Annotated in this window: 47 protein-coding genes and 1 pseudogene (2 of these 48 cut by a window edge); 26 read left to right on the plus strand and 22 right to left on the minus strand. The window is 69.1% G+C overall.

What is annotated here, in order from left to right; genetic code table 11:
* From H1D24_RS09085 to H1D24_RS09095, 3 genes are all read left to right on the plus strand, one after another.
* On the plus strand, positions 1-449 hold the 3' portion of the coding sequence (locus H1D24_RS09085) for an NUDIX hydrolase (protein WP_181656899.1). The gene continues 25 nt to the left of window position 1, outside the view; the window shows 449 of its 474 coding nt (coding positions 26-474); its start codon lies beyond the left edge, outside the window; the stop codon is at positions 447-449.
* A gap of 60 nt (positions 450-509) precedes the next feature.
* Positions 510-1,322: a 3-hydroxybutyrate dehydrogenase gene (locus H1D24_RS09090; protein WP_181656900.1), complete on the plus strand. Its 813-nt coding sequence runs from the start codon at positions 510-512 to the stop codon at positions 1,320-1,322.
* 234 nt (positions 1,323-1,556) lie between these two features.
* Positions 1,557-3,482: a helix-turn-helix domain-containing protein gene (locus tag H1D24_RS09095; RefSeq protein ID WP_181656901.1), complete on the plus strand. Its 1,926-nt coding sequence runs from the start codon at positions 1,557-1,559 to the stop codon at positions 3,480-3,482.
* Between the two features lie 46 nt (positions 3,483-3,528).
* On the opposite strand, the gene H1D24_RS09100 is transcribed toward H1D24_RS09095, so the two are convergent.
* Positions 3,529-4,914, minus strand: a complete 1,386-nt coding sequence (locus tag H1D24_RS09100) for an MFS transporter (RefSeq protein ID WP_181656902.1) — start codon at positions 4,912-4,914, stop codon at positions 3,529-3,531.
* A gap of 451 nt (positions 4,915-5,365) precedes the next feature.
* Here H1D24_RS09100 and H1D24_RS09105 point away from each other — a divergent pair, with 451 nt between their 5' ends.
* The 3 genes from H1D24_RS09105 (at position 5,366) to H1D24_RS09115 (ending at position 8,866) form a co-directional block, all read left to right on the plus strand.
* A complete protein-coding gene (locus tag H1D24_RS09105) occupies positions 5,366-6,283 on the plus strand; it encodes an NADP-dependent oxidoreductase (protein WP_181656903.1) in 918 nt (305 codons plus the stop codon).
* A 485-nt stretch (positions 6,284-6,768) separates the two neighbouring features.
* Positions 6,769-7,242: a VOC family protein gene (locus H1D24_RS09110; RefSeq protein ID WP_181656904.1), complete on the plus strand. Its 474-nt coding sequence runs from the start codon at positions 6,769-6,771 to the stop codon at positions 7,240-7,242.
* A gap of 169 nt (positions 7,243-7,411) precedes the next feature.
* A complete protein-coding gene (locus tag H1D24_RS09115) occupies positions 7,412-8,866 on the plus strand; it encodes a dihydrolipoyl dehydrogenase family protein (protein ID WP_181657087.1) in 1,455 nt (484 codons plus the stop codon).
* A gap of 97 nt (positions 8,867-8,963) precedes the next feature.
* On the opposite strand, the gene H1D24_RS09120 is transcribed toward H1D24_RS09115, so the two are convergent.
* From H1D24_RS09120 to H1D24_RS09135, 4 genes are all read right to left on the minus strand, one after another.
* Positions 8,964-9,236 (minus strand): DUF6510 family protein, encoded by a 273-nt coding sequence (locus H1D24_RS09120; RefSeq protein ID WP_181656905.1) that lies wholly within the window; start codon positions 9,234-9,236, stop codon positions 8,964-8,966.
* 105 nt (positions 9,237-9,341) lie between these two features.
* Positions 9,342-10,094, minus strand: coding sequence for a ferredoxin reductase (locus H1D24_RS09125; protein WP_181656906.1), 753 nt, complete (start codon positions 10,092-10,094; stop codon positions 9,342-9,344).
* Complete coding sequence (locus H1D24_RS09130; RefSeq protein WP_181656907.1) at positions 10,064-10,663, minus strand: sulfite oxidase-like oxidoreductase; 600 nt, start codon at positions 10,661-10,663, stop codon at positions 10,064-10,066. The genes H1D24_RS09125 and H1D24_RS09130 overlap by 31 nt, the downstream gene beginning before the upstream one ends.
* 96 nt (positions 10,664-10,759) lie before the next feature.
* Positions 10,760-11,968 carry a cation:proton antiporter gene (locus H1D24_RS09135; protein WP_181656908.1) on the minus strand — a complete coding sequence of 403 codons (1,209 nt, stop codon included), beginning with the start codon at positions 11,966-11,968 and terminating at the stop codon, positions 10,760-10,762.
* Positions 11,969-12,126: 158 nt separating this feature from the next.
* Here H1D24_RS09135 and H1D24_RS09140 point away from each other — a divergent pair, with 158 nt between their 5' ends.
* Positions 12,127-13,032: an NmrA family NAD(P)-binding protein gene (locus H1D24_RS09140; RefSeq protein WP_181656909.1), complete on the plus strand. Its 906-nt coding sequence runs from the start codon at positions 12,127-12,129 to the stop codon at positions 13,030-13,032.
* A gap of 212 nt (positions 13,033-13,244) precedes the next feature.
* On the opposite strand, the gene H1D24_RS09145 is transcribed toward H1D24_RS09140, so the two are convergent.
* On the minus strand, positions 13,245-14,762 hold the full coding sequence (locus H1D24_RS09145) for a glycoside hydrolase family 43 protein (RefSeq protein ID WP_181656910.1): 1,518 nt from the start codon (positions 14,760-14,762) through the stop codon (positions 13,245-13,247).
* 167 nt (positions 14,763-14,929) lie between these two features.
* A complete protein-coding gene (locus H1D24_RS09150; RefSeq protein WP_181656911.1) occupies positions 14,930-15,967 on the minus strand; it encodes a LacI family DNA-binding transcriptional regulator in 1,038 nt (345 codons plus the stop codon).
* Between the two features lie 322 nt (positions 15,968-16,289).
* Between H1D24_RS09150 and H1D24_RS09155 the strand changes: the two genes are divergently transcribed.
* The 8 genes from H1D24_RS09155 to H1D24_RS09185 all read left to right on the plus strand — a co-directional run bounded on the left by H1D24_RS09155 (position 16,290) and on the right by H1D24_RS09185 (position 25,411).
* Entirely contained in the window at positions 16,290-17,237 is a 948-nt protein-coding gene (locus H1D24_RS09155) for a carbohydrate ABC transporter permease (RefSeq protein ID WP_181656912.1), read from the plus strand.
* Positions 17,234-18,055: a carbohydrate ABC transporter permease gene (locus H1D24_RS09160; RefSeq protein ID WP_181656913.1), complete on the plus strand. Its 822-nt coding sequence runs from the start codon at positions 17,234-17,236 to the stop codon at positions 18,053-18,055. The genes H1D24_RS09155 and H1D24_RS09160 overlap by 4 nt, the downstream gene beginning before the upstream one ends.
* A gap of 55 nt (positions 18,056-18,110) precedes the next feature.
* Entirely contained in the window at positions 18,111-18,692 is a 582-nt protein-coding gene (locus H1D24_RS42240; RefSeq protein WP_258563952.1) for an ABC transporter substrate-binding protein, read from the plus strand.
* Positions 18,575-19,372 (plus strand): extracellular solute-binding protein, encoded by a 798-nt coding sequence (locus H1D24_RS42245; protein ID WP_258563953.1) that lies wholly within the window; start codon positions 18,575-18,577, stop codon positions 19,370-19,372. The genes H1D24_RS42240 and H1D24_RS42245 overlap by 118 nt, the downstream gene beginning before the upstream one ends.
* Positions 19,373-19,550: 178 nt before the next feature.
* Positions 19,551-22,610, plus strand: coding sequence for an alpha-L-rhamnosidase (locus tag H1D24_RS09170; RefSeq protein WP_181657088.1), 3,060 nt, complete (start codon positions 19,551-19,553; stop codon positions 22,608-22,610).
* A 142-nt stretch (positions 22,611-22,752) separates the two neighbouring features.
* The gene (locus H1D24_RS09175) at positions 22,753-23,448 is read left to right on the plus strand and encodes a TetR/AcrR family transcriptional regulator (RefSeq protein WP_181656914.1); all 696 of its coding nucleotides are present in this window, start codon (positions 22,753-22,755) and stop codon (positions 23,446-23,448) included.
* Positions 23,449-23,639: 191 nt separating this feature from the next.
* Entirely contained in the window at positions 23,640-24,578 is a 939-nt protein-coding gene (locus tag H1D24_RS09180; RefSeq protein WP_181656915.1) for an ATP-binding cassette domain-containing protein, read from the plus strand.
* Positions 24,575-25,411 carry an ABC transporter permease gene (locus tag H1D24_RS09185; RefSeq protein ID WP_181656916.1) on the plus strand — a complete coding sequence of 279 codons (837 nt, stop codon included), beginning with the start codon at positions 24,575-24,577 and terminating at the stop codon, positions 25,409-25,411. The genes H1D24_RS09180 and H1D24_RS09185 overlap by 4 nt, the downstream gene beginning before the upstream one ends.
* A 333-nt stretch (positions 25,412-25,744) precedes the next feature.
* Here the strand turns inward: H1D24_RS09185 and H1D24_RS09190 are convergent, their stop codons facing one another.
* Positions 25,745-26,668 carry a helix-turn-helix domain-containing protein gene (locus H1D24_RS09190; protein WP_181656917.1) on the minus strand — a complete coding sequence of 308 codons (924 nt, stop codon included), beginning with the start codon at positions 26,666-26,668 and terminating at the stop codon, positions 25,745-25,747.
* A gap of 129 nt (positions 26,669-26,797) precedes the next feature.
* Here H1D24_RS09190 and H1D24_RS09195 point away from each other — a divergent pair, with 129 nt between their 5' ends.
* Positions 26,798-28,333, plus strand: a complete 1,536-nt coding sequence (locus H1D24_RS09195) for an alpha/beta fold hydrolase (RefSeq protein WP_181656918.1) — start codon at positions 26,798-26,800, stop codon at positions 28,331-28,333.
* A 170-nt stretch (positions 28,334-28,503) separates the two neighbouring features.
* On the opposite strand, the gene H1D24_RS09200 is transcribed toward H1D24_RS09195, so the two are convergent.
* Positions 28,504-29,163 carry a pyridoxamine 5'-phosphate oxidase family protein gene (locus H1D24_RS09200; RefSeq protein ID WP_181656919.1) on the minus strand — a complete coding sequence of 220 codons (660 nt, stop codon included), beginning with the start codon at positions 29,161-29,163 and terminating at the stop codon, positions 28,504-28,506.
* 905 nt (positions 29,164-30,068) lie between these two features.
* On the opposite strand from H1D24_RS09200, the gene H1D24_RS09205 reads away from it, so the two are divergent.
* The 4 genes from H1D24_RS09205 (at position 30,069) to H1D24_RS09220 (ending at position 34,166) form a co-directional block, all read left to right on the plus strand.
* A complete protein-coding gene (locus H1D24_RS09205; RefSeq protein ID WP_181656920.1) occupies positions 30,069-30,962 on the plus strand; it encodes a fructosamine kinase family protein in 894 nt (297 codons plus the stop codon).
* A gap of 101 nt (positions 30,963-31,063) precedes the next feature.
* Positions 31,064-31,669, plus strand: a complete 606-nt coding sequence (locus H1D24_RS09210; protein WP_181656921.1) for an acyl-CoA-like ligand-binding transcription factor — start codon at positions 31,064-31,066, stop codon at positions 31,667-31,669.
* A 98-nt stretch (positions 31,670-31,767) separates the two neighbouring features.
* Positions 31,768-33,306 (plus strand): MDR family MFS transporter, encoded by a 1,539-nt coding sequence (locus tag H1D24_RS09215; protein ID WP_508477083.1) that lies wholly within the window; start codon positions 31,768-31,770, stop codon positions 33,304-33,306.
* Between the two features lie 353 nt (positions 33,307-33,659).
* Positions 33,660-34,166: an ATP-binding protein gene (locus H1D24_RS09220; protein ID WP_258563954.1), complete on the plus strand. Its 507-nt coding sequence runs from the start codon at positions 33,660-33,662 to the stop codon at positions 34,164-34,166.
* Positions 34,167-34,310: 144 nt separating this feature from the next.
* Here the strand turns inward: H1D24_RS09220 and H1D24_RS43535 are convergent, their stop codons facing one another.
* The 5 genes from H1D24_RS43535 to H1D24_RS09245 form a co-directional block, all read right to left on the minus strand.
* Positions 34,311-38,891, minus strand: a complete 4,581-nt coding sequence (locus H1D24_RS43535) for an HAD-IC family P-type ATPase (RefSeq protein ID WP_309484259.1) — start codon at positions 38,889-38,891, stop codon at positions 34,311-34,313.
* Between the two features lie 777 nt (positions 38,892-39,668).
* Entirely contained in the window at positions 39,669-41,114 is a 1,446-nt protein-coding gene (locus tag H1D24_RS09230) for a glyceraldehyde-3-phosphate dehydrogenase (protein ID WP_181656924.1), read from the minus strand.
* 317 nt (positions 41,115-41,431) lie between these two features.
* Positions 41,432-42,475: a MauE/DoxX family redox-associated membrane protein gene (locus tag H1D24_RS09235; RefSeq protein ID WP_258563955.1), complete on the minus strand. Its 1,044-nt coding sequence runs from the start codon at positions 42,473-42,475 to the stop codon at positions 41,432-41,434.
* A gap of 16 nt (positions 42,476-42,491) precedes the next feature.
* On the minus strand, positions 42,492-43,112 hold the full coding sequence (locus H1D24_RS09240; protein ID WP_181656925.1) for a cell wall protein: 621 nt from the start codon (positions 43,110-43,112) through the stop codon (positions 42,492-42,494).
* A 14-nt stretch (positions 43,113-43,126) separates the two neighbouring features.
* Positions 43,127-43,549, minus strand: coding sequence for an RlpA-like double-psi beta-barrel domain-containing protein (locus tag H1D24_RS09245; protein ID WP_181656926.1), 423 nt, complete (start codon positions 43,547-43,549; stop codon positions 43,127-43,129).
* A gap of 322 nt (positions 43,550-43,871) precedes the next feature.
* On the opposite strand from H1D24_RS09245, the gene H1D24_RS09250 reads away from it, so the two are divergent.
* On the plus strand, positions 43,872-45,350 hold the full coding sequence (locus tag H1D24_RS09250) for a glutamate-cysteine ligase family protein (protein ID WP_181656927.1): 1,479 nt from the start codon (positions 43,872-43,874) through the stop codon (positions 45,348-45,350).
* Positions 45,351-45,483: 133 nt separating this feature from the next.
* Here the strand turns inward: H1D24_RS09250 and H1D24_RS09255 are convergent, their stop codons facing one another.
* From H1D24_RS09255 to H1D24_RS09280, 6 genes are all read right to left on the minus strand, one after another.
* On the minus strand, positions 45,484-45,876 hold the full coding sequence (locus H1D24_RS09255; RefSeq protein WP_181656928.1) for a hypothetical protein: 393 nt from the start codon (positions 45,874-45,876) through the stop codon (positions 45,484-45,486).
* Positions 45,854-46,231: an STAS domain-containing protein gene (locus H1D24_RS09260; protein WP_181656929.1), complete on the minus strand. Its 378-nt coding sequence runs from the start codon at positions 46,229-46,231 to the stop codon at positions 45,854-45,856. The genes H1D24_RS09255 and H1D24_RS09260 overlap by 23 nt, the downstream gene beginning before the upstream one ends.
* A 161-nt stretch (positions 46,232-46,392) precedes the next feature.
* Entirely contained in the window at positions 46,393-46,818 is a 426-nt protein-coding gene (locus tag H1D24_RS09265) for an Hsp20/alpha crystallin family protein (protein ID WP_220136542.1), read from the minus strand.
* A gap of 57 nt (positions 46,819-46,875) precedes the next feature.
* Positions 46,876-47,316 (minus strand): hypothetical protein, encoded by a 441-nt coding sequence (locus tag H1D24_RS09270; protein ID WP_181656930.1) that lies wholly within the window; start codon positions 47,314-47,316, stop codon positions 46,876-46,878.
* A 39-nt stretch (positions 47,317-47,355) separates the two neighbouring features.
* Positions 47,356-47,859, minus strand: coding sequence for a J domain-containing protein (locus H1D24_RS09275; RefSeq protein ID WP_309484260.1), 504 nt, complete (start codon positions 47,857-47,859; stop codon positions 47,356-47,358).
* 120 nt (positions 47,860-47,979) lie between these two features.
* Positions 47,980-49,407, minus strand: a complete 1,428-nt coding sequence (locus H1D24_RS09280; RefSeq protein WP_181656931.1) for a lipase maturation factor family protein — start codon at positions 49,405-49,407, stop codon at positions 47,980-47,982.
* A 284-nt stretch (positions 49,408-49,691) separates the two neighbouring features.
* Here H1D24_RS09280 and dnaK point away from each other — a divergent pair, with 284 nt between their 5' ends.
* Both dnaK and grpE read left to right on the plus strand, forming a co-directional pair.
* Positions 49,692-51,584, plus strand: coding sequence for a molecular chaperone DnaK (gene dnaK, locus H1D24_RS09285; protein ID WP_181656932.1), 1,893 nt, complete (start codon positions 49,692-49,694; stop codon positions 51,582-51,584).
* Positions 51,581-52,303 (plus strand): nucleotide exchange factor GrpE, encoded by a 723-nt coding sequence (gene grpE, locus H1D24_RS09290; RefSeq protein WP_181656933.1) that lies wholly within the window; start codon positions 51,581-51,583, stop codon positions 52,301-52,303. The genes dnaK and grpE overlap by 4 nt, the downstream gene beginning before the upstream one ends.
* 99 nt (positions 52,304-52,402) lie before the next feature.
* Here the strand turns inward: grpE and H1D24_RS09295 are convergent, their stop codons facing one another.
* Positions 52,403-53,035 (minus strand): ArsR/SmtB family transcription factor, encoded by a 633-nt coding sequence (locus H1D24_RS09295; protein WP_181656934.1) that lies wholly within the window; start codon positions 53,033-53,035, stop codon positions 52,403-52,405.
* A gap of 483 nt (positions 53,036-53,518) precedes the next feature.
* Here H1D24_RS09295 and H1D24_RS09300 point away from each other — a divergent pair, with 483 nt between their 5' ends.
* Both H1D24_RS09300 and H1D24_RS09305 read left to right on the plus strand, forming a co-directional pair.
* Positions 53,519-53,896, plus strand: coding sequence for a hypothetical protein (locus H1D24_RS09300; protein ID WP_181656935.1), 378 nt, complete (start codon positions 53,519-53,521; stop codon positions 53,894-53,896).
* A gap of 650 nt (positions 53,897-54,546) precedes the next feature.
* Positions 54,547-55,922 (plus strand): annotated as a pseudogene (locus tag H1D24_RS09305) (glycoside hydrolase family 10 protein).
* 287 nt (positions 55,923-56,209) lie between these two features.
* Here the strand turns inward: H1D24_RS09305 and H1D24_RS09310 are convergent.
* Positions 56,210-57,241: a LacI family DNA-binding transcriptional regulator gene (locus H1D24_RS09310; protein WP_181656936.1), complete on the minus strand. Its 1,032-nt coding sequence runs from the start codon at positions 57,239-57,241 to the stop codon at positions 56,210-56,212.
* 140 nt (positions 57,242-57,381) lie between these two features.
* On the opposite strand from H1D24_RS09310, the gene H1D24_RS09315 reads away from it, so the two are divergent.
* Positions 57,382-57,671, plus strand: partial view of an ABC transporter substrate-binding protein gene (locus tag H1D24_RS09315; RefSeq protein ID WP_181656937.1) — the 5' portion only. The gene runs 1,018 nt beyond the window's last position; the window shows 290 of its 1,308 coding nt (coding positions 1-290); it begins with the start codon at positions 57,382-57,384; the stop codon falls past the right edge of the window.

A 57,671-nucleotide genomic window follows, 5' to 3' on the forward strand; every position in this document is an offset into this window, starting at 1 on the left:
CGATCCGGGCCACCGCGGGACAACAGCTGCTGTGGCTCCCCGGCGTCACCGCCATCGTCCTCGACGACGAGGAGAGAGTGCTCCTCGGGCGACGCTCCGACACCCGCAAGTGGTCGGTGATCGGCGGCATTCCGGACCCAGGGGAACAGCCGGCGGCCTGCGCCGTGCGCGAGGTGTACGAGGAGACGGCGGTACGGTGCGTGGCCGAGCGCGTCGTTCTCGTCCAGGCCCTGGAGCCAGTCACCTACGCCAACGGCGACATCTGCCAGTACATGGACATCACCTTCCGCTGCCGGGCCGTGGGCGGAGAGGCGCGGGTCAACGATGACGAGTCGCTGGAAGTGGGCTGGTTCACGATCGATGCGCTGCCGGAGCTGAACGAGTTCGGGATGCTGCGGATCAAGCAGGCACTGGCTGATGGACCCACATGGTTCGACCCTATGACCTAGGGGCCAAGTATGGGGGTAGCCCACATCGGTTGAGGCGGGGGTCCTGCTTAGGGTCGGAGCATGACCGCGCCCCTCACCCCCGGCATCCCCGCTCAGGCCCTCGGAGCCCAGCCCCTCGACCTCGGCGGCCGCACCGCGCTCGTCACCGGTGCCGCAGGAGGCATCGGCCGCGCCTGTGTGCTGCGGCTGGCCGTGGCAGGGGCAAAGGTGAGGGCCGTGGACCGTGACGACGCCGGCCTGGCGGAACTCGTCGACCAGGCCGGCGAACTGCCCGGCAGCATCGAGCCGCGCGTGCTCGATCTCACCGACCTGGACGCAGCGGAGCATGCCGCCGCAGGCACCGACATCCTGGTCAACAACGCCGGCATCCAACTCGTCCGGCCGATCGAGGAATTTCCGCCTGACGTCTTCCACGCGGTACTGACGGTGATGCTGGAGGCACCGTTCCGCCTCATCCGCGGGGCTCTGCCCCATATGTACGGACAAGGGTGGGGCCGGATCGTCAATGTCTCCTCCGTCCACGGGCTCCGCGCATCGGCTTTCAAGGCTGCGTATGTGGCCGCCAAGCACGGTCTCGAGGGACTCTCCAAAACCGCCGCCCTGGAAGGCGCCTCGCACGGTGTCACCTCGAACTGTGTGAATCCCGGCTATGTGCGCACCCCACTGGTCGAGCAACAGCTCGCCGACCAGGCCGACGCGCACGGCATCCCGGAGGAGCGCGTGCTGGCCGAGGTCCTGCTGCAGGACAGCGCAGTCAAGCGGCTCATCGAACCCGCCGAGGTCGCCGAGGCCGTCGCCTATCTGTGCAGCCCGCAGGCGTCGTTCGTGACCGGTACGTCGCTGGTGATGGACGGTGGCTGGACGGCCCACTGACAGCTGACTCGGCCGACCGACCGACAGCCGGCACACGGCTGAGCCGGATGGCACACACCTGGCGGGTCCGCACCCACCTGGCGGTCTGCACGCACCTGGCGGGTCGATGCACCCGGTGGCCGACACTCACCACGGCGGGCCGACTGACTCGGCCGCGGTCTCGAAAATCCGAACGCCCGCGGGTTATCCACAGGGCTGGCGGGCCCGGCCGTCCGGCAGGTAATCCTTGTGAACATGTCTCGCGATCAACTGCACTCCGCCGGAAGCACCACCGCCGGCGTGGAGGCACCGTTCCTGGAACTCCTCGCCAGAGGGGCCTCCGCCGATGCGTACGAGCAGCCGGTGCTGCTCGCCCGCGCCGACGGACAGCCGCCCGAGCGCATCGCCGCCCTGGAGCAGGCCAAACTGCTCGCTCTCCGCGTGCGCTCGGAGATAGAGGGGCGGCGGCGCCGCGAGGCCGAACTGTCCGCGCTCTTCGAGACCGCGCACGACCTCGCGGGCCTGCGCGACCTCGACGCCGTCCTGCAGGCCATCGTGCACCGGGCCCGTTCCCTGCTCGGCACCGACGTCGCCTATCTCAGCCTGAATGACCCGGCCAGAGGCGACACCTACATGCGGGTCACCGAAGGCTCCGTCGCGGCACGCTTCCAGCAGTTGCGGCTGGGCATGGGGGAGGGGCTCGGCGGCCTCGTCGCCCAGACCGCCCGCCCGTATGTCACCGACGACTACTTCAAAGACGACCGCTTTCAGCACACGGGGGCCATCGACGCCGGCGTGCGGGAAGAGGGGCTGGTGGCCATCCTCGGCGTTCCGCTCATGCTGGGCGCCCATGTCATCGGAGTGCTGTTCGCCGCGGACCGCCGCGCCCGCGTCTTCGAACGGGAGCAGATCGCCCTGCTCGGCTCGTTCGCGGCCCTCGCGGCGGCCGCCATCGACACGGCGAACCTGCTGACGGAGACACGGGAAGCGCTCGGCCGCCTCGAGCGGGCCAACGAGATCATCCGCGACCGCAGCGGCGTGATCGAGCGTGCCTCGGAGGTCCACGACCGGCTCGCCGAACTGGTGCTGCGGGGCGGAGGAGTGCACGACGTGGCCGCGGCGGTCTCCCAGGTCCTGGATGGCACCGTGGAGTTCGCCGACGCGGGCACCGCTCCGGCCGAAGCCCTGGAGACGTCCCGAGCCGAAGGCCACGCCGTACGCCACGGTGGTGACTGGATCGCGGCTGTGACCGCGGGCGATGAGCTGCTCGGCGCGCTGGTGCTGCGGGGACACCCCGGCCTCGACCCCGTGGACCAGCGCACCCTGGAACGGGCAGCCATGGTCACATCACTGCTGATGCTCGCCCGACGCTCGGCATCCGAAGCCGAACAGCGCGTCCGCGGTGAACTCCTGGACGACCTTCTCGACTCCCGCGACCGAGACCCGCGCGTGCTGCGGGAGCGTGCAGTCCGGCTGCGCGCCGACCTCGACGCCACCCATGTGGTCCTCGCCGCCCGCTTGGAGGCTCCGGCCGCAGATGCCGAAGAAGGAGCCGCCGGGCGCCGGCGACTGTGGGCCGCAGCTTCGCATCTCGCCGCGACCCGGCACGGCCTGGCGGCCGCGCGCGACGGCGGCACAGTTCTGCTGCTGCCGCTCCACAAGGGCGACACCGCGGCCACAGTGGCCCGCCGCACCGCGAAACACATCGGCACAGCCGTCCATGAGGCGGTCACCGTCGGCGCCTCCGCACCGGTCGGGGACCTCGCCGCACATCCGGACACGGTCGTGGCCGCATACGCGGAGGCGCAGCGCTGCGTCGACGCGCTGCGCCTGCTCGGCAGATCCGGCGAAGGCGCTGCAGCCGAGGACTTCGGATTCCTGGGCCTACTGCTCTCCGACAGCCGGGACATCGCCGGCTTCGTCGACCGCACCATCGGGGAAGTCGTCGCCTACGACGCAAGGCGTGGCACCGATCTGGTCCGCACGCTGGACGCCTACTTCGCCTCCGGCATGAGCCCGGCCCGCACGAAGGACGAACTGCACGTCCATGTGAACACCGTCGCACAGCGCCTGGAACGCATCGCCCGCCTGCTCGGCCCGGAATGGCAGAACCCGGCCCGCGCGCTGGAGATCCAACTCGCACTGAGACTGCACCGGTTGTCTGCCGCAGTCATACCGTGACCCCCGCACGCGCCAGGCGTGCGGGGGTCGAACGGAGCACCGTGCCCTATGCGGTCCGTGCATCGGCAGGCGACGCCACGGGGGCATCCTGACCACTGCCGGGCTCCACCTCGGCCAGGTCACGCTGCCTGGTCTCTTTCGCCACGCCGACCGCGATCAGGGTCAGCACGGCTGCCGCGATCACATAGAGCGCGATGAGGGTGGAGCTGCCGGACTCCTCGAGCAGTGCGGTCGCGATGAGCGGCGCAGGCGCGCCGGCGGCAACGGACGCGAACTGCGCGCCGATCGAGGCGCCTGAGTAGCGCATCCGCGTCGCGAACATCTCGGAGAAGAAGGCGGCCTGCGGTGCATACATGGCGCCGTGCAGCACCAGTCCGACGGTCACGGCGAGAAGGAGGTTGCCGAAGCTGCCGGTGTCGATCAGCGCGAAGAACGGGAACATCCAGAGCCCGACCCCTGCCGCGCCCAGCAGATAAACGGGCCTGCGGCCGACCCGGTCCGACAGAGCGCCCCAGAGCGGGATCACCGCGAAGTGGACTGCAGATGCGATGAGTACGGCGTTGAGGGCGGTCTGCTTGGAGACCCCGGCCGACGTCGTGGCGTACACGAGGATGAAGGCGGTGATGACGTAGTAGCTGATGTTCTCCGCCATGCGTGCGCCCATGGCGATCAGGACGTCACGCCAGTGGTGGCGCAACACAGCGATCAGCGGAAGCTTTTCCACCTCGGCGGCGTGGTCCGCCTTACGCGCAGCGGCTTGGGCAAGTGCGGCCTTGAAGACGGGAGATTCATCGACAGAGAGACGAATCCACAGACCGACCATGACCAGTACACCGGACAGGAGGAACGGGATGCGCCAGCCCCATGACGTGAAGGCAGCGTCCGACAGCACCGCAGTCAGCAGCGAGAGCACACCCGTGGCCAGCAACTGCCCGGCAGGCGCGCCGGTCTGGGGCCAGGAGGCCCAGAACCCACGGCGCCTGGCATCGCCGTGCTCGGACACCAGCAGTACGGCACCGCCCCACTCGCCACCGAGTGCGAAGCCCTGAACCAGACGCAGCACCGTGAGCAGCACCGGCGCCGCGGTTCCGATCGTGGCGTGGGTCGGCAGCAGTCCTATCGCAAAGGTGGCGCCGCCCATCAGCAGCAGACTCAACACCAGCAGTTTCTTACGCCCGAGCCGGTCCCCGTAGTGCCCGAAGACCAGCGCTCCCAGCGGCCGGGCGGCGAAGCCGACGGCATACGTCAGGAAGGAGTACAGCGTGCCGACGAGTGGATCGGATTCGGGGAAGAAGAGCTGGTTGAAGACGAGAGCGGCAGCGGAGCCGTAGAGGAAGAAGTCGTACCACTCGATGGTGGTGCCGATGAGGCTGGCGGCGACGATGCGCTTGAGGTTCGACGGGGCTGGTGGAGCGGTTGCGGGCGACGACATCGGCACCACTTCCTGGCGTTCGACGGGGACGGTTGCGTGTTGCCACACCGTAGGAACGTGCAGGTCAGAGGCGTATGTGGTGGGACACCATAGTTCCGGGCGTTGGAGTGCGCGCGCACACTATGAAAGCGGTCCCGGGACCTTCTCGACGGCCTCGACGAGGCCCCGAAGGGGCTGCCCAGGTTGTTCTGAGCTTCTCCGGTCGGACCGCCGACGTAGCGGTTGACGGGCGGGACTACACGCTGCCGACCGATTTGGCGGCCTCAACCCAATGAGCCTTCCCGGTCACAGCTTGTGCATGATGCGCGTGCGTATCCAAGCCCCGGTGCTCAGGTGCTGGGTGCACCTGAGACGGCCAGATCGGAGGTGCGTCGCCCCGGATCGCCCCGAGGGCACCACGCCCTCATCCTGGAACGGTAGAGGTACTCGCTCGCTGCCGGAAGGAGCGTCGATGAAGGCCGTACGAGCCCACGATCGTGATGCGGCCGTGGACAGCCTGGTTGTGGAGGAGACCCCGTACCCGTACGCGGGCGAGGGCGACGTCATCGTAAGGGTGCGTGCGGCCTGCTTCACCCCGGATGAGCTGGCCTGGCCGGCCACTTGGGTCGACCGGGGCGGCAGGGACCGAGCGCCCGTCATTCCGGGACACGAGCTGTCGGGTGAGGTCGCCGAGGTGGCGGTCGGCACGACCGGGCTGTCGGTCGGTCAGCGTGTCGTCGGGCTGACCGACTGGAACCGGGACGGCACTCTCGCGGAGTACACGGCGGTGGAGGCGCGCAATCTGGCGCCGCTGCCCGCGGGAATCGACTACGTGCAGGCGGCGGCTCTGCCGATGCCGGGCCTCACCGCCTGGCAGGGCCTCTTCATACACGGAAGGCTGGAGGCTGGGCAGAGCGTGCTGGTGCACGGAGCGGGCGGGGGTGTGGGAATGGCCGCGACGCAGCTTGCCCGTGATGCCGGGGCGCGCGTGCTCGGGACGGGGCGCGAGGGGAGCCGGGACCGGGTGCTGGAGCTCGGCGCAGAGGTTTTCGTCGACCTCGGACAACCGGCGTGGGAGGAGGCGGTAGGCCGCGTCGACCTCGTCTTCGATGCCATCGGCGGGGAGGTACTCGACCGCTCTGCCGCCGTGCTCAGGCCCGGCGGCACCCTGGTGACCATCGCCCAACCCCCGACCGTGCGGCCCGAGGACGGTCGGGCCATGTATTTCATCGTCGAACCCAACCGTGATCACCTCCTGGGGATCATCGGCAGGCACCGGGAGGGCCGGCTGCGCCCGTTGGTGGGTGCCGTCCATCCTCTGGACCGTGCCCCGGAGGCGTTCCGCGCGAAGAAGGGAACCGTCGGCAAGGCCGTCATCCAGGTTGCATGAGCGCCACGCAGCAGGATCGGCGTCCTCGTCGTCACGATGTCTCATGCGCTGGCCCAGGTGTCACCGACGGTGCCCCGCCCACCGTTGGGCGGGCCCATCCACCTTGGGCGAAAGACGCGAGGCGGAGAAAGTCCGACCGCGCGCTACTACGAGGGTCTGGAGAACGAGGCACGCAACATGTGCGACTTCGCAGCGACGCTCCAGTCCGTGCTTGAGCTCGGCGAGGCTACGGCCGAGCAACCCAGTCCAGAGGCCGACCAGAGAAACAGCAGCGGTCGACCACCGTGGACAACACCTGTGACCGGCGCTGCTTCGGGCCGGCGTGCTGCGCCACGGCCCACCCGGCCCGGTGCGCATTCCGCGCCGGGCGTCCGCCGGGCCGAGGTAGGTGGCGAGAAGTTCGACGGCCCGACCGTGACCACCTGCTGAACCGGTGACGCCCACGACCCAGGCACACCGTTGCCGAGAAGAAAGATGGACCCGACATGGATCTGAAGCTCGAACTCATTGTGCTGCCCGTCTCCGACGTCGATCGGGCGAAGGCCTTCTACGAGGCCGCGGGATTCCGTCTGGACCTCGATGCCGCCGCCACTGAGGACTGGCGTGCGGTGCACCTCACGCCGCCCGGCTCGGAGTGCTCGATCATCTTCGGTAAGGGGCTCACCCCCCTGGCGCCGGGCTCCGTCCAGGGCCTGTACCTCATCATCGTCGACATCGAGGAGGCCCGCGCGGATCTCGTCGGCCGCGGCATCGAGGTGAGCGAGGTGTTCCACGATGCAGGAGGGATCTTCCACCACGGCCACGAGGCTGGACGGATCGTCCACGATGGCCAGGGCCAGGAGCGAGTGGCCGGCCTGCACCCCAACCGCGACTCCTACGGCTCCTACGCCACCTTCAGCGACCCGGACGGCAGCGGCTGGGTGCTCCAGGAAGTCAAGCAGCGGGCCCCCGGCCGCTGACACCGCCTCAGGCATCGGCTCTCGCCGCAGATCACGCCCCTTCCATGAGACCTGAGGTCGGCCTCGGGCCCCGTCGCCGTGCGGGAGATACGGCCAACGTCGCGCAGACCCGGCAAGCCCGCTCCGGAACATCCACCGAGTCACAGGAACAGCGATGAACCAAGCAATGATGACCGAGGACCGGCGCACCTACGACGTGATCGTCCTCGGCGCAGGCCCGACCGGCGAGAACGTGGCCGAACGCACCAGCGCCGCCGGGCTCAGCACCGTGATCGTGGAGCGCGAACTGCTTGGCGGCGAGTGTTCGTACTGGGCCTGCGAGCCCAGCAAGGCGCTGCTGCGGCCGGTGCTGGCTCGGGCCGACGCGCGACGCGTGCCCGGGCTGCGTCAGGCGGTGGGCGGGCCACTGGACGTCCCCGCGGTCCTCGCCCACCGCGACGAGATCGTCTTCCACTGGAAGGACGACAGCCAGGTCGGCTGGCTGGAATCGGTCTCCGTCGATCTGATCCGCGGCCACGCACGGCTCGACGGTCCCCGGAAGGTGGCAGTGCAGACCCCGGATGGCGGCACGGTGCTGCTGACCGCGCGACACGCTGTCGCCGTGTGCACCGGGACCGGTGCGGCCGTGCCCGAGATACCCGGGCTCGACTCGGTACGCCCCTGGACCAGCCGCGAGGCCACCAGCGCCGGTCGAGTACCGGGCCGCCTGGCCGTGGTCGGCGGGGGTGTGGTGGCCGTCGAGATGGCCACCGCCTGGCAGGCGCTCGGCTCCCAGGTGACCATGCTGGTCCGCGGCGACGCCGGACTGCTTGCGAGAATGGAGCCGTTCGCCGGCCAACTGGTCGCGGATGGTCTGCGCGAAGCGGGCGTCGACGTCCGACTCGGGGCCTCCGTGGCATCCCTGGCACGCGAGGACGGCGAGGTGCGGATAACGCTGGCAGACGGCGGGGAACTGGCCGCGGATGAGATCCTCTTCGCGACCGGCCGAGCCTCCCGGACGGCCGACCTCGGCCTGGAGACCATCGGACTCACTCCGGGCGACTGGCTGACCGCGGACGACACATGCCGCGTGACCGCCGTCGCCGACGGCTGGCTCTACGCGGTGGGCGATGTCAACCACCGCGTCCTGCTGACCCACCAAGGGAAGTACCAGGCCCGAATCGCCGGTGCCGCCATAGGCGCCCGGGCCAAGGGAGAGCCGGCCGACGAGACACGGTGGGGCGCGCACGCCGCGACCGCCGACGTCGTGGCCGTGCCGCAGGTCGTCTTCACCGACCCGGAGGTCGCGGCCGTCGGTCTGACCACGCGCGAGGCGGAGCGGGCCGGGCGCCGGGTCGAGGTGGTGGACTACGACATCGCAGGCGTCGCGGGTGCTCACCAGTACGCCGACGGCTACCGCGGCCGGGCCCGTCTCCTGGTCGACATGGAGCGTGGCACCGTGGTGGGTGTCACCTTCGTCGGCCCCGGCGTCGGGGAACTGCTGTACTCGGCCACCGTCGCGGTCGTCAGCGAGGTGCCGCTGGAAAGGCTCTGGCACGCCGTGCCGGCCTTCCCGACGATCAGCGAGGTGTGGCTGAGGCTGCTGGAGACCTACCGGGACCGGCAGAAGCCAAGCCCGCCATAACATCGCCGGCGATCGCGGGCAGCGCGCCCGTCGACGAAATCACCTTCGGAACCGGAGCATCGTCCGTCGGCGAGGGGTCCGGTCATGCAGTCGTACGTCAGGCCGGTGTGGGGATCTTCACGTAATCCAGTCCGCCGGCGTCGAGCCACATCTGGGTGGGGGAGCGGACCAGGCGAAGCAGGACGCTGTCGCAGCCGGGACAGCGCAGCACCATCCCGGGACCACCGAGGTAGGCGTGCGTTTGGGCAAGCATCGTCTGCTCGCCGCAGCCACGGCATCGTCCGGAAGCCATGGTCATGTCGGTTCCGAACAGGGACTCGAGGTCCCCGGCGGCGGCGTTGCCGTCAAGGAAGTCAGGCGTCAGAGTCATGGAATTCACCTGTTTTTGTGCGATGCACCCGGAGAGCCGTCGCCGGCTGGTGAGCCGGCCACTGGCGGCGTACCGCCCATGGCCGCGCACGCCACCTGCCTCGCTTCATCTGCTGGGTCCAAAACGCTCGGTTCGGATACGGCCAGGGTGGTGGCCGAGGGCCACCAGCAGTCCGGCGGCCTTTTCCACGAAGCCGGTGGAACCGCAGACGTAGCAAGTGGGTTCGAAGTCCGGTGGCCACCCGGCGCCTGACAGGTCAGAAGCGGTGAACCGCCCGGGGGGCCGCGGCCACTGTGGTGGGGTGGAGCGGGAATAGAGGTATGTCTTGTCGAGGCCCGGGTCGTCCCGCCTCAACTCCGATACGAAGAGCCGGTACTCAGGGCTGCGCACGGAGTACACCAACCGGAAGGGCGTACGGCTGCCGATCGCGCGGCGCATGCGGATCATCGCCATCAGTGGCACCAGGCCGGAGCCGCCGGCCACGAGCAGAATCGGCTCTGTCTGCTCGGGACGCCACACAAACCAGCCGCCGACCGGTCCGCGCAGCTCCACCACGTCGCCCACGGCGAGTTCGTCCGTCAGATACGGGGAGACCTCGCCGTCGTCTACACGCTGAACGGTCAGCTCGACGCTCTCGCCGTCGGGTGCCGACGCCAGTGAGTAGCTGCGCTGTGTGCTGTAGCCGTCCTCCGCCGTGAGCCGCACATCGACGTGTTGTCCCGCCAGATGACCCGGCCAGCCGGGCACGTCGAAGACGAGGGTGCGCGCAGTGTGGGACTCGACGCGCCGATCGGTCAAACGGGCAGCCTTCCAGCGCAGCCGGTCGCCTAGTCGCCTTGATACCGCTGCTCGCGCCATGGGTCCCCATAGTCGTGGTAGCCGATGTTCTCCCAGAAGCCCCGCTCTTCCTCGTCGAGCAGCTGGATGCCGCGCACCCACTTCGCGGACTTCCACAAGTACAGGTGCGGAATCAGCAACCTGGCCGGGCCGCCGTGCTCCGGCGCGAGTTCGTCGCCGTCGTATCGGTAGGCGATCCATGCCTGCCCGTCGAGGAGGTCCTCCAGGGGGACGTTGGTGGTGTAGTCGCCGTAGGAGTGAACGAGCGCGTACTCGGCACTGGTCTCCACGTCCTTCAGAAGGACGTCCAAGGAGACTCCCTGCCACTCCGTCTCGAACTTCGACCACTTGGTGACACAGTGCAAATCGACGGTCTGCGTTTGGCTGGGCAACGCCATGAACTCCGCCCAGTCCCAGATGTGCCGTGCGCCGGTCTCTGTGCGGATGGTGAATTCCCACTGGTCCAGGTCCACCGCCGGAGTGGGTCCTGCCGACAGAACGGGGAAGTCGGCGGTCTCGTACTGCCCAGGAGGCAGTCTGTGCCGTGCATCCCGTGCTCGGCCGTGGAATCCGCGTGAAACGCTGGGCATACCCTGCCCCCATTCTCAGCGCAATTGCGTTTTCCATTCTCCAGGACATCGCGCAGCACAGCATCTCGAGACGAGCCGGCGGTGTCGTTCTGGGCATCAATCCGGCTTGTCCTCCGCTCCCGGTCCAGCGGATGTCCGTGAACGGTTCAGCAAGGGCAGCGCAAACAAGGGAAAGACGATCACTGACAAGAGACCCGCTGCCACCAGCGCGGCTGCGTTGGCCGGTCGGATCGCGTCCAGCTTCAAACCGATCGTTGTCGCCGCCACGATCACGGGAAGGGAAGTGGCCTGCAGGAGTCCACTGGCCATGACCTCTGCCCGCGAGAGACCCGCGCTGCGGTAGGCCAATGCGGGCAGTCCACGAACGAGGAGGAGCGCGGCAAGGAACATCGGTACCCGCAGCACCGTCGCGGCGTCCGCGAACAGTGCGCCGAGGTCGAACTGGATTCCGCTGGTCACGAAGAAGACCGGGACGAGGAATCCATAGCCCAGGCCCTCCAGTTTTACGTGGAACTGCGGATGCGTCCGTTCGGCGTCGGGGTCGACCAGCCGCAGTACGGCCCCCGCAATGAAGGCACCCAAAATGGCCTCGAATCCGAGATGCATGGCGCCCGCGGACAGGCCGACGATCAGAAGCATGGCCAGGCGGATTCGGACTTGGGCGCTCGTGTCCGCCAAATTCACTACGGCCCGGGACAGCCACATCGAGCGCCCCGCACGTATAGAAGTCACCGCGATGAGCGCCGTCAGGCAAGCCAGGCTGAGCAACAGAAGCAGCTTGGAGCCCGGGCCCGAAGCATGCTCGGAGAAGAACAACGACAGCAGCAGCACAGCGCTGATCTCGCCTGCAGAGGCTCCACCGATGGTCAGTTGGCCGACTGGTCGGTCGATTGCCTCGGCGTCCTTCAGGATCGGGACCAGAAGCCCCAAAGACGTTGCCACCAGCGCGGTGCCGATGAGCAGTGGGCTCTCGACCAGCCCGGCGAAGTCCAGCCCCCAGCCAACGACCCCGGCCAGCACAATCGTGCCCGCCAGTCCGATGGCGATGAGCCGCGCCCGTGGGCCGTGCAGTTGCTGGAAATCGATCTCGAGCCCGGCAAGGAACAGCAGGAAGCTCAGTCCAATGATCGACAACGCCTGAACGGTGGCGTCCGGCTGCACCAGATTCAGCACCGCCGGACCAACGATCACGCCGGCCACGATCTCGAGGACCGGGCCCGGGAGGGGGACTCGGGGCACCATGGCGAGGAGGAACGGGACGCCGGCGCCTACCGCGAGAACGATGACCAGATTGTCGTAAGACATGGTGTCTCCGGTGGCCGCTAGGCGGTGCGCTGGCTATGACCAACGTTGCCCTCTTACGTGATGCTATGGGCTGCTGGTCCCCCTAGGCTGATGGGACGAACTGCTCGGCGCGGGCGTACACGTGTGATCATGCTCGCACTCTGCTAAGGATGCGATCGATGGTCGCCAGCAACCTCGTTCTCCTGGGCAACGCCGGTGGTGTGGGCCGCACGGTCCTGGAGCAACTGCGCGCGCAGGGCGTGCCCGTGCGTGCGATGGTGCGCCGCGACGACGATCGTGCGGCCGAGCTGCGTGGGCTCGGCGCGGAGGTGGTCCTCGGCGATCTGACCCGGCCCGAGAGCATCGCGGCCGCGCTGGAGGGCGTCGGCAGGATGTACTTCGCCATGCCCGTGTCGCCGGACCATCTGCTGGCCGCGACCGTGGTGGCCAGCGTGGCGCGCGAGCACGGAAACCTGGACGCCCTGGTGAGCATGTCCCAGATGACGGTGTCGCAGATGACCGCCACCAGCACCTCGGAGTCGCACCAGCAGCGCCTGCACTGGCTGGCGGAGCAGGTACTGAACTGGTCGGGCCTGCCGGTGGTACACATCAGGCCGACGTCGTTCCTGGACAATCCGCTGTTCACCGTGCTGGCAGCACGGTCGATCCGGGAGAGCGGCACGATCGCGTTGCCGTTCGGCACTGGGCGCACTTCGCCGATTGCTGTGGAGGACGTCGCCCGAGTGGCAGCCACCGTGCTGCGCGACCCGGCCCGGCACATCGGACACGTCTACGAGCTCACGGGCCCGCGCTCGGTCGATATGACGGAGATGGCCGAGGAGTTCTCACGGGCGTTGGGGTCCCCGGTGTCCTATGTGGACGTGCCGCTGGAGCAGTGGCGGGCCGAAGTCCTCGCCAAGGTGGGCCTGCCGCCGCACACCGAGGAGCACATCGCCACCATGGCCCGACTGCACCGCGAGAATCGCTACGACCGCGCGACGGACGACGTACAGCGCGTCACGGGCATTCCTGCCCGATCGGTCGAAGCGTTCGTGGCCGCCCGTAAGGAGTTCTATCTGGGCTGAGCCGCACCGGCCGACACGTACCACGCCGACCAGGCGTGATCGAGCCCCGTGCCCCGCCCACCAGCGACCCGTTGCCCCCCGACACCTACACCGAACCGGGCGCCCAGCTCTCCGGTGTCGGCCCGCGGGCGGTGATTGGCACTGCATCCACTCACGGCGCTGAGTACCGTGCCCCCGTCGCCTCTCTTCTTGTACGCGGCGGGGGCCGCCATTCAGTGGTCGAGCGGTTCGTAGTCGAACCAGTCGAAGTGGATGGTGCCGGCTGAGGCGTACATCCCGATGACGCGGCCGGTGAAGCCGCCGGCCACCTCGGTGGACAGGTACCGGCCATCGAGTGTCGTGAGTTCGACGAACGTGCCGTTCGGTTCCTCGACGCCGATGGTGAGGGTGTCGGGGCCGGTACGCGCGTCGTTCAGTTCCTGTACGGCGGCCACCTCGATTCTGAGCACCAGGGGGCCGGCGGGCATCGCATGAGACGCCACCACGGTGTGCAGCGGGCCGATGCGGGCGAGCACACGCACCTCGCCGGACGCCGCCTCGATGTCGTAGTGATGCTGTTCGTCGAGGCGGACGGCGAGGCCACCGCGTCCCTCCGCCGGGTCGATCAGGGTGCGTACCCGGCAGGACAGGTGTTGTTGGCGCCGGCCGACGAACGTCACGTCGTGATCGTCGAGTGATCCCCCACGGGCGTGCAGCGTCAGCCATCCTGCCCGTTCCTTCGTCGTGCAGGTCTCCGCGGGGCGGCGGCGCAGCGAGATCCAGCACGGGGCCAGCTCACTGAGGTCGAAGTCGTCCCGGACCGGTGTGACGGCGCCCGGCTGGAGCGGCCACGGAGGCGCGGGCATGACGAGCGACAGTTCACCGACGACCGGCCAGTCGTCGACCCAGCTCACTGGCGCCAGGAATGTCTCGCGGCCGAGTACGTGCCAGCCGGGGGTGCCACCGCCGGGGCGTACCCCGAGCAGCACCATCCACCACGAACCGTCAGGCGCCTGGACGAGGTCGCCGTGGCCGGTGTTCTGGATGGGGTGATCCGTGCCGCGGTGCGTCAGGATCGGGTTGGCCGGGCATGGCTCGAACGGCCCGTTGGGCGTGCGGCCACGGGCGATGGAGACGCCGTGGCCCCGCTCGGTGCCACCTTCGGCGATGAGCAGATACCAGTAGTCGCCGATCCGGTACAGATGCGGTGCTTCCGGTGCTTTGGCATGGGGCGTGCCGGACCAGAGCCGACGCGGCGGGCCGAACGACTCGCCGGTGTGGGGATCGATGCGGATCTGTTCGACTCCGGCATAGGTGCACCAGCAGTTGCCCTCGTCGTCCCAGGCGAGATCCGGGTCGATGCCGGGAACCCCGGGCAGCCGGATCGGGTCGGACCAGGGACCGGCCGGGTCGGTGGCGGTGCTGAGCAGGTGGCCGCCGTCGTTCACGTTCGTGGTGATCAGCCAGAAGCGGCCATCGTGGTGGCGCAGTGTGGGCGCGTAGATCCCGCCGGAGGAGGTGGTCTCGGGCGGGAGGCGCAGTTGGCTCGGCCGTTCCAGGGCGTTGCCGATCTGAGTCCAGTGCACAAGGTCCCGGCTGTGGAAGATGGGTACGCCGGGGAAGTATTCGAAGCTGGAGCAGGCGAGGTAGTAGTCCGAGCCCGCCTGGCAGATGCTCGGATCGGGGTGAAACCCGGGAACCACGGGATTGTTGATGGTGCTGGCGGTTGCGGGCATGCTCGACACCCTCATCGAGTCCTTTCATCGGGTTGGCCACACTGCGCCAGCGTCGGCCAGTGCCGTCGAGTCTGAAGTGGGTGGGCGGCGTTGACTAACGCCAGGTCCTGATACTCCATCTCAGGCGGGCCCGCGGTGCGCTGGTGCTGCGAACAGCTTGCGAGATGTCTGACATCGTCGGCCTACTCCGGCGGTCGAGCCGTGGTCCGGCGCGGCACGAGGGTGGGGGAGAGTCTGACCTGGACCGACGGCCGGCGACGGTCGGCGATCCGTTCCAGGAGGAGACGGGCGGCGTTTCTGCCGATCTCGTGGCCTGCCTGGTCGACGCTGGTCAGTGAGATGGGGCCGAGCGCGGCGAACGTGGTGTTGTCGTATCCGGCCACCGAGATGTCGCCGGGAACGGAAAGCCCGGCTTCAGCGACCGCTTCCAGCACGCCCATGGCAACGATGTCCGCTCCGGCGAAGACGGCCGTGGGAAGGCGGGGGCGAGCCAGCAGTTCCTTCGCGCCCTTGTAGCCGCCTTCCTGGGTGTAGCTGGTGGAGACCACATCGATCGACTCCGCCAGGCCGAGCGCCCGCATGGCCTGCCGGTATCCGTCGGCGCGCCGGGCGTTGGGCATCTCCGCGCGGCGCGTCGGGTCGGTTTCGCGGTGTTCGATGTGGGCGATCCGGCGATGCCCGAGACCGGCGAGGTGATCGACGATCAAGGACGCGCCCTCGACGTCGTCGTCCACCACCGTGTCGTACACCGGAGAGGACCCGTGCCGGCCGACGACGACGGTCGGCACGGAGGAGGCGACCTGTTCGAGATGGGTGCGAGGCGACACGGGTGCGATCATGATGATGCCGTCCATGCGGCGGTCGATCATCGCCTCGGTGACGCGGGCTTCCGCCTTCTCGCCGTTGCCGCCCGGTCCCAGGAACACCTGGTATTCGGTGTCCTCCAGCGAGCCGGTGATGCCGTCGAGTATCTCGGGGAAGAAGGGGTTGCGGATGTCCGGCAGCATGACGCCGATGGTGTACGTCTGCCCACGGAGGCCTCTGGCACCCGCGTGCGGCCGGTAGCCCAGCTCATCGATCGCACGGCGGACCTTGGCACGCATCTCGGGGCTGGCTCCGTAGGCGTTGCGCAACACCTTGGACACGGCGGTCGTGGACACCTGGGCGTGACGGGCGACGTCGACGATGGTGACCCTGCGCGATGGTGCTGACGGCTCCATCGGTTCCTCCCCCTTTGGGTAACGTTGCCGCCGAGTGTACGGACGGATCCCGCTGCTCAGTAGGCATCTCGCGGCGGACTGCGCAGTTCACCGCCGTAACGATGATGCAGCGTGCGCGGCATCTTGACGTCACGCGGGACCCTCTCTAGGGTCTGGCCACACCCTTTGGGAAACGTTACCCACAGCCCGAACGCGGGCCGCCCGGCCCGGCATCGCATCAGCCACCCAAGACGAAGAAACCGGCAGGCGCTCCTCGCCGCCTCACGCTGACCGGAGCCTGACCGCGAGTGTGTTTGAAACGATTCAAGAAGGAGGTGCGTCGGTGACTCTCGCCCCGTACGAGCAACTCCCGGACCATGACCGGCCTCCGGATGCGGAACCGGTTCCACGAGTCCGGCGGGCGCGTACCACCCCGCCCTGGTGGTTCGCGCTGCCCGCGCTGCTGCTGTTCGCCTTCGTCGTCCTGGTGCCGAGCGTTCGCGGTGTCTACTACGCCTTCACCGACTGGGACGGCCTCGATCCCCACTTCTCCTTCGTCGGACTGGACAACTTCTCCGACATGCTCAGCGACCCCGACGCGCAGCAGGCCATCTGGCACACCCTGCTGATCGCCGTGTCCATCACGGTCGTTCAGAACGCGCTGGGCCTGCTGCTGGCCCTCGGGGTCAACACGGCGATCAAGTCCCGCAACGTGCTCAGAGTGTTCCTGTTCGCGCCGGCCGTCATCACGCCGATCGTGACCGCCTACCTCTGGCGCAACCTGCTCGGTCCGGACGGTGCGGTCAACAGCCTTCTGGGTGCGGTGGGTCTGGACGGCTGGCGGCAGGACTGGCTGGGCAGTCCGCAGCTCGCCCTGTGGGCGGTGGTCGGCGTGATCGTCTGGCAGTTCGCGGGCTACTCGATGGTGATCTTCCTGGCGGGGCTCCAGTCGGTGCCCAAGGAGGTCCATGAGGCGGCGGCCATCGACGGTGCGGGTGCTGTACGGCGTTTCTGGTCGGTGACGCGGCCGCTGCTGGCCCCGGCGCTCACCATCAACCTGATGCTGTCGATCATCGGAGGGATCAAGCTCTTCGACCAGGTGTACGCGTTGACGGGCGGGGGGCCGGGGCACGCGACCGACACCATCTCGACGCTGATCTACAAGGACGCCTTCACACTCGGTGAGTTCGGCTACAGCATCGCGCTCGCGGTCGTCCTCACGATCATCGTGGCGGTCGTCTCGACCGGACAGTACGTCGTGCTGTCCCGCAACGAGAGGGCCGCGTCGTGAACCGTTACCGCCGTCGCACGCTCGCGCTGGAACTGGCGGTGATCGCCACCGCCCTGGTCGTGGGCTTCCCGGTGTATGTCCTGGTCAACATGGCCGTGCGGCCGACGTCCGACTCCTCGTCGCCGATCAGCCCGACCACCTCGCCCACCCTGGACAACTTCTCGCAAGCCTGGCAACAGGGCGCGCTGGGCGGAGCGTTGGCCAACAGTGTGCTGGTGACGGCCTGCAGCGTCTTCATCGTGCTCGCCGTCTCGTCGCTGGCGGCGTACCCGCTGGCCCGCGTCACGGCTCACTGGTCGCGGGGTACGTATCTGACGTTCCTCCTGGGCCTCGTCCTGCCCTTCCAACTCGCCTCGCTCCCGCTTTACCAGACCATGCGCGACATGGGCCTGCTCGGCACCCCGTGGGCCCTGGTTCTCTTCTACTCCGGCCTGCAGGTGCCGTTCACCGTCTTCCTCTACGTCGGCTTCCTGCGCGCGCTGCCCCGCGACTTCGAGGACGCGGCACTGATCGACGGCTGCACACCGCTGCAGGGCTTCCGGTATGTAGTCCTGCCGATGCTCAAACCGGTCACGGTGACGGCGCTGGTGCTGAACGCGGTCGCCGTGTGGAACGACTTCTTCACCCCGCTGCTGTACCTCAGCGGCAGCGCTCAGCAGACCATGCCGGTCGCGATCGCCGGCTTCGTCGGTCAGTACGTCACCGACTGGAACCTCATCTTCGCCGCACTGGTGATCAGCATCCTGCCCGTCCTGCTCGTCTACTTCCTGCTGCAGCGCAGCATCATCAACGGCTTCGCGGGAGGGCTGCGCGGATGACGCACGACGCCCGCCCGACCCTCATGCCCGGTGGCACTTCCCCGAGGGGGACATCATGACGACACGCACACTCCCGGCCCTGATCGCCGCGGTGACGGCCGGCGCCTTGCTGGCCGCCTGCAGCGGCGGCACCAAGGCAAGCTCCGGCGGCGACTCCAAGACCCTGACGCTGGCCTCGGTCGACCAGGGCTCCATCGAGGACGTCGTCAAGGCGTTCGAGAAGGCGAACCCGGGCGTCGAGGTCCGCTACACCACCAGCGGCGCCGACCAGTACCAGCAGCAGATCCGGACCCAGTTGTCCTCGGGCACCGCACCCGACGTGATGTCGGTCTGGCCCGGCAACGGGAACCCGGGCGCCACCTACGTCCTGGCCGAGCCGGGGTATCTGCGCGATCTCTCGGACCAGCCGTGGGCCGCCAAGCTGCCGGACGCCATGAAGAGCGTCGCCCAGTACGAGGGGAAGACCTACAACGCGGTCTTCGGGCAGAACGGCATCGGCGCGTCTACAACCAGCAGGCCATGGCGAAGGCCGGGCTCACTCCGCCGGACACCTGGACGAAGCTGCTGGCCTTCTGCCAGGCCGCGAAGGCCAAGGGAACCCCCGCCTTCGCGCTGGGCAACCAGGACAACTGGGTGACCCAGCTCGTCCTGTACGCGCTCGTCGCCACGACCGTCTACGGCGACGACCGCGACTTCGACAAGAAGATGCAGGCCGGCCAGGCCGCCTTCGCGCAGTCGCCGTGGACCACCGCCCTGGACAAGTACCTGACGATGGAGAAGACCGGCTGCTTCCAGAAGAACCCGCTGGGCACCAACTACGAAGCCAGCCAGGAACTCGCCGCCACCGGCAAGACGCTCGGCATCATCCAGGGCAACTGGGTGATCGCCCTCCTGAAGCAGAAGAACCCGCAAGGCACGTTCACGCTGCGGGCGCTCCCCGCCACCGACGACGCGTCCGAGACGCTCATACCGGCCGCGGCAGGCGCCGGCTACGGCGTCAACGCCAAGGCGAAGAACGAGGAACTCGCCCTGAAGTTCGTGAACTTCGTGATGTCGCCGGAGGGCATGAACCTGTTCGTCAAGAAGCAGGGCGGTCTGCCCTCCCTCCCCGACACCGGTTTTGCGGTCGACCCGTCGTTGACCGAACTGTCCAAGTTCGTCAGGGCGGACCGGACGGTGCCGTTCATGGACCAGCTCTGGCCCAACGCCAAGGTCCAGCAGACCATGCTCAGCGGCCTCCAGGAGATCTTCAGCGGGCAGTCCACACCCAAGAAACTCCTCGACGACATGGACGCCGACTACAAAGCCGGCTCCTGAACGCCCTTGAAGCACAGGAAACCGAAGGGATGACGGTGTGCTCTATGCACAACACGACGCAGAAGGAGCGGACCGCGATGTCGAGAACAGCGACCGTCCCGGCAGAGATGACAGGGGAGTCCGCCGTCGGAGCGTGCTCGCGGCGACGGGGGGCGCTGTGCCTGTAGTGGCCGGTGCCATGGGCGGCGGAAGCACCGCACACGCGGCATCCTCCCCTCGTACCGAGAATGACGCCGTGTCCGGGCTGACCGTGGAACACCGCACGGATCCACTGGGCGTGGATGCCGCCCGGCCGCGCTTCGGCTGGCGCATACGGTCGGCAGCCCGCGGGCAGAGCCAAGGGGCCTACCAGATACTCGTGGCGAGCTCTCCGGACAAGCTGACCGCCGCCCGCGCGGACGTGTGGAACAGCGGCAGTGTGCACTCCTCCGATTCCGTGGCCGTCCGCTACGCGGGCAAACCGCTGCGCGCCTCGACCCGCTATCACTGGACCGTCACCGTCTGGGACGCCGAAGGCCGAACGGTCGGTACCGCCTCCCCCTCCTTCTTCGAGACCGGCCTCATGAGCACCGACGGCGTGGCCGGATGGGACGGTGCACAGTGGATCGGGATGAAGGGGAAGACCCCCAACTCGCCCGGCGCACCGATGCTGCGGAAGGAGGAATCCCTCAGGACGGCGGGCTCCGCGCAGAACCGGCCGCAGGTCCGCGAGGCACGGCTCTACGTCTCCGCCCTCGGGGTCTACGAGGCCTACGTCAACGGGCACCACGTGACCGTTCCGCAGGACGGCTCCACCACGATGGAGCTGCTCGCCCCTGGCTGGACGAACTACGACGCGCGCGTCAACTACATGACGTACGACGTCACGGACCTCGTGACGCGGGAGCCGGACGTCACCCTCGCGATCGTCCTGGGCAACGGCTGGTACAACGGCCGCGTCTCCGAGGGCAGCACCTATTACTCGGAGGACGGCAACGCCCTTGCGGTCAAGGCCAAGCTGCTCATCCGGTACGCCGACGGGACGTCGCAGACGGTCGTCACCAGGCCGGACGGCGGTTGGAAGGCCACGGACACGGGCCCCTACCGCGCCGACGACATCTACGACGGCCAGACCTACGACGCCCGCATGGAGCTGCCCGGCTGGACGTCGCACGGATTCGACGACACCGCCTGGTCGGACGTGGAACGAGTCGCCTTCGAGGACAAGTACCCTGACTCGCAACTCCTCGCCTACCCGGGCGAGACCGCACGCCTGATGTCGCGCTGGGACCGCCGACCGCAGTCGATCACCGTCGCCACCGGAGTGACCGGACAGGACGGCAGCCCCAACGGCAGGGGACGCATCGTCGTCGACGCAGCCCGCACGGTGACCGATCCCGCAAAGGCGGCCTCCGCCTCCGTCACGATCGGCAGCGGCGACACCGCCGTCTTCGACCTCGGTCAGAACATGGTCGGGGTGGCCCGCTACAGCCTGCGCGGACCGGCCGGAGCCCGGGTCGAGTTCAGGTTCGGCGAGATGCTCAACGACGACAGCGTCGGCGCGGACGGCCTCGAGGGCTCCGTCTACCGGGCCAACCTCCGCAGCGCCAAGGCCACCAGCACGTACATCCTCAAGGGGGACCGACACGGCGAGACCCACCAGGACTCCCTGACCTTCTACGGCTTCCGCTACGTGTCCGTCACCGCGACGGACACCGTCACGATCACCGGCCTGACCGGAAAGGTCGCGACGTCCGCAATCCGCGAGACAGGCACCGTCACCACCAACGATCCCGACATCAATCAGCTGGCCGACAACATCCGGTGGGGTCAGCGTGGCAACTACCTCTGGGTGCCCACCGACTGTCCCCAGCGCGACGAACGCCTCGGCTGGACCGGCGACACTCAGGTCTTCGCCACGACCGGCCTGTACAACGCGGACGCCGGTGTGTTCCTCAGCCACTTCCAGGACACCGTTGTCGACTCCCAGGCCGTCTACGGCATGGACAAGGCACAGTTCACCGGGGTCGCCCCCGGCGGAAGGTACAACTGGCCCGGTGGCGGGAGCGGTTGGGCGGACTGCGGTGTCATCCTCCCGTGGATCGTGTGGCAGATGACCGGTGACGCGACCGTCGTCAAGGACAACTGGCCCGCGATGACCCGATACCTGGACTGGATCCGGCAGCAGACCGGCGACACGTACGCAGGACAAGGCTCCCTCACCGGCGACTGGCTGGCGCCCCAGAAGACCAGCGCCCAGCTCATGAGCGACGTCTCCTACGGCTATGCCGCGCGGCTGATGGCGCAGATGGCCCGCGAGATCGGCCGGACGGCAGAGGGGGAGGCGTACGAGCGGCTCTTCGCACGCATCAAGCAGGCGTTCATCACCAAGTACCTGAGCACGGAGGGCGGCCGGGTCACGGTCAAGTCCAGCCTCGGCGACGCGTCCCCGATCGAACCGGGCGCCGACCCCGATGAGAAGACGGAGGACAACAGCCAGTCAGCGCTGCTGTGGGTCCTCAAGCTCGGGTTCTACGAGACGGAAGCGCAGCGCCGCACGCTCGTCGGGCTTCTGGCCGACAACATCGGCAACGACGCGGCCTACAAGGCCGCGCACCCGAACAGCAGCCGGGTCAAGTACGCCGAGAACACGCTGTCCGTCGGCTTCCTCGGCGTCAACGTCCTCGCCCCCGTCCTCACCGAGGAGGGATGCCCGGACCTGGCGTACAAGCTGCTGCACCAGGACGCGCTGCCGTCCTGGCTGTACTCGGTGAGAAACGGTGCCACCACCGTCTGGGAGCGCTGGAACTCCTACTCCGGGGACGCCGGGTTCGGTCCGGTCAGCATGAACTCCTTCAACCACTACGCCTACGGCGCGATCATGGAGTGGATGTACGCGTACATGGCCGGCATCGCCCGCGACCCGGACAGCCCCGGCTTCAAGCACTTCGTCCTGCAACCCCACATCGATCCCACCGGCAGGATCACGAAGGTGTCAGGCTCGTACGAGTCGCCGTACGGCGAGATCAGAAGCGAGTGGGCGGTGGACGACACAGGCCGGACCCTGGTGTACGACGCGGTCGTGCCCGCGAACAGCGAGGCGACGCTGCGCCTTCCGGCCGTCTCCGCCGATTCCGTCCGCGAAGGACGGACCACGCTGGCAGGAGTGGACGGAGTGCGTTTCCTCGGCCACACGGACGGCGTGGCCTCACACCGGTTGCCCTCCGGCCGCTATCACCTGACCGCCCGGCTCCGCTGAGCAGCGGGGGGTTCGGGTTCGGCATCAGGCTGACCGGCAGAGCAAGGGGTTCGCGGCCCATGGGCGGCGAACCGTGTGTTTCCGTGGTGTCAGCGCAACCGCATAATTGGGCCGCGCGTTCCAGTTGGGTAGAGTGGAGGGCATGACAGGACCCGCAGACCCCGCAGAAACCCCAGGCCAGCAGCCCGAGCAGGGTCTGCGCGCCGATGCCGAGCGCAACCGTGAACGCATCCTCGCCGCCGCCCGCCGTCTGTACGCCACCGAGGGCCTGAGCGTCTCCATGGCCTCCGTCGCCCGCGAGGCAGGCGTCGGCAAGGCCACCCTCTCCCGCCGCTTCGCCAGCCGCGAAGAGCTCATCACCGCGGTTTTCGCGGACCGCATGGACGCCTACGCCGAAGCCGTCACCGAAGCACTCGCCGACCCCGACCCCTGGCACGGCTTCATCTGCTACATCGAGGCCGTCTGTGCCATGCAGGCCGCCGACCGAGGCTTCGCCGACGTCCTGACCATGACCTTTCCTGCCGCCAAGGCCCTCGAAGCCCGGCGCACCGAGGCGTACAACGGGTTCATCGAAGTCATCACCCGCGCTCAGAACAGCGGCCACCTGCGCGACGACTTCACGTCGGAGGACCTGGTCGTCCTCCTGATGGCCAACGCCGGCGTCGTCGCCGCCACCGGCGACGCAGCCCCCGACGCCTGGCGCCGCCTGGTCGGCCAGATGCTCCGCGCCTACGCCACCCCCGGAACCGAGCTCCCGCCCCTGCCCCCGGCCCCCGCTCCCCGCGCCCTCTACCGCGCCATGATCCGACTCTCACGCCCCGCGCCCGGCACATCCTGAACCACTCCGACGAACGGCGCCGGGGCGCGTGCGTCGTCCGCGTACGAATCGGCGCGCGGGTCGTCCCACGGTCGTTGTCCATGGCGGTGGCGTACTGCGGTCGCGGTACGCACAGTGCACGCCGTGGGTTGACGCGGGGTTCCGCTTTCCTCGAAGAAACTTGAAGCCTCAAATGGTCGCGGAGGTGGATTGTGATCGAGGTGGACAACCTCAGTAAGAGGTACGGGGACAAACTCGCAGTCGATGCGCTGAGCTTCACCGTGCGTTCCGGTGTGGTGACGGGGTTTCTCGGGCCCAACGGGGCGGGCAAGTCGACGACGATGCGCATGATCATGGGGCTGGACCGGCCGTCGTCCGGAACGACGCGCATCAACAGCCGCCCGTACGAGCAGCACAAGGCCCCACTGCAGGAGATCGGGGCGTTGCTGGAGGCGAAGGCGATCCACCCGGGACGCTCGGCGTATCACCACCTGGTGGCTCTGGCGGCGAGCAACGGCATCGGCAAGCGGCGGGTGCTGGAGGTGATCGACATGGTCGGCCTGACGGAGGTGGCCCGCAAGCGGGCGGGCGGGTTCTCGCTGGGCATGGGGCAGCGGCTGGGCATCGCCTCGGCGCTGCTCGGCGACCCACAGGTCGTCATGCTGGACGAACCGGTCAACGGCCTCGATCCCGAGGGGGTGTTGTGGATCCGCAACCTGCTGAAGGACCTCGCGGACCGGGGCCGGACGGTCTTCGTCTCCTCCCACCTCATGAGTGAGATGGCGTTGATCGCCGAGGACCTCATCGTGATCGGGCGCGGCCGGCTGCTGTCCGCCGGCCCGCTCGCCGACTTCGTCGCCCAGTCCTCCGGCCGCAGCGTACGGGTGCGCTCGCCGCAGGCCGCGCACCTGCGTGACCTGTTGGTGGGTGACGGCGTCTCGGTCACCAGCAGCGAGCCCGGCGTGCTGGACGTCCAAGGGCTGGACGCCGCCGAGATCGGCGAACGCGCCGCGGCCTCCGGACTGGTCCTGCACGAACTGTCCCTTCAGGAGGCGTCGCTGGAGGAGGCGTTCATGGAGCTGACCCGTGACGCCGTCGAATACCACGCCACCACTGCGGAGTTCGCCACCACGGGAGGGACGAACCGATGAGCACCACCGCACTCGCCCCGCACGACACGCCCGAGACGGCCGGCCGACACGCGGCCGGTCAGCGCGTCACCTTTCCGCGGGTCGTCCACATGGAATGGATCAAGCTGCGGTCGCTGCGCTCGACGATCTACACACTGGCGATCACCGTAGCCCTCGTCGTCGGTTTCGGGCTGCTGCTGTCCAGTGTGGTCGGCTCGGGAGAGGGCCCCGGACAGGATGATTTCGGGGACCCGACCTCGATCAGCCTGGGTGGGGTCACCCTCGCCGCCCTTGCCATCTCGGTGCTCGGCGTGCTGATGAGCGCCGGCGAGTACGCCACCGGAACCATCCGCGCCACGCTGTCCGCGGTGCCGGCCCGCCTGCCGGTGCTGTGGGGCAAGGTCGTCGTCTTCGCAGCCGTGAGCTTCGTGCTCATGTTCATCGCGGCCCTGGGGGCCTTCCTGGCCGGCCAGTCGGTCCTGTCCTCCCGCGACATGGCCACCGCCGCGCTGTCGGATCCGGGGGTGTTCCGCGCGCTGGTCGGCGCGGCGGTCTACCTGACCGGTGCCGGGCTGATCGGCCTGGCGGTCGGCGCCCTGCTGCGCAACACCGCCGGAGCGATCACCCTCGTGGTGGGCGCGCTCTTCGTGGTGCCCGGCCTGATCCAACTGCTGCCGAGCAGCTGGAACGACGCCATCGGCCCGTACCTGCCGTCGAACGCGGGGAACTCGTTCATGGCGGTGCAGACGACCGGTGACGCACTGTCACCCGGGGCCGGGCTCGCGGTGTTCGCCGGTTACATCGTCGTGCTCCTGGCCGGCGCGGCCGTCCTGCTCAAGCGGCGCGATGCGTGAGCCCGTCGCCGCAGGCACCGCCGCCGACCCGCCCGTACCCCTCGCGGCGTACGGGCGGGTGGCCCCGTGTGCCGGTACGAGGGGACGGTGAATGCGTGGTGGCCCGGCCCGCCTCGCTGCGACGCGTGACCAGCGCCCCCCGGCGCCTCCTGGGTGCCGCCGTCGCCACCCTCGCTGGGGAGTTCGACGGGCCGGTTCAATCGGCCTGGACGACCTGACGCCGACCGCCTGAGCGGCTTCACTGTGAAGCCGCTCATGCGATGCACAGCAGATGATCCAGATATGCCGCCCGCGTCGTTGCCGAACTCCGCTTCCCGAACCGAAAGAAGCGTCCTAGGCGTGTTGTTCGGACAGGTTGGTGTCCAGGGCGGTGCGGAGCCAGTCCTGGGCGGCGCCGAGGGTGGGTTCGAGCGGGGTGGCGAGTTCGGCGGCGAGTTGCCAGTAGAGGTCCATCACGGGGTGGGCGGACCGGTCGAGTCGGAGGCTCAGCCGGCGGCGGAAGGCCGGGGTGTCCCGGGCGCCGTGGGCGCCGGCGTAGGCGGAGACGAAGCAGTCGAGGGCCTCTCCCTCATGCGGCGCCCGCCCGGTGCGCAGGGCCGGCGCGACCAGCTGGTACGCCTCGCCGAGGCCGTCGTAGAGCACGGCCGGGCGGTACTCCGGATCACGCTCCGGGGCTGGGGGCCGCCAGCCGTGGCCCGGGGGGCAGGGTGCCGTGGCGAGGGCGTGCAGCCGGGCGAAGGCCAGCACCTGGGCCGGCGTGGGATCTGCGGGCGGCTGCGGCACGGCGGCGTCGAGTATCCACGAGACCATCCGAGCCGGAAGCCGTACAGGCAGCACGCGCCGCCAGAAGCGGGCCAGCGCGGCCGTGTCCGGCGGAGCTGCGACCGTGCCGATCACCCGCAGCCGGTCGGCGCGCTCCTCGGCGGTGCAGTCCCGCAGCAGGTGCAGCGCGGCCTGGCGCCAGCGCATGGCTGCCAGTTGGGAGCCGAGTTCCTTCAGCTGTCCGGCGATGACGTCTTCCAGTGCGTCCTCCCGGTCGAGGACCCGGTCGATGTCGGTGACCGGCAGGTCGAGGGTCCGCAGCGAGCGGATCAGGCGGAGGCGGTCGATCGCCTCGGGGCCGTACCGGCGGTGGCCCCCGGCACTGCGGGCGGCCTCGGGCAGCAGGCCGCGGTCGGAGTAGAAGCGGACCGTCTTCACGGTGACGCCTGCGTGCTCGGCGAGCTCACCGATGCTCAACCTGCCGTCGTCGGACAAGACTTGAACCTCCCTCAGGGGGAGTTCCTACCGTACCGGCGAGCGCGGACAGCCGATCAGGCCGCCCGCGCCAACCGAGACGGGTGATCAGGTCACCCGCGCGGACCGGGATGGGCGAAGGAGGCGATCATGACGGCATTCGTACTGGTGTCGGGCTGCTTCACCGGCGGCTGGATCTGGCAGGAGGTGGCCGACCGGCTGCGGGAGGCGGGCGCCGAGGTGCACCCGGTGACCCTCACCGGCATGGGGGACCGCCGCGACGAGGCGGGCCCCGGCACGGATCTGGAGACGCACATCGAGGACGTGTTGCGGCTGATCGACGGCGTGGACGCGCCGGAGGTGGTGATCGTCGGCCACGACTACGGCATCCACCCGGTGCTGGGCGCCGCCGACCGCCGCCCGGAGCGGATCACCCGGATCGTGTACCTGGACGCGGGCATGCACCAGGACGGCGACGCGGCCCTCCAGTTGGTGCCGGACCAGGAAGTACGACGGCGGCTGCTCGACCGGTCCGGGCAGGCCGGGGACGACTGGCTGATCCCCGCGCCCGCATCCGACGAGTGGCAGCGCTGGGGCAGCACCGCCGGCCTCCCGGACGAGGCACTGGCCCGGCTGACCCGCCACGCCGCCCCGCAGCCGGCGGGTACGCTCACCCGGCCGCTCAGGCTCTCGGGCGCGGTCGCCGCACTGCCCACCACGGGCGTCCTGTGTACCGGGAGCGGCCTGACCATCGCCCTGATCGAGGACATGGTCGCCGGCGGGCTGCCGCAGTTCCAGGCTCTGGCCGACCCCGAGGTGGGCTTCTTCGAACTCGCCACCGGGCACTGGCCGATGCTCTCCTGCCCCGACGAGCTGACCGAGGTCCTGCTCAGGGCCGCGGTGGGCGAGGGACACCGGATCACCGCGACCGACACGGTGCCCGCGTACCTCCGGCCCTTCGTACTCGACGTACCGGAGCGGCCCCGCGAGCGCGTCGGACGGATCGACCTCTACATCCCCGATGAGCCCGCCGAGGGCGCCGGGGCTGCCGAGGCCGAGGGACCCCGTCCGGCGGTGATGTTCGTCCACGGCGGCCCTGTCCCCGCCGACATACAGCCCACACCGCGGGACTGGCCGACCCTCGTCGGCTATGGCCGGTACGCGGCGAGCCTCGGCGTGGTCGGCGTGACCCTGGACCACCGGCTGCACGGTCTCGACGACTACGGGCGCGCCGCCGAGGACGTCGCCAACGCCGTCGAACTGCTTCGGGCCGACCCGCGCATCGACCCCGAGCGCATCGCTCTGTGGTATTTCTCCGGCGGCGGGCTGCTCCTCGCGGACTGGCTCGCCGAGCCCCCGTCGTGGCTGCGGTGCGCGGCGGCGACCTATCCCGTCCTCGCGCCGCTGCCCGCCCGGGGGGCCGTGGATCCCCGCTTCCGCCCGGCCGCCGCGGTGAGCGCCGCGGGACCTTTGCCGATCGTGCTGACCCGGGTGGGCCTGGAGACCGCCGAAATCGCCGCCACGGTCGAGGAGTTCCTGGCCGCTGCCAAGGCCTGCGGGGCGGACGTCGAGGTGATCGACGTGCCGGACGGGCACCACGGGTTCGAGACGATCGACCAAACCGAGCAGTCACGCCACGCCGTTCAACGCGCGATGCGGACCGTCCTGTCCCACCTGCGCGGCTGACCCGGCCCGCGCGGCCTCAGGGTGCCGACGGCGCCACGAAAGGCCCAGCATGGGGAGGTGGGACGAGCGAGAGGCCGGCCGACCGTGCCAACCGCGTCACGGTCGCGGTGGCGCGGTCCGGTCACCCCGTACGACAGAACCGCCGCCGTCCTGCGCATCGCACTCCTCCGCTACTGCGGGGTGACCTGTCCCTTGGTGCCGGAACCGGCCCGCCCGGCCTCGGCTGCGGCCCCGAAGTAGTCGCCGCCCTTGCGCCTGACGTCGTCGGTTCCCCAGGCCCTGCCACCAGCGGTCGGCAGCTTCGTCATCCGCGGTATGTGCTTGGAGCAGTGGATGTATGCCTCCTCGACCTCGACTTCGACCCACACCTGGGGGCGGCGGCCGGGTACCGGATCGCGGGGGAGTCCCGGGTACGCGGTACGCATGCTGTCGTCGGAGACGAGGCGGGCGGTGCCGTTGACGTGCAGGCCTATCCGCTCGCGGAGGAAGTCGATCATCAGGATGCCGACGTGCGGGTTCTCGCGGATGTTGCCGAGGCTCGCCATGACGCCGTTGCCGCGGTACTCGGGGTAGGCCAGGGAACGCTCACCGAGCACCTGGAGGAACCCGGGCGGCCCGGCGCGGAACGTGCTGTCGCACTCGCCGCGGGCGTCCGACGTGGCAAGGAAGAACATCTCCTGGCGCGCCACGAACTCACGCATCCGCGCGTTGAGCCGGTCGAGAACCTGCTCCTCGTAGAAACGGTCGGCTCGGGCGACGGTGTCCAACTCCAGTTGGATCTGGTGCTCGCCGTGGCTTCCGGGCCGGTCTACTCGCTCATCGTGGTGCAACGATTCTCCTGTGACAGGGCCTGGGAAGGCAGTGGGTGTCCCGGGACAGGACGCGAGGACCAAGAAGCGGTCACTACCAGTGCAGATGCTTGGCCGCCGTCGCGCTCACCACTAGGGGCTGCAGGTTGACGCGCCAGGTGCCCCGGCGGTCTTCCTGGGGCGTCCTCGCCGCCCTGCGGCGGCCGTCAGCCGGCTCGCGGATGGTCAGCTGCGTCAGGTGGCGGGCTTGCGGCTCACTGCAGGGTCTCCCGGGGTACGTACTTGCTGTCTGACGGGTGGGCAGAATGGCGATTTCCGGGACGTCGACCCGACCCCGGAGGGAAGGCTGACAGTGTAGGCGATCCGGATGGCGACGTCGGCAGGCGTGAGTGACTCGATGTCGGCAGGCATGAGTCGCTCGATCGCCCTTTGGATGTCGGTGAGTTGCAGGCCGCCTGACATGCGCCCCGCCCGTCCCGCCGTCGTTGAGAGGCCTTGCCGCCAGAACAGGGCCGTACCCTGGTGGCCGTGCACATGTGCTTGGTTCGCAGTCCGCATCGGGGGCGTCTGCCGGTCGCCGTTCCTAGGCCGTGTCGTCAAACTCCCTCCCCCCAGCTACCGCTGGGAGGTGCCCCCAGCCCCGCGACGCCTGGCACGCTCCCCCACTGCCTTAAGGGCGTGCGAGGTGCCCCCACCGCGTCGCCTCCCTCCTCCGCCTTGCAGCTTCACGCACCAGGCAGCGCGGGGCCCGCCCTTCGGGCGGACGACGGGAGTTTGACGACAGGGCCTAGCGCCCGTGTTCGCCGGTCACCTGCGCGCCGATGTGTTCCCGGGCATGACCGCGACCGCCAGGTGCCGGCCATGATCCATGCCGCTACGATCGGCCTGCTCGCCCGTCTGAGCGAGCACCCAGGGCACCCAGGCTCATGACCACACCTCCAGCGACCGAAGGCGGCGAAGGCACGGGAGCCACGGCGGCCCGGCTCATCGGGCGCGCCATGACCAGCGAGCGTGCGCTCTCCGGAACGCTCTCCGAAGTCACCCTCACCGGCGGGCGGGTGGTGATGGTCAAGCGCGGTGACGGCCCCGGTGCCCTGCGGGCCGAGGCGGCGGGGCTGTACTGGCTGGCCGACACCGGCACGGTCCGCGTTCCCGCTGTGCACGGCCACGATGAGCGCTGGCTGGTGACCGACCGGGTTCCGCCCGGGCGGCCGAGCGGTGAGGCAGCGGCCCGGTTCGGCCGCGACCTGGCCGCCCTGCACGCAGCCGGCGCGCCCGCGTTCGGCTCCCCGCCACCAGGCGGCCCCAAGGACGCGTACATCGGGCTCGCGCCCATGCGCAACATCCCCGGTACCGACTGGCCGCGCTGGTACGCCGAGCACCGGGTGCTGCCCTACCTGCGCCGTGCCGTCGACGACGGCACGGTGCGCCCCACGGAAGCGGCCGTTGTCGAACGCGTCCTGGAGCGGCTGCCCGAGCTGGCGGGCCCCGCCGAGCCGCCCGCCCGGCTGCACGGCGACCTGTGGAACGGCAACGTCCTGTGGGGCGCCGACCATCACGCCGACCATCACGTCTGGCTGATCGATCCGGCCGCGCACGGCGGCCACCGGGAGACCGACCTGGCGATGCTGCACTTGTTCGGCTGCCCGCACCTGGACCGCGTACTGGACGGCTACCAGGAAACAGCGCCACTCGCCGACGGCTGGGCCGACCGCATCGGGCTGCACCAGCTCTTCCCGCTGCTGGTGCACGCGGTGCTGTTCGGCCGCGGCTACGCCGAACAGGCGCTCGCGGTGGCAAGGGCGGCCCTGGCGCGGTAACCGCCGGTGCTCCGAGCGCGCGTCCCCGCATCATCCATTGACCGTGGCGTCGCTCCAAAACAATTTTGCATGCGGTGAAATCTTGCATAGCATGCACCTTCATGAGTGCAGGGGGTCCGAGCCCGGGGTTGCGCGAACGCAAGAAGCGGGCAACGCGTGATGCGCTCGCGGACGCGGCGCTGCGCATGGCCGCGGAACGCGGACTGGAGAACGTGACCGCGGAAGCTGTGGCCGCCTCGGTCGGCGTCTCCGTGCGGACGTTCTTCAACTACTTCCCGCGCCTGGAGGACGCGATCATCCGGCCCGACCCGGAGAGCGCCGAGCGGGTTCGGCAAGCGGTCCTCGACGCACCCGAGGAGGCCACCGCGCTCGACGCGGTGCGGGAGGCCATCGGCCAGGAGCTCGCGCATATCGAGGAGGACCACGAGCGCTGGGAACTGCAGTGCGCGGTGCTGCGGAACACGCCTTCGCTGTTGCCCCGCCTCCTCGCCGCACGGGGTGCTGATGAACGCGCACTGATCACCGCAGTGGCCGAGCGCCTCGAGCAGAACGCCGACTCCGACCTCCGTCCCAGGCTCCTCGTGCACGTGGCGATCGCCGCCGCCCGCTCCGCCGTCGAGCACTGGACCTCCACCGGCCGGACGGGCACCTTCCAGAGCGTCTACCACGAGGCATTTTCCTCACTGGCCGCCGGACTGAACCGCTGAAGCACCCACAGGCTTCATCACAGAAATCATCAGAGAATGAGGAACGTCAGCCGATGACCGCTGCCGTCACGCCTGAAACCCAGGCGTCCGCATCATCCATGACTCAACGTCAGATACTCCAGGCCATGTCCGGCCTGATGGCCGGCATGTTCGTCGCCATCCTGGCCTCGACCGTGGTCGCCAACGCGCTGCCCCGGATCATCTCCGACCTGCACGGCACTCAGTCGTCGTACACCTGGGTGGTCACCGCAGAACTCCTGGCGATGACCGCGACCGTCCCGATCTGGGGCAAACTGTCCGACCTCTACGACCAGAAGCTGCTGATCCAGCTGTCGCTGTCGATGTTCGTCGTCGGCTCGCTCGTCGCCGGCTTCTCCAACAGTGTCGGCATCCTCATCGTGAGCCGTGTCGTCCAGGGCATCGGCGCAGGCGGACTGACCGCTCTTGCCCAGGTGGTGATGGCTGCGATCATCCCGCCGCGTGAACTCGGCCGCTACTCCGGCATCTTCGGCGCGGTCTTCGCCGTCGGTACGGTCGCGGGCCCGCTCATCGGCGGCGTCCTCGTCGACACGTCGTGGCTCGGCTGGCGCTGGTGCTTCTTCATCGGCGTGCCCTTCGCCCTGCTCGCGATCGTGCTTCTCCAGCTCACCCTGAAGCTGCCGGCGGTCCGCAGGGACGTCAAGATCGACTATGTCGGTGCCGTCCTCATCATGGCGGGGGTGAGCGCCCTGCTGCTGTGGATCACTCTCGCCGGCACCGAGTTCGACTGGGCCTCTTGGCAGACGGCCGCCCTGGTGTCTGCCGGTGTGGTGCTGCTGGTCCTTGCGGTTCTGGTCGAGTCCAAGGTCCAGGAACCGATGATCCCGCTGGACATCTTCCGCAACCGGACGGTGACCCTGACCACCGTGGCGAGCATGCTCGTCGGTGTGGCCATGTTCGGCGGCACGGTCTTCCTGTCCCAGTACTTCCAGATCTCCCTCGGCAAGTCCCCGACGGTCGCGGGCCTGATGAGCCTGCCGATGATCTTCGGTCTGATGCTCTCCACCACCATCGCCGGACAGATCATCACCGCCAAGGGCAAGTGGAAGGCCTTCCTCATCGCGGGCGGCATCGTCATGACGGCAGGCATGGGCCTGCTGTCGACGATCAGCGCCGACTCGTCCTTCCTGCTGCTCAGCATCTATATGGCAGTCCTCGGTATCGGCGTCGGCATGCTGATGCAGAACCTCGTCCTGGCGGCTCAGAACGATGTTCCCGCCTCCGAGTTGGGCGCCGCGACCTCGGTCCTGTCCTTCTTCCGCAGCCTCGGCGGCGCGATCGGCACAAGCGCTCTGGGCGCCGTGCTGAGTCACCGGGTCACGAGCGAGATGGAGAAGGGCTTCGGCGGCGCGGCGGGCGGCGGCGCTACCGCCGGTGACGGTGAAGTCCCCGACCTCGCGACCCTCCCCGAACCGGCCCGCCAGGTGGTGGAGAACGCCTACGGCGTGGCCACCGCCGATGTCTTCCTGGTCGGAGTGCCCTTCGCCTTCCTCGCGTTGATCGCCGTCCTCTTCATCAAGGAGAAGCCGCTCAAGACCCAGAGCGGTCTGGAACGCCTCGCCGAAGAGAACAAGTCGCCGACTGCTCCGGTCCACTGAGCGGTCCGGAAACACCGGCAGCCGAGGGTTGAGGGGCTGTCGTACGGCCGGTAGCCGGCTATGACCGCGCGGAGAAATTTCCGCAGATGAGGGGCGCTCTTCGGAGCGCCCCTCACGCGTGAGCACGAGCAATGCAGGAGCTCTCGCGGGACGCGGGTCCCCGCTCCGGCGCCCGCCGTTGGTTGCTGTGGCCTGGTCGGCCGGGATGTGGGACGTCCCGACGTGGTCGGCGAGTCTTGTTGAAACCTCAACGGGATGCCTCATAGTTCGACACAACGCGGTGGCGGAACGTTTCTGCATTGTCGCTGCAGAGTCCCGTCAATGCGCCAACCCCCCCATGCGCAGGAGACCCGTTGAACCACACGCCGTCCTCGATCAACCCACCCGCGGCAGGACGACCCGTCGTCGAGGGAACCGACGACATGGATCTTGTCGCCGTGACCGCTCCGGTCTTACGCGAGTACCCACCCATGGACCTCCCCGGCAACGCCGGTGCCGTCAACCGGGCTCGCGTCAATGCTCGTACCGCCCTCACAGTCCTCGGTTGGCGGGGGGACGTCCACGCCGCCACGGAAGTGCTCGCCCAGCTCGTGGACAACGCTGTTCGGCACGGGCTTACGCCAGGCACCGGGCAGCGGATCACCGTCCGGCTGGCCATCAGGGAGCCGCACCGGCTCGTCATCGACGTCGAGGACCCCAACCCCGCCTTTCCCGCCTTCGCCGAAGCGCTCCAGGGCGAGCGGGGCGGCCGCGGTCTGCGGGACGTTCAGCGGCTCAAGGCCGACGTCACATGGTTTCACCGCCCGGACGCCGGCAAGACGGTCCGCGCCACGATGGTCCCTGGGACGGTGGAGCCGTGACCACCGCCGCTCCGCCGGACAGAGCTGAAGGAGTTCGACGAGTTGATGGCCTGCGGGACCTCAGTCTTTCCGTGATCATCGCGATGGTCGGGCTCGCCTCTTCCATCGCCTTCTCGCAGTCACCGTTCGTCCTTCGACGGTGGGTCAGGCGGGAGTGGTTGCGGGTTCGGAGTCCAGGAGGCGGGGAGCGAGTGCGGCTGCGACGGTGCACGTGGCCGCGCAGGCGGTGACGGTGGCCCAGGCGACGGGGCCCAGCGGGGTGCAGCCGAAGAAGTGGCTGATGCCGGGGGTTTGCACGACGGCGACGAGTGCGGCGGTGGACAGACCCGCGGTGACCAGGACGAGGGGGCTGTGCCAGTCGGTGATGAGGGTCTGGCCCAGCTGGGTGCCGACCAGTGCGGCCAGGCCCATGGTGCTCGCGCGCCGTTGCAGGCCGGTGAGGCGGCCGATCTGCCAAGCGGTGGTGGCGCCGAGGGTGGTGGCGGTGCCGCGGACGGCCAGAACATGGACCAGGTCGCGTCCGAGGAGCGAGGAGACCGGGCCACCGGTCAAAGGGTCTTCGCCGGGTTTGGGTGCCCGGGCCGGGGCGAGGGCGACAGCGAGGGCGGGCAGCATGTCGGTGAGCAGGTTGACCAGCAGGAGTTGACGGGTGCCGAGGGGGGCGCGGCCGGACAGGGCGGTGCCGAGGACGGTGAACGCGACCTCGCCGGCGTTGCCGCCGACGAGGATGGCGACGGCGTCGCGCACGCTGTGCCACAGGGTCCGGCCCTCGATGAGGGCCTGGAGGAGGCGGGTGGGGTCCGGGTCGGTGAGGACCAGGTCCGCGGCGGCACGGGCTGAGGTGGAGCCGTGGGCCGACAAGCCGATGCCGACGTCCGCGAGGCGGATGGCGGCGGCGTCGTTGACGCCGTCGCCGGTCATGGCCACCACGTGTCCGGTGCGTTGCAGGGCCTGGACGATGCGGACCTTGTGCTCGGGGGAGACGCGGGCGAAGACGGCGGTCTGGGCGATCCGGCGGAGGCGGGCGCGTTCGGACAGGGTGTCCAGTTCGGCGCCGGTGAGGACGGTGTCGCCATCGGGAATGCCGAGTTCGCGGGCGATGGCGGCCGCGGTGGCGGGGTGATCGCCGGTGATCATGGCAGTACGTACCCCGGCTTCCGCCAGGCGTTTGACGGTTTCCGCGGCTCCTGGCCGTACGGGGTCGGCGATGGCGAGGAAACCGAGGAGCGTCAGGTCGTGGGCCAGGTCGGCGACGTCGTCGCTGGGGTTCGCGGGCGAGGTGGGCCTGGCCTCCGCCACCGCGAGGACGCGGAGTCCGCCCGCGGCCATGCGCTGCACGAGGTGGTGCGCGGCGCGGCGTCGGGCCGGGTTGAGGGGGACGGCGCTGTCGTTGCCGGGCTCGTGGGGTGTGGAGAGGGTGGCGGTGCAGCGGGCGAGGACTGTTTCCGGTGCCCCTTTGACCGCGAGGTAGGGGTCTCCTGATTCGGTTCCCAGGCAGGCGGAGTAGCCGCGACTGGCTTCGAAGGGCAGTTCGGTGACGGATCGCCAGGTGTGGTCGGGTGCGCAGTGAGCGGTTGCGGCGTCGACGACGGCTTGGTCGGTGGCGTGGGGCAGCCTCTGGCCGGCCTTGGGGGTCGGGCAGGCTCTGGCCGCGGTCTGCAGGAGGTGGCGGCCGGATGCACTGTCCATCCGCAGCTCGTGGTCGGGTGTGGCCAGCCCGGTCACGCTCAGCCTGCCCTGCGTGAGGGTGCCGGTCTTGTCGAAGCACACGACATCGACACGGCCCAGCGCTTCCAGGACGCGAGCGGAACGGGTCAGGATGCCGTGCCGGGACAGGCGGCGGGCGGCGGCGGACTGGGCGACGGTCGCGACCAGCGGGAGGCCCTCGGGAACCGCGGCGACGGCGACGGCCACACCCGAGGCGAGCGCTTCGCGTACCGGCACACCGCGCAGGAGACCCAGGAGGGTGACCGCGGCTCCGCCGATGCCGACCGCGGGCAGCGCGGTCCTGGTCAGGGCTGCCAGGTGGCTTTCGATGCCGGGTGGCGTGGTGGCGGTACCGGCCAGGTCGGCGGCGCGGCCGGCTTCGGTCTGCGCTCCGGTGGCCACGACTACGGCGTAGCCGGTCCCGGCCAGCACGGTGCATGCCTGATAGACCATGCAGGAGCGCTCGGCCAGCTCTGCGCCGGGGGTGGCCGCCGGGTCCTTGGCGACCGGGACGGACTCGCCGGTCATGGTGGCCTCGTCGATCTCCAGACGGTCGCTGACCAGCAGCCGGGCGTCCGCCGGGACGATGTCGGAGGGCCGCAGCGCGATGATGTCCCCGACCCGCAGGTCCTGTGCGGTGGTGGTGTGCACGGGGGCGTTCTGCAGCCCGGTGAAGAACCGGGACTGGTCCGGGTGTCGTGCCGTGGAGGCGACGGGTGTCCAGTGGACCCGTCGGGCCATCTGCTGCTCGGCGAGGAGCAGACCGTTCAGCGCGCGTTCGGCACGCAATCGCTGCACGCCGCTGACCACGGCGTTGCCGGCCATCACGCCGCCCACCAGGGCGGAGTCGATGCCGGAACCCACGGCGGCGGAGGCGGCAGCGCCCAGCGCCAGCACGGGGGTGAGCGGGTCGCGCAGTTCCTCGCGTACCGCGGTCACCAACTGCGCGGCCCCGCGGGCCGTTGCGGCCAGGCCGGCGGCGTCGGCCATGGTGTGTACGGCTTCAGCCAGGGCGCCCTGCGCCGTACGACCTGATTCAGCGGACGCCCCAGCCGTCGGCCGACTCGCGGGGCCATCGCTGAGCGCCCCCAGAACGCCGAAGATCTCGTGGGCCTCCAAGGCATGCCAGACGCTACGGATACGGGGCGGCGGCAGGGGCTTACGCGCCAGGCGACGGGCCGCCCTGAGACCGCCGATCTGGGCAAGGAACGCGGCGCCGTGAATCGGTGAGGTGGTCAGGCCGAGCATCGTGCGGCGGGTGCGGGAGGCCGCGATCAGCGCTCCGAGGGTGGATCCGCCCAGGCACAGGCGAGCCGACCTGCTGCTGACCTGGTGGGCTTCGTCGAGGGCGGCCAGGACACGCCAGGCCTGCGCCAGGCCCGGGCCACAGATCAGATGCGCCGACCAGCACACACGGCCTGCTTCGCCGTGGCCGGGCAGCACCGTGACACCGACGTCTGCGGCGGCCAGTGCCTGATCTTCGGCAGACGTGAGCAGCAGGACGACCTGGCCGTCCTTTTGCAGACGCCGCACCTCCTCGGGGAGCGAGGCGGACATCGGCACGGCCTCGTCGGCCCACGACACCAGTTCGTCCGCACTCACGTGCTCGGTGAGCAACAGACGGCGGCCGGCGGAGCGGGCCGTTCCGAGCAAGGCGTCAGCCAGCGGGTCGAGTTCACAGCCGACGAGAACCCGGCCTTGGCGTCGCCCGCCGGCGTCGCGTAGATCCAGTGGCAGCCCCGAGGGGGCGTCAGGTCGCCCGTGCGGTGCGTCGGCGGGGCGCTCCAGCCGCCACTCTTCGCAGATCCAGGGTCCCGGACCGCACAGCTCCTGCAGAGAGCGGCCTAGCAGAGCCGACTGCCCGGCGCGCCACACGTCGGCGTCGTCCAGCCGGCCGGTGGCGACAGCCGACAGCAGCCGGGGGCGGGGGGCGCACAGGACGGTCGAGTCGATCAGGACCGTCGAGACCCGGTCCAGCAGCCGTAGGGCGGTCCCGTCCATCGGGACCACGCCGTCGCGTGCCAGGTCCCGGCCCAGCCGTGCGCTGAACGCCTCCCTGCCCATCCCCGCGGCCTTCGGCACGGTCGCCAGGATCGCCTGCGCGGCCTGCTCGGGGCTGCAGGTCCACGCCAGTACCCCACCGGATCCCAGCAGCGCCGCAAGCGAGGTCTTGTGCCCGCATGCCTCCACCGGTCCGGCGGGCAGCGGCGCGGGTCGGCGCGCCCGCTCGGGCGCATGACGCGGCAGTGCGTCGCCGCCGCCCACCAGCTCGTTCTCCCGCTGACTCCACACGGCCTGCCGGCTGCGGATCTCGGCGAGCTGCCACAGCCGCTGCACCGCATCCACGGCGAGCGGCGCCATCCCCCGAGTCAGGGAGTGCACTGCCGCGTTGGACACCCCCAGCACCATCTCGGCATGTGCTCGGCCCAGCCGTCCATCCAGCAGACGGCGCAGTCGCGGCTGGGTCTCCGCCAACACCACCGGCACCCGCAGAAGGGCCGGTGCGGACCACGGCACCGCCTGGCCGAGCGACGCCACCACCAGCCCGAGGCAGTCCGCGGCCAGCGATGCCCCGGCCAGCACCGCCGGTGCCGCGTCGAACGGTGGATGAGGACGATGGCCGGCGAAAGACTCACCATCGCTGCCGTGTGCCTTTTCGACCTGCTCCACCAGCTCCACCAGCCGGTCCAGGCCGAAGTCGTCTTCATCCACGTCGACGACCACCTGCCCCAGCACCGCGTTCACCTCGGCCCAGCGCACACCCTCCACCGCGCACAGCGCCGTCCCCAGCGCACCCACCAGCCGGTCGTGGCGCTCCCCTCGCCCGCTCAGGCCGCGTACCTCGATGTGCGCCCTGCCCCCACGGGACCACACGCGCCGCCGTGAGCGGTCCTGCCCGGCGTCCGTCAGTACGGCGGATACGTCGGCAAGACCCCGCGGCAGAGCGCTCAGGGCATCACCCACCGCCTGCCAACTCGAACGGACCACACCGACAGCGCCACCCGCGACCTCTCCCACCACCCTCCATGGCGCCGGTGGGGAAGCCAGGCCGGGGACAGACGGCAGAACCCCACTCCACGGCAGCACTGGGCACCTCCTGCTTGCTGGCGAGCAACGGTCACAGGGCTGAGCGGCGGCACCTTCAGATGTAGAGCCATTCAGAGCCCCCACAAAGGCACCAGAAGGCAACATAAGCCTCAGGGATTGATAATTGCCAAATCTGTAAGACCGAACAGCGCATTGGGAGGAAAACCGTGAACGCCACCGCTCAGCAAGCCCGCAGTCGGACGGCGAAAACGCCCAGTCGCCCAGCCTCGACGCGCAAGAAGGCAGCGAGTCCCTCGAACAAGCGCGCCGAGCCGGCAGCGAGTCCCTCCAAGAGGAGTGCCGAGCAGGCAGCGAGTCCCCTGAAAAGGCGCGCTGAGCAGACCCTCACCGTCAACATCCCCGTGGGGCGCGTCGCCTCCGCGGCTGCAAGAGTCGTCGCGATGCCCGTCACTGCAGCTCAGCGCGTCCTGCCGGCCAAAGGTGGGCTCCCCGTTTTCCTCGGCCTCGGCGCGCTCGGAGTAGTCGGCTTGCTGGAATGGCCCGTGGCGGCCGGCGTCGGGATCGGCTACGCCATCCTCCGCCACGGAGGGGCGTTCAGCCCGGCGCCCGGCAGTACGTCGAATGGGTCTGACGGAAAATGATATGGCGGTGGCGGTGGTGGGAGAGCAACCGGATGCCGATCGCGACCGGTTGCCGCCCCACCGCCGCAGCGCCTGCCGGGACGGCGGATCGGACAGTCCGCCGCGATCAGACCGCCGGGGCCGGGTAGGTCGGGTACTCCACCCCGGAGACGTGCTGGACGACGCGGATGACCTGGCAGGAGTAGCCGAACTCGTTGTCGTACCACAGGTAGAGGATCGCGTTGTCACCCTCGACCTTGGTGGCGCCGGCATCGACGATGGAGGCGTGGCGCGAGCCGATGAAGTCGCTCGAGACAGCGTCGGGGGCGCTGATGAAGTCGATCTGGCGCTTGAGCGGCGAGGTCAGCGACACGTTGCGGAGATAGTCGAGGACGTCCTCGCGGGTGGTCTCGCGCGCGAGCTGCAGGTTCAGGATCGCGATCGAGACGTCCGGCACCGGGACGCGGATCGAGCTACCGGTGATCTTCGCCTTCAGGTCAGGCAGCGCCTTGGCGACGGCCGAGGCGGCACCGGTCTCGGTGATGACCATGTTGAGCGGCGCGGAGCGGCCGCGGCGCTCGGACTTGTGGTAATTGTCCAGCAGGTTCTGGTCGTTGGTGAACGAGTGGACGGTCTCCACGTGGCCGCGCAGAACGCCGTACTCGTCCGCCATCGCCTTCAGCGGCGGGACGATCGCGTTGGTGGTGCAGGACGCGCAGGACAGGATCTGCTCGTCCGGCTTGATCGTGTCGTGGTTGACGCCGTGGACGATGTTCGGCACGTCGCCCTTGCCCGGCGCGGTCAGGACGACCTTGTCGATGCCGGGGCGGAGGTGGTTCGACAGGCCCTCGCGGTCGCGCCACTTGCCGGTGTTGTCGATGAGGATGGCGTCCCTGATGCCGTACGCCGTGTAGTCGACCTCCGTCGGGTCGTTGGCGTAGATCACCTTGATCTCGTTGCCGTTGGCGAGGATCGTGCTGTTCGCCTCGTCGACGGTGATCGTGCCCTGGAACTGGCCGTGGATGGAGTCGCGGCGCAGCAGCGAGGCGCGCTTCACGATGTCCTGGTCGCCGCCCCCGCGGACGACGATGGCGCGCAGGCGCAGGCCGTTGCCGGAGCCGGCCTTCTCGATGAGCAGGCGGGCGACGAGCCGGCCGATGCGGCCGAAGCCGTAGAGGACGACGTCGCGCGGCTCGCGGCGCTCGATCTTGTTGGCGCCCGTGGCGCCGGCGACGGCCTCGGCGGTGAACTCCTGCACGGAGAGACCGCGGTCGTCTGTCTTGTACGTCGCGGCGAGCATGCCGATGTCGATCTGGGACGGGCCGAGATCGAGCGTGGTGAGAGCCTGCAGGAACGGCAGCGTGTCGGTGACGGAGAGTTCCTCGCCGGCGATCTGACGGGCGAATCGGTGGGTCTTGAGGATGCTGACCACCGACTTGTTCACCAAGGAGCGGCTGTGAAGCAGGACCGTGACGTCCCGCTCCCGGTGCAGCTTCCCGATGATCGGGATCATCGACTCCGCGATCTCTTCGCGGTTCTTCCAGTTGGTGAACGAGTCCTCGTTGGCAGTCACAGTTCATCTTTCGAGCTAGGCGGCGCTCATATGCTAACCCCCCCGCCACTTTGATCATTCAACCGGTGCCAGCTGAGCGAGGTGGCCGGTCGGGGCGTCTGCCGCCGGTACTCGGGCGTGCCGGTCTACCGTGCCGTCTACGCCGTCACCCGCTCTCACCGGGCTGGTCGGCCGGCTCGCCACGCCATTCGGTGACGACCGCGGCCACCGTTGCCCGTACCGGACGAGCTCTGCTCGGCTCCGGTTGGGGACCGCGGCGAGGCGGGCGAGGGTGGGTGTTCGCCGACGCCCATGTGGGCGCCGGCGAACAACTGCCGTCAGCCGGCGAGGGGCAAGGCGGGGCGGACCGCAGGAGAGAGCAGTTCTGCGGCCACCGCCTCGCCGGTGTCCGCGTCGACGATGGCGACCCGGACGGCCGGCTCGGCGGTCGTGTCCGTGCTGACCGTCGCGTCCAGCGCGAAGAGCACCGCGACCGGCCGGGCCGCGCCGCCCTCCTCACCGCTCTCCTCGTACACGCCGGTGAACTGCAGGATGCGCCAGCCGTCCTCAGCCCAGTGGTCCACCAGCCCCGACCGTACGACGGGTGATGCGGCCTGCCAGGCGAGAGAACGTTCCAGAAGCTCGACCGTCGCCGCGACCGGAACCGCGGAGCCGCCCGCCGCGGCCGAGTTGAACGGATGGCCGAACAGACGGAGCCGGAATCGGCGCAGCGGCAGCCGCCACCAGCGGTCCAGGTCCGCGGAGAGCCCCACCAACACCGCCGAGGACAGCAGCAGGAAGCCCAGTGAGACGAACGGCTGTTCCTGAATCACGGTCCACCAGGGCTGCGCCGCACCGTCCGCCCCCGTACTCCCTTCGGCCATCCAGGCGGCACCCAGAGCACACGCCGCGGACACCGCCCCGCCTGCCAGCACCGCGGCCGCACGGGCGAAGGTGCGCCAGGTGATCGGGGCGTCATCGCCCGCCGAGCAGCCGCAGGACGACTCGGGCGCGGTCGCCCGGGCCCGGGCGAGGTAGCCGAGGAAGCCCGCCCCGAGAGCGGCCGCCGCAACCCCCGGTGCTGCCGCGGCCGTCGACCCCACCGACGCGGGGAGGGCAAGCAGGCCGACTGCGGCGACCAGCTCGGCCGCGCCCACTGTGCGCAGCACCAGCACCGTCCGTTCGCTGCTGCGCAGCATGCGGGCGAGCGCGGTCTTCGGCGCCTGGCGGACGGTGCCGCGGCCGAAGAGCTTGACCGCGCCGGTCCACCCGAGCAGCCCGGCCAGCACCAACGGGACCAGAGCAGGGACCAGCCCTGTTGTCAGGCTCGATGTCAGGTCCGATGCCAGGCCTGATGCGAGGCCCGATGTCAGTGACTCCATCTCTCCCCCCGCCCGCTCAGTGCCCGACCGAGATGCGTACGACGTCGACGGAGTCGTCGGACGGCCGCCACGCGCCCAGGACCTGGGCGTGCTGTCCGATGCGGAGCTTGGACAGGTCGGAGGTGAGGGCCTGACCGGCGTACGAGGCGTTGGTGGTACCGGGGAAGACGTTGCCGACGATCTCGTGGTGGCCGTGGGAGAGGTGCAGCCGGTTCTTGCCGATGCCGCGGATGGTGGTGGCCATGTTCACGATGTTCACCCATACCGCGTCGGCGGCGACGGTGCCGTCGGGCATCGGTACGCCACGCGCGTAGAGGCCGTCGCCGGTGTCGATTGCAGCAGCGGTGGTGGGCTCTCCCTTCCAGATGCTGGTCGCGTTGGTCAGTTGCACGCAGGCGCGGTCGCCGTGGGAGCCCAGGACCTGCAGCACGCTGCCATCGATCCGGGTGATCCGCCCTTCCACGAAGGAGGACTTGGCGAACGCCGGGTCGAGGGAAGGCTGGGGTGCGGCGAAGGCGGCGTCGGCGTCGATGCCGCCGAGCGCTGTCGCGCCGACGATCGTGGCGCCGCCGACGACGGTGCGTGTGAGGAAGCGCCGACGGCCGACGGCGCTGGAGATGCCCTGGTGAGCGGTCATGTCGTGATGCCCCCTCACTCGTAGATGTAGACCGGCAGCATGCCGGAGCTGAGGTTGCCGATGGCCGAGAACGCCGCGGGCGTGAGGTCCAGCACGCGGTTGGTGCGGCAGGCGCCGTTGCAGCAGGTGGCCTCGCCGCACCAGGACTTGGTGCGCGGGCCGCAGTCGGTGATGGTGATGCACACGGTGGCGCCCGAGCACTGGTGTCTGACGTTCATCACCGAACCGCAGCCGCGCCGGGGGATGTTCTCGCCGCACAGGTCGGGCCGGGTGATGTCCCAGCACGCCTGGGAGGCGTTGGGCCAGGCGCCGTGGTACGAGGCGGATCTGCACGTCCCGCAGGCCCCGCCGCCCGCGCTGCTGCACGGACCCCAGGCGTTCCCACAACAGAACCAGCTGGTCTCACCGGCCCACAGGCTGGTCGTTCCGCAAGCCATGGTGCGTTCCCTTCCGCATTTGGATGTGCTCATGACAAAGCGCATGACCTGTAAAGGTGATGCGCAGGCGAGCAGGGTGAATGCTGTGCCGTGCAGGCACCCCTATGATGCGCACCGCCGCGCCGTGTCGCTAGACCGCCGCGCCGTCGCCCTGGAGGGCATGGCACCCATGGCATCGCACCGGTGTCCGCTTCGCTGTGGCCGCAATCCCTGCCCGGCTGTGCCTAAGTGAGGGGCACGCGGCTCCGCCTCGTCAGTGCTGCCGGGCGGTGGGATTCTGGTCTGGTAGTGACGTGTCCGCCGAGGAGACTCGGGAGGGCCGATGGGACGGGACGTCCCGGCGCTGGTGTTCACGCGTGAGGACCGCCGCCGGTACCGCATGAAGATGCAGGAGTGCCTCGACGCGTTCGCGCAGATGCTGCGTGAGTCACGGTTCGAGTCGGAGCGGCCCCAGGTGGGCCTGGAGATCGAGCTCAATCTCGTGGACGCCGAGGCCGAGCCGGCGATGCGCAACAGCGATGTGCTCGAGGCGATCGCCGATCCCGCCTGGTCCACGGAGCTGGGGCGGTTCAATCTGGAGATCAACATTCCGCCGCGGCGGCTGACGGCCGGCGGGCCCGACGCCTGGGAGGGCGAGATCCGCGGCGCCCTCAACCACGCAGACGAACGCGCTGCGACGGTCGGCGCACATCTGATCATGGTCGGCATCCTGCCCACGCTGCGCCAGGCGGACGTCGGCGAGTCGGCGCTGTCCGAGAACCCCCGCTATCGGCTGCTGAACGAGCAGGTGTTCGCCGCCCGCGGCGAGGATCTGCGGATCGAGGTGGACGGGGTGGACCGGCTGCGGACCTACGCGGACACCATCACCCCCGAGGCCGCGTGCACCAGCACCCAGTTCCACCTGCAGGTGTCCCCGGACGAGTTCGCCGGCTACTGGAACGCGGCACAGGCGATCGCGGGGGTCCAGGTCGCGCTGGCCGCCAACTCGCCGTTCCTGTTCGGCAAGGAGCTCTGGGACGAAACCCGCATCACCCTGTTCGAGCAGGCCACCGACACCCGCCCGGAGGAGATCAAGGTGCAGGGTGTGCGGCCCCGGGTGTGGTTCGGCGAGCGATGGATCACCAGCGTCTTCGACCTCTTCGAGGAGAACGTCCGCTACTTCCCGGCGCTGCTGCCCATCTGCGACGACCAGCACCCCAAGGAGACGCTGGAGGGCGGAGACATCCCCGAGCTGGCCGAGCTGACCCTGCACAACGGCACGATCTACCGCTGGAACCGCCCGGTGTACGCGGTCGCGCACGACAAACCGCATCTGCGGGTGGAGAACCGCGTGCTCCCCGCCGGCCCGACGGTCGCCGACACCCTCTCCAACGGCGCCTTCTACTACGGGCTCACCCGCGCCCTGGTGGAGGAGGACCGGCCGGTCTGGTCCCGGATGTCGTTCTCGGCCGCCGAGGACAATCTCCACACGGCGGCACGTCACGGCATCGACGCACGGCTGTACTGGCCCGGAATGGGCGAAGTGCCGGTGCCCGAACTCGTTCTGAGGCGCCTGCTGCCGCTCGCGCACCGGGGGCTCGAGCTCTCGGGAATGGACGCGGCCTGGCGCGAGCCGCTGCTGGGCATCATCGAGCAACGGTGCGTCACCGGGCGCAACGGCGCGGTGTGGCAGAAGGAGATGTACCACCGGATCGACGCCTCATCGCACGTCGGCCACCATGAAGCGCTGCGGCGGATGACCCAGCAGTACATCGACTACATGCACCTGAACGCACCCGTCCACACCTGGCCGGTCGACTGAGGGCATGCCGCGGCCGCTCCTGCGAGGTGAGGGACGCCTGCTGTGCTCGGCGGCATCACAAGCGTCCAGTCGAACGAAGCCGCCACCGGAAACCGACCGAGGACCGGCGGTTCCGGCGGCGGCGTCCGCTCGGCTAGCGATCGGCCGGTACCTGGCCGCTCGAGGACGGAGCCGGCTGTTCCGGCTGCTCGTGGGATGCCGCACCGAGCAGCGGGGCACCGTGCCGCTCGGCGCGGTACTCATCGAGTCCCGTGATCTTCTGACGGGGCGCATCGGCCGCGCCCGGCGGGACGGGCACGGGCCTGCGTGCGGTGAGGCGGCCGACCCAGCGGCGGCCGCACAGCGGGCAGGGCGGCGCGCCCTGGGGCTCGTAGGGGGACGTCGCGGCGATCCCGTCGCGGGTGAAGTACTCCCATTCCTCCCCGTCGTCGTCCCGGTAGTGCTGCACGTCGTAGTCGGCGCTCCACCGGTACCAGCAGTGGCCGCACGTGAACTCCACTCGCTCAAGGGCCAGTTCGGTAATCATCGGCTCCCCTCCTTGACGGGAACATGGCCTGCGTGACGGTGTCGTATACGGGAATGATCGTCGTCAGTTCGGTGATGCGCAGCAGGCGCCTGATCGGTCCCTCCGGGCAGACCAGACGAAGCTGCCCGTGGCGTTGCCGGGCCTCGTGGGCGGCGGCGACGAGCACGCTCAGACCGCTGGCGTCGCAGAAGTCCAGGTCGGAGAAGTCCACGATGACCCTCGCCGGATTGTGGGCTGCGATCACGTCGTCGAGGTGGTCGCCCAGCTCGTCCCGGGTGGTGATGTCGATCTCGCCCGTGACCTCGACGACCTCCCATGCGTCTCGCCGTTGGGAGGAAACCCTCAGTGGCTCCATTACTTGCCCTCCCTCACCCCTGAACGGCGGAAGGCGGAACGTAGGCCCGCGGCTCCTCGCCTCCTTGTGACCCTGCGGGCTCCACTCACCGTGAGCCCCGCGGCTCCACCCGCGCGCCCGGGCGCGCAGGTGGATGGTCCCTGGGTTCGCGACCGACGCGATCAGCCGGCGATCTCCTTGGCCTCGTCACCGCGGCTGATCTCGATCTTGCGAGGTTTGGCCGGCTCGGCCTCCGGGATACGGACGGTCAGGACGCCGGCGTCATAGTGCGCCTCGACCTGATCGAGCGACAGTGTCTCGCCCAGGAACAGCTGCCGGCTGAACACACCGTGCGGCCGTTCGTCCACGACCATCTCGACGCCCTCCGTGTCGGGAGCACGGCGCTCCGCCTGCACGGTCAGGACGTTCTGCTCGAGGCTCAGGTCGATGGAGTCCGGATCCACGCCGGGCAGATCCAAGTGCACCAGCAGGGCGCCTTCGTGCCTGTAGGCGTCCATCGGAATGAGGGCGGGCCTGGCGACCGTTCCCAGGACCTGCTGCGTCAGTCGATCGAGTTCGCGGAAGGGATCGGTACGCATCAGCACCATCGGTCACACCCCTCTCCTTGTGCCGTGCCTGATGTCAACGCCTTCCGGCTGTCTGCTCTAGCGGTTCATATACCTCTTTCCGGACATATTGACAATCCCTGTTTCAGGTTGGCAGGTGCCTGCGCCGACCGCGGAGGTTTCCGAGTCCCGTACGGCGGCGCGGATGGCGGAAGCCGTGGCCTCGGGATAGGGGTCCGACACCACGAGGCGAGCGAAGGGCGACGGCGGTCTCAGATCCACGCTCACCACCGGCCTGGGCATCCGCATGACGGCGAAGTCACGCCCCTGAGGATGCCTGCGTACACCCACGAAACACGTCCCCGGCAACCACACGGCCGCCTCGGGCTCCCCACGCAGTGCACGCCACCAGTCGTGGGTCACGACGACGTTCTCCACGGCGGCCAAGGGCACCCGGACATGTCGCCGACGCGCGCAGAGCCTCTCCATCACGGACAGGCGCACCACCAGTTCGTCGCCCTTGACCTGCAGCCGTGCCACCTGTGACACCCCCTGGCTTCACGGGCAGGGACGTTCCCCTCACCACCGCATGATCCACTGCCACAACAGATCCCAAGGGTCGGAGAGGCTCGACCCGGGTGCGCCTTCCTCGTCGTACGGCCACTCCGTCCGGCGGGACCAGATCCACGACGGCTCGGCGCGTGGCGCCCCGCGCCCCGGCCGATCCATGGCCGCGTCCGCCGCTCCCGGGGCCTCGGCCGTCCTGACTCTGACGGAAATCCTGACCGGCCGGCCGCGGCGTCCTTGCGGGCCGTTCGTGGCACTGCGCACGGAAGTGGGGGAGCGTTCGGCATCGTAGGCCTCCCGCAGGACGGGATCGCGGAGCGTGCCGTAGGCGGACACCACCTCGGCGAAACGTTCGCCTGTGGCCTCCTGCCCCGGATTGGCGTCTGGGTGCAGTGCGCGGACGAGCTTGCGGTACGCCGATGTGATCTGGCCGCCCGAAGCGGTCGGCTCCACACCGAGCACCGCATAGAGGTCCCGCTGGGGGTGAGGCGTCGCGCGGCCCGCCACTGGGCTCACCTCCCGAACGCTCCACTGGCGAATGGCGCTCTACTGGCAAACAGGGAGAAAACCCTCTCGACACATGTGCATAGATCCTGCTCAATCCCTTGTCAAGAACGAACAGGGAGGAAGGAACCGTCAGGGCGCCTTGGTCACCGGTGGAAGGTAGCTGCCCACCAGCGTGCGGTCCCACCAGGCGCGGTTCTTGCGCAGCCCATGCCGGTCGGTGAAGCGGTAGCTGTAGAGCTGGGCGCGGATGTAGGTGGGTGGCGACGCGGGGAAGGGGTTGCTGCGCAGGAGTCCGAGGGTGGCCCGGTCATTGTCGAGAAGTCGCCCGATGAACGGTGCGAACCAGGACAGCGCGTAGATGGGTGAGAGCGCGGCGAACCACATCTGCCAGTCGAGCCGCAGGTGGTACGGGGCCACCTGCGGCGGCAGGCGGCGCACGCCGCCCGGCTTGCCCTTGAAGCCGTACTCCTTCCACACGGTGCTGTCGGTGATCTCCGGCTCGTCCGTGCCCTCGATCACCACCTCGTAGCGGACCCGGCCGATGCTGCCGAAGGCTCCGTAGGTGTTGACCAGGTGGAGGGGGTTGAAGGAGAAGTTCATCAGCTGCCGGCGCGAGAGCAGATTGCGGACCGGCCAGTAGCTGAGCACGGCCACCAGTGCGGTGACGGCGATCACCACGCCTTCGTACCACGCCGGTGTGGCCGCGAATGCGGGAGGCTCGGGGAGCGGCAGGACCTCTGCGGCGTACCCTCCGTCGATCGCGGGCAGCGCGAGCACGATGGTCAGCCAGTTCAGCCATGCGAAGTTGCCGGAAGCGACCAGCCAGAGCTGCGTGAGGATGATGACCCCGGCCGCCACACTGGCGATCGGCTGAGGAGTGAGCAGCGCGACGGGAGCGCCGAGCTGCGCGATGTGGTTGGCCGCGACCTCCACCCGGTGCGCCGGCCGGGGCAGGCGGTGGAAGAGCCAGCTGAGCGGGCCGGGCATCGGCTGAGTCTCGTGGTGGTAGTAGAGGCAGGTCAGATCGCGCCAGCACGGGTCGCCGCGGATCTTGATCAGCCCGGCGCCGAATTCCAGCCGGAACAGCAGCCAGCGCAGCAGCCACAGCACCAGGACCGGCGGCGCCGTGCGCTCGTTGCCCAGGAAGATCGCCAGAAAGCCGGCCTCGAGCAGCAGCGATTCCCACATGAACGCGTACCACGTCTGCCCGACGTTGACGATCGACAGGTACATCACCCAGAGGGCCGCCCACATCAGCATCGACGCCCACAGGGGGACGCGGTCGCCCGCCCCCGCGGCCAGTGCGGCGGAGAGCACCACGCCCGTCCAGGCGACCAGCGCGAAGAATCTGTCCGAGTAGTGGAGGTGGAAGATGCTGGGCGACTGCCGGAAGGGAACGGTCGCCACGTAACGGGGCACAGGGAGCAGACCGCGCTCACCGATCAGAGCCCGGAACTGGTTGACCGTGCTCAGAAACCCGACGAAGTACAAGGCGGCCAGGCCGCGCTGAAAGCCGAGCCTGCCCAGCCAGTAGTCCGCGTCCGTGAACCACTCCACAGCACTCCTCCTGGAGCGGCACCGCGGCCCCCGGGCCCAGCCACCGCCCGCAAAGGACGACAGCGTTCACATGGGCATGTCGCCACACCGGGTACCCCGTGCGCCGGCCGTACACGCTCCCCGAATGCGCGCCGGCAGCGCAGGCCAAGGCCACCGGGATACGCCCGCCTCGTTCCAGCGCCCCCAGGTCTCGCTAAGGATTCTTGACTTGAGGAGACTCAAGGTTTACCACGGTGTTGAAGAGGGTCTACGTGCCGCAGGGGAGCGGAGGAGGGAGATCTGACATGGCACGGGCAGTCGGTATTGACCTCGGTACGACGAACTCCGTGGTGAGCGTGCTGGAGGGTGGAGAGCCCACCGTCATCACCAATACCGAGGGCGCCAGGACCACGCCATCGGTCGTGGGCTTCGCCAAGGGCGGCGACGTGCTGGTGGGCGAGATCGCCAAGCGCCAGGCGGTCACGAACGTGGAGCGCACCGCCCGGTCGGTGAAGCGCCACATGGGCGACGCACAGTGGCGTTTCCCGGGGACCGGAAGCATCGACGGCAAGAGGTACACCGCTCAGGAGATCTCGGCCCGAGTACTGCAAAAGCTCAAGCGGGACGCGGAGGCGTACCTCGGCGAGGATGTGACGGACGCGGTGATCACCGTGCCCGCGTACTTCAACGACGCCCAGCGCACCGCCACCAAGGAGGCGGGCGAGATCGCCGGGCTGAAGGTGCTGCGGATCATCAACGAGCCGACCGCCGCCGCGCTGGCGTATGGGCTGGACAAGGAGAACGACCAGACGATCCTGGTCTTCGACCTGGGCGGCGGCACTTTCGACGTGTCACTGCTCGAGATCGGTGAGGGCGTGGTCGAGGTCAAGGCCACCAACGGCGACACGCACCTCGGTGGTGACGACTGGGACCAGCGGATCGTCGAATACCTGGCCAAGCAGTTCAAGAACAACTACGGCGTCGACCTGTTCAAGGACAAGATGGCCGTCCAGCGGCTCCGGGAGGCCGCCGAGAAGGCGAAGATCGAGCTGTCCGCGGCCACCGAGACCACCGTCAACCTGCCCTACATCAGCGCCTCGGCTGAGGGCCCGCTCCACCTGGACGAGAAGCTCACGCGCGCCCAGTTCCAGCAGCTGACCGCCGATCTGCTGGAGCGCTGCAAGACCCCGTTCCACAACGCGGTCAAGGACGCCGGGATCAAGCTCTCGGACATCAACCACGTGATCCTCGTGGGCGGTTCGACCCGGATGCCGGCGGTGACGGAGCTGGTGAGGGAACTGACCGGCAAGGATCCGCACAAGGGCGTCAACCCGGACGAGGTCGTGGCCGTCGGTGCCGCGCTGCAGGCGGGTGTGCTCAAGGGCGAGGTCAAGGACGTCCTGCTGCTGGACGTCACCCCGCTGTCGCTCGGTATCGAGACCAAGGGCGGCATCATGACCAAGCTCATCGAGCGGAACACGACCATCCCGACCAAGCGGTCGGAGATCTTCACCACGGCCGAGGACAACCAGCCGTCCGTGCAGATCCAGGTGTTCCAGGGCGAGCGGGAGATCGCGGCGTACAACAAGAAGCTCGGCATGTTCGAGCTGACCGGTCTGCCGCCGGCGCCCCGCGGAATTCCGCAGATCGAGGTCGCCTTCGACATCGACGCCAACGGCATCATGCATGTGTCGGCCAAGGATCTGGGTACCGGCAGGGAGCAGAAGATGACCGTCACCGGTGGCTCCGCGCTGCCCAAGGACGACATCGACCGCATGGTCCGGGAGGCGGAGCAGCACGCCGAGGAGGACCGCCGCAGGCGTGAGGCCGCCGAGACCCGCAACCAGGCCGAACAGCTCGTCTACCAGACCGAGCGGCTGATCAGGGACAACCCGGGCAAGATCCCGGACGACGTCAAGGCCGAGACCGAGACCGCGCTGGCCGAGCTGAAGGAGAAGCTCAAGGGCGAGTCCGCCGAAGGTGACAATACAGCAGCGATCCGCACGGCCACCGAGAAGGCGGCGGCGGCCGCGCAGAAGATCGGCAGCGCGATGTACGCCCAGGCCCAGGCGGCCCAGGGCCAGGCGTCCGAGGCCCAGGGCGGGGCCCGGAGCACGGGGGCGACGGGCACGGAAGAGGACGTCGTCGACGCCGAGATCGTCGATGACGAGCAGCATTCGAAGGGAGGCACGGGATGAACCAGCCGCACGATCACCAGTCCAAGGACCGGCTGGTGCTCGTCCGGGACAAGCGGCGCATCGATCCGGTCACCCTTCAGCCCCGGTACGGGGGCGCCGACGGCGTATCCGCCGAACTGGCGCCCCCCGTCGGCCCCGGCCGCAACGGCGGGGAGTCCGAGCGCCCTGCCCAGAGCCGAGCCGCCGGCCCTGCGCATCCGCAGCCGGGTGGGCGGACGGAGGCGAAGGAGCAGCCGAAAGGGACTGAGCAGGAGGAGCGGACGGAAACCGAGGTGCTGCGTGCACAGCTTCAGGAGCGCACCGCGGATCTGCAGCGACTGAAGGCCGAGTACGACAACTACCGCAAGCGCGTGCAGCGCGATCGCCTGGCCGTCCGCGAGATCGCCGTGGCCAACGTGCTCGCCGGGCTCCTGCCCGTACTCGACGCGGTCCAGCACGCCGACGAGGCCGGCGAAGTGACGGGCGGCTTCAGGCAGGTCACCGCTGCGCTTCAGCGCCAACTGGCGGCGCTGGGCCTGGAGTCCTTCGGTCGTGCGGGGGAGCTCTTCGACCCTGCCCTGCACGAGGCCGTCGCCTACGACCCCTCGGACCGGGTAGACCGGCCCACCTGTGCCGCCGTCCACCGCCCGGGCTACCGCGTCGGCGGTCACCTGCTGCGTCCTGCCCAGGTCACCGTGGCCGAACCAGCGCCGGAACCTCCCATCAACACTGAAAACTGACGGTCAGTCAGGAGAGCAGGAGGCGTCCTGGCCGCTCGGTGACGTGCGTCGGCGTTGGGCGACCTGACCCCCGCACAGGTCCTCCAAGTCGCTGATGCCTCAGGGGGACTGGGACTGACGCGCGTCGGCGTCGGACGCCGGTCCGTGGGGAGACAACCGTTGCCGGTCGCTGTCGTCGGGCGTCGGGAACGCGTTGAACAGCACGGTGATGTGCCGACTGCCGGGTGAACCCTGATCGGGTTCGCGGTGCCAGCGAGTGAGAAACGCGATGTACTCATCCGTGAACCGGGCCAGTTCTTCGGCGGTCAGCGTCGTGCCGCCCAGCGAGTGCAGGGCGGCGGCGCCGAACTCACCGAACGCGCCGGGAGTGGTCAGGAAGGCGGTCAGGTCGTGTTCCGCGCGCTCCCAGCACTGGTGCCCGATCTCCTGGGCCGTGGCTTCGGCCTCGGCGTTCGCCGCGTGGTGGGGGAGCCGGACATCCTCGGGCGCGGCACGCCAGTACTTACGGCGACCGGTCGATCGGGCCGTGTCCTCCTGGATGAATCCGAACCGGGCGAGTTGGCGCAGGTGATAGCTGGTGGCACCGCGGTCTGCGCCGAACTCGGCGGCCAGGTCGGCGGAGGTGGCCGGGCCGTTGCGCTGCAGCCGGGCGAGCATCTGCTGCCGGAGGGGGTGGGCCAGTCCCTTGAGCGCCTTGGCGTCCGAGACTTCACGCCGCTGAGTCTCGTGCATGACGAGAAGGTATCAATGCAAAGAAATCTTCTCAATCAGGCCACAACGGGGATGAATCTGACGTGGAATCGCCCGTCGCGGCGTCATCCCTTTTGTGCTGGTTTCTGCATTAGTTGACGTTTTGCCGGTTATCTGCCTAGCGTGAGGACACGAGGGATTCGCAGGGCTTGATATCAAGGCCGTACGAAGCCTCGAAGGCCGGTCGGCATCGTGACCGAGTTGCCGCGGTCCGGTCGGAGGGGTGGCGTCGCGGAAGCTCGGCCTGCCGCAACACGTCGGCGAGCCGCGAGGGTCCGGTGGTTGAGTCACACGCCCAGTAGCCGCACATCAGGTGGCGTGGCCGTCGCCTGCACGCTGGGCGGGAAGCCGGAGAGGGCCGCGAGCGCGTCCCACGCGTCAGGTCCCTGTGGAGGGCCGGATGCGAGCTGGACCTGGATGTTCCGGGATCAGCGACAATCCATTTCCCCCTGAGAGGCAAGCATCATGAGTGCAATCCTGTCCAGGTTCGGGCGCCTGGCTGCCGCGCTGTTCGCCGCGGTCGCCCTGGCGTTCACCGGCGCCGGCGTCGCCAGCGCCGTTGACTCGGATTCGCATCGAGACTCGGGTTACTCCGACCGCGACGACGACAACGACCACGACAAGTGGGGCGGCTACTGGAGCAACTACGACGACGATGACGACAACGGCCATGACGGCCGCTACGGCGGTCATGACGGTGGCTACGGCGGCCATAACGGTGGCGGCCACGGCGGCGGCCATGACGGTGGCGGTCACGGCGGTGGCGGCGGTCACGGCGGTGGCGGCGGCCACGGCGGCGGTGGCGGTGGCGGCCACGGCGGCGGTGGCGGCGGCGGCCACTAAGGGCACCGCGACGGGTCCCGGGCTCTGTGAGCCGGGGCCCGTCCCTCATGCCGGGGGCCGAGTCACATGGCCACGCAATGGAGGACTGCCTGAGGACTGCCTGTCCTGCCCGTCAGTCTCAGCCGCTCCTGGCGTGGCACCGTCCGCATCCATCCGAATGGGCCCAGATTTCGAAACATTTCGTAGACGACTGCAGGCCTGGGTGTGGGATAGATGGGGCGAAGCCGTCGCTTCGACGGCCGTTGTTATGATTGGGCGTCACACGCGACGCCCATTGCGTCGCATGCGGAGAGATGTTTCGGTGACTCTACGTCAACTGTTTCGCGGAATTGCCGTAACTCTCCGCTCGACGATGTGTAGCGAGATCTGGCCCCCACGCCACTCCTCCTCTGGATAGGTCGCGTTTCTGCTGGTCAGAGTGGCGATGCGTGAGACGGGCTGACGCGTTTCCGGCGTCGAAATCTTTCTGAAACTTGGCGTTGACGTTGCAGGGAGTGGCTGCCAAACTCGCCACCGTTCGTTCCACCTCTCGCCATGCGGCTCCCGCGTCACGAATGCGTCATGCCCCGGATGCGCGGCTCCCCGCATGGCGTCATTCCGCAATGCCCGGGCGGCCTGCCCTGTCCGGCACTCGAAAAGAAGAGGTTGACATGATCATTGCAACCCATGGCCGCGAGTCGGGCCGCCCGCCACGGCGGTCGCGTGCCCGAAAGGCGGTCACTCTGGGGGTGGCGGTCTCCTCGCCGCGGCCGGCGTCGTCACCCTGTCGGGCAGCGCCGGCGCCGCGAGCACGCTCGGCGCCGCGGCGGCCGAGAAGGGCCGGTACTTCGGCACCGCTGTCGCCGCCAGTCACCTGGGAGAGTCGCAGTACGTCTCCACGCTGAACACCGAGTTCAACTCCGTGACACCGGAGAACGAGATGAAGTGGGACGCCCTGGAGGCGACGCGGAACTCGTTCACCTACACCTCGGCCGACAGGATCGTCAGCCACGCCCAGAGCAGAGGAATGAAGGTCCGCGGTCACACCCTGGTGTGGCACTCCCAGCTGCCCAGCTGGGTGAGCAGCCTCGGCGCCACCGACCTGCGTTCGGCGATGAACAACCACATCACCCAGGTGATGACGCACTACAAGGGCAAGATCCACTCCTGGGACGTGGTCAACGAGGCGTTCCAGGACGGCAGCAGCGGTGCGCGGCGCAGCTCGCCGTTCCAGGACAAGCTCGGCAACGGCTTCATCGAGGAGGCCTTCCGCACCGCCCGTGCCGCCGACCCCAATGCCAAGCTCTGCTACAACGACTACAACACCGACGGTGTGAACGCGAAGAGCACCGCGGTGTACAACATGGTCAAGGACTTCAAGGCGCGCGGCGTTCCGATCGACTGCGTCGGCTTCCAGTCGCACTTCAACAGCGCTTCCCCGGTGCCGTCCGACTACCAGGCGAACCTGCAGCGCTTCGCCGACCTCGGCGTGGACGTGCAGATCACCGAGCTGGACATCGAGGGCTCCGGGACGGCGCAGGCGAACAGCTACAGCAGCGTGGTCAAGGCCTGCCTGGCCGTCTCGCGCTGCACCGGCATCACCGTATGGGGTGTGACGGACAAGTACTCCTGGCGTGCCAGCGGGACACCGCTGCTCTTCGACAGCAACTACGTCAAGAAGCCCGCGTACACCGCCGTCATCACCGCGCTCGGCGGCTCCAGCTCAGGCGGTGGCAGCGGCGCAACCTGCACCGCCACCTACAGCAAGGCCGAAGAGTGGGGCGACCGCTTCAACGGCAAGGTGACGATCACCGCGGGCAGTTCCGCGATCACCAACTGGACCGTGACCGTCGCCGTGACCTCGCCGCAGAAGATCTCCACGACGTGGAACGGCACTCCCACGTGGGACAGCAGCGGCAACGTGATGACGATGAAGCCGAACGGCAACGGCAGTCTGGCAGCCGGTGCCTCGACGAGCTTCGGGTTCACCGTCATGACGAACGGCAACACGTCGGCACCCGTCATCGGTGCGTGCACCGCCTCCTGACGAACGTCAGCCGATGAACGCGCTAGCGCGGTGGTCCTTGATCACCGCGCTCGCTTCGTCGTCGCCCACGTTTGCGGTCGGCTCGGGCCCGTCCCGAGGCCGACGGTCGCCTGCGCGGACTTAGAGGTGCTCACAAAATGGGCGCCCGGCTCGAGGCGCCTGGCACGCACGCTCGCCGCGTTGCCGAAACACCCTAGTAGCTCCGCTACGAGGGTCTTCCGGCGCCTTGCGATCGCACGCACCAGGCGCCTCGAGCTGATCGGACTCCCATTTTGTGAGCACCTCTTTTACGAGCGCGGGGGAGGGGCCGTACTCTTCCTGACGACCAGGCTGGTGGCCAGCTCCAGACGCGTGATGGTGGGCTCGCCGGTCCTGAGCCGCAGCAGCATCTGCGCCGCCTCCTCGGCCATCTTCTGCAGTGGCTGGTGCACGGTCGTCAGCGCGGGGCTGGTCCATTGTGCGAGGGGGACGTCGTCGTAACCGACGACCGACAGGTCATGCGGAATGCGCAGTCCGTTGACCCGCGCCGCTTCCAGCACACCGAGAGCCTGAAGGTCGCTGCCCGCGAAGATTGCGGTGGGTCGGTCAGGCCGTTGCAGCAGGTCCATTGCCTGGGAGTAGCCGCCCTCTACGTGGAAGTCGCCGAAGGCGATGAGCTCCGGGTCGATGTCCAGTCCGGCCATGCTCATGGCGGAACGGAAGCCGTCGAGCCGGGCAAGCGAGCACATCATGTCCTCGGGACCGGTGATGACCCCGATGCGCCGATGCCCGTTCTCGATCAGATGACGTGTCGCGGCCAGTCCGCCGGACCAGTTGGCCGAGCCCACGGAGGGCACGTCGGGTTCCGGGTCGCCGGCCGGGTCGACTATGACGAACGGGATGGCCCGTGACCGCAGTTGCTGCTTGAACTCCAGCGGCAGGGACGAGAACACCAGGATCACCCCGAGCGGGCGACGCCGCAGGACCTTCTCGATCCAGTCGGGGGTCGGCGCGTGCCGGGTGCCGCTCTCGGTGAGCACCACGCTCGCGTCGTTCGCCACGGCGACGTTCTCCACTCCCCGGATCAGCTCCATGGCCCAGATGCTGTCGAGCTCGTGGAAGACGATCTCGATGAGCGGTGCCTCACCGGCGGACTTCGGAGTCCGCCGGTAGCCGTGGGTCTCCAGCAGGCGCTCGACCTTGACCCTCGTCGGCGGCGACACGTCCTGGCGGCCGTTGAGGACCTTCGAAACTGTCGAAATGGAGACCTCCGCCTTTTCGGCGATCTGGGCGAGGGTGACGCGCCCCGTCTCGTCGTCATCACGCATGAGCTGCAGCATACGTCAGCCCGGACACGACAGGCCGGTAACGCTTTGGTAACCCGATGACCGGGGGTTGACCCCCCTGGAGTCGAGGCCTAGCGTCACACCGCGCACAACACATTTCGGTGTTGGGCTCGATACTTTTCGGAGGGGCTTCGATGAAGAAGCGGGCATGGTTTCCACGTGCCGCAGCCGCCGGTGCAGCACTCGCCCTCGGGCTTTCGCTGTCGGCGTGCGGCTCGGGCGACTCGTCCGGGGGCGGGGACGGGGGAAAGATCCACGTCCTGGTCTACGGTGACTCCGCCAACAAGGTGGAGAAGCAGATCGTCGCGGAATTCAACAAGACCTCGAAGGTCAAGGCGGTGCTGGACACCATCCCCGGTGCCAACTACCAGCAGAAGCTGCAGACGATCATCAACACGGACCAGGCCCCCGACGTCTTCTTCAA

The sequence above is a fragment of the Streptomyces himalayensis subsp. himalayensis genome (assembly GCF_013778455.1).
Classification (GTDB): domain Bacteria; phylum Actinomycetota; class Actinomycetes; order Streptomycetales; family Streptomycetaceae; genus Streptomyces; species Streptomyces himalayensis.

Coding starts and splice junctions, on each gene's coding strand:
- H1D24_RS09090 (WP_181656900.1), top strand. CDS start 510: ATGACCGCGCCCCTCACCCCCGGCATCCCCGCTCAGGCCCTCGGAGCC.
- H1D24_RS09095 (WP_181656901.1), top strand. CDS start 1,557: ATGTCTCGCGATCAACTGCACTCCGCCGGAAGCACCACCGCCGGCGTG.
- H1D24_RS09100 (WP_181656902.1), bottom strand. CDS start 4,914: ATGTCGTCGCCCGCAACCGCTCCACCAGCCCCGTCGAACCTCAAGCGC.
- H1D24_RS09105 (WP_181656903.1), top strand. CDS start 5,366: ATGAAGGCCGTACGAGCCCACGATCGTGATGCGGCCGTGGACAGCCTG.
- H1D24_RS09110 (WP_181656904.1), top strand. CDS start 6,769: ATGGATCTGAAGCTCGAACTCATTGTGCTGCCCGTCTCCGACGTCGAT.
- H1D24_RS09115 (WP_181657087.1), top strand. CDS start 7,412: ATGACCGAGGACCGGCGCACCTACGACGTGATCGTCCTCGGCGCAGGC.
- H1D24_RS09120 (WP_181656905.1), bottom strand. CDS start 9,236: ATGACTCTGACGCCTGACTTCCTTGACGGCAACGCCGCCGCCGGGGAC.
- H1D24_RS09125 (WP_181656906.1), bottom strand. CDS start 10,094: ATGGCGCGAGCAGCGGTATCAAGGCGACTAGGCGACCGGCTGCGCTGG.
- H1D24_RS09130 (WP_181656907.1), bottom strand. CDS start 10,663: ATGCCCAGCGTTTCACGCGGATTCCACGGCCGAGCACGGGATGCACGG.
- H1D24_RS09135 (WP_181656908.1), bottom strand. CDS start 11,968: ATGTCTTACGACAATCTGGTCATCGTTCTCGCGGTAGGCGCCGGCGTC.
- H1D24_RS09140 (WP_181656909.1), top strand. CDS start 12,127: ATGGTCGCCAGCAACCTCGTTCTCCTGGGCAACGCCGGTGGTGTGGGC.
- H1D24_RS09145 (WP_181656910.1), bottom strand. CDS start 14,762: ATGAGGGTGTCGAGCATGCCCGCAACCGCCAGCACCATCAACAATCCC.
- H1D24_RS09150 (WP_181656911.1), bottom strand. CDS start 15,967: ATGGAGCCGTCAGCACCATCGCGCAGGGTCACCATCGTCGACGTCGCC.
- H1D24_RS42240 (WP_258563952.1), top strand. CDS start 18,111: ATGACGACACGCACACTCCCGGCCCTGATCGCCGCGGTGACGGCCGGC.
- H1D24_RS42245 (WP_258563953.1), top strand. CDS start 18,575: ATGGCGAAGGCCGGGCTCACTCCGCCGGACACCTGGACGAAGCTGCTG.
- H1D24_RS09170 (WP_181657088.1), top strand. CDS start 19,551: ATGGGCGGCGGAAGCACCGCACACGCGGCATCCTCCCCTCGTACCGAG.
- H1D24_RS09175 (WP_181656914.1), top strand. CDS start 22,753: ATGACAGGACCCGCAGACCCCGCAGAAACCCCAGGCCAGCAGCCCGAG.
- H1D24_RS09185 (WP_181656916.1), top strand. CDS start 24,575: ATGAGCACCACCGCACTCGCCCCGCACGACACGCCCGAGACGGCCGGC.
- H1D24_RS09195 (WP_181656918.1), top strand. CDS start 26,798: ATGACGGCATTCGTACTGGTGTCGGGCTGCTTCACCGGCGGCTGGATC.
- H1D24_RS09205 (WP_181656920.1), top strand. CDS start 30,069: ATGACCACACCTCCAGCGACCGAAGGCGGCGAAGGCACGGGAGCCACG.
- H1D24_RS09210 (WP_181656921.1), top strand. CDS start 31,064: ATGAGTGCAGGGGGTCCGAGCCCGGGGTTGCGCGAACGCAAGAAGCGG.
- H1D24_RS09215 (WP_508477083.1), top strand. CDS start 31,768: ATGACTCAACGTCAGATACTCCAGGCCATGTCCGGCCTGATGGCCGGC.
- H1D24_RS09235 (WP_258563955.1), bottom strand. CDS start 42,475: ATGGAGTCACTGACATCGGGCCTCGCATCAGGCCTGGCATCGGACCTG.
- H1D24_RS09240 (WP_181656925.1), bottom strand. CDS start 43,112: ATGACCGCTCACCAGGGCATCTCCAGCGCCGTCGGCCGTCGGCGCTTC.
- H1D24_RS09245 (WP_181656926.1), bottom strand. CDS start 43,549: ATGGCTTGCGGAACGACCAGCCTGTGGGCCGGTGAGACCAGCTGGTTC.
- H1D24_RS09250 (WP_181656927.1), top strand. CDS start 43,872: ATGGGACGGGACGTCCCGGCGCTGGTGTTCACGCGTGAGGACCGCCGC.
- H1D24_RS09255 (WP_181656928.1), bottom strand. CDS start 45,876: ATGATTACCGAACTGGCCCTTGAGCGAGTGGAGTTCACGTGCGGCCAC.
- H1D24_RS09260 (WP_181656929.1), bottom strand. CDS start 46,231: ATGGAGCCACTGAGGGTTTCCTCCCAACGGCGAGACGCATGGGAGGTC.
- H1D24_RS09265 (WP_220136542.1), bottom strand. CDS start 46,818: ATGGTGCTGATGCGTACCGATCCCTTCCGCGAACTCGATCGACTGACG.
- dnaK (WP_181656932.1), top strand. CDS start 49,692: ATGGCACGGGCAGTCGGTATTGACCTCGGTACGACGAACTCCGTGGTG.
- grpE (WP_181656933.1), top strand. CDS start 51,581: ATGAACCAGCCGCACGATCACCAGTCCAAGGACCGGCTGGTGCTCGTC.
- H1D24_RS09295 (WP_181656934.1), bottom strand. CDS start 53,035: ATGCACGAGACTCAGCGGCGTGAAGTCTCGGACGCCAAGGCGCTCAAG.
- H1D24_RS09300 (WP_181656935.1), top strand. CDS start 53,519: ATGAGTGCAATCCTGTCCAGGTTCGGGCGCCTGGCTGCCGCGCTGTTC.
- H1D24_RS09310 (WP_181656936.1), bottom strand. CDS start 57,241: ATGCTGCAGCTCATGCGTGATGACGACGAGACGGGGCGCGTCACCCTC.